Here is a 49,334-nt window from a genome sequence, read left to right on the forward strand (position 1 = left end):
ATGCCCCTCGACCAGCTTTTGCGAGGCCAGCGTGACCAGCTGCGGGTCGTTCAAAAGCTCGGATTGCGCAAGGAAGATGGCGCTGTCGGATTCGCCCAGACGGCGGGCGGTGTCATCGGCCAGCGCGCCCAGCTGCTCGCGCGCGCGGGCCAGGGCATTGTGCAGCCGGTCGGCAGCGCTGGCCAGATCGGTCGGCTGGTCCGGCACCACTATCGGCCCGGCCTCAAGGTGATGCAGCCGGCCGATGGCCAAGCCGGGCGAGGCGGCAACGCCCTCGACCACATCGCCATTTTCGGGGCCGGTCCAGCCGCCCAGCATGGCAGCGGCATTGCGTTTTTCCTCGGCCTTGGCGGCGTCGGCCTTTTCGCGGGCAGAAAGCCCGGTGATGACCACGCGCAGGGTGGACAGCGCATCGGCAGCGTCCGCGCCCTCGGCCGAAACAGTCAGGCTGTCGCCGGCCTTCAGCCCCAGTTGCAGCAATGAGATCATGTTGCGGGCATCGGCCATCTCATCGCCGTTGCGCACGCGGATGCGGGCGGCAAAGCGGCGCGCGGTTTCGGCCCATTCCGTCGCCGGCCGCGCGTGCAGCCCGTTGGGATAATCGCAGGTCCAGTCGAAATTCTGCGCGAAATCGGCAGCGGGTTCGGCGGCCTCGGCCGCAATGGCCTGCTCACCCGAGAGCGCCTCGACGATGGCGCCGGTGTCATCGGTGGCGGCCAGCATGGCGATGCGCGGCTCGTCCTGCATCAGGCGCGTCAGGCGGCGCAGGATGCCGATATGCGCGTCCGAACGCGCGGCGATCGCCACCACCAGATTGGCGCGCTGGCCGGCGTTCCACTCGACACCGTCGCGGACCTGCAGCACGGCGATGCCGTCGCGCAGGATCAGGTCGCGGTCCTCGGCCATGCCATGCGGAATGGCGATGCCCTTGCCAAGATAGGTGTTCGACGCCGCTTCGCGCCGCTCCATGCTGGCGGCAAAGCCCGGCTTGACGCAGCCATCCGCAACCAGCAGCGCGGCAAGCTGGGCGATGGCATCCGCCTTGTCCGCGACCTTGGCGTCAAGGCGGACGAGTTCACGGGGCAGAATGCCCGCTTCAAGAATCAGGGACACTGGCTCCTCCCAATCTCCAAAGGTTGATGATTCCTACATCAGTTGTGGAAACGTTTCCACCAATTTTTCCAGAAAACTGGGAGGCGGCTGGTGGAAAACTGTCAAAACCCTTGCAGTATCTGAATTTCTGAAGGATGCTCGGTGCAGGTAGGACAAAGAACGTTTCCATTCTCATGACTGTCGGCATCAAGGATGTGGCCCGGGCCGCAGGCGTCGCCCCGTCGACCGTCTCGCGGGCATTGGGCAAGGGGCCGGTCAGCGCCGATGTGCGCCGCAAGGTCGAGGCGGCGGTCGCCGCCACCGGCTATCGTCCCAATCTGGCCGCGCGGCAGCTGCGCTCGCAGCAGTCGATGACCGTTGGCCTGATCGTGGCCGATATCCGCAATCCGTTTTTCACCCAGCTGTCGCGCGCGGTCGAGGATGAGGCCTATCGCGCCGGGATGCGGGTCTTCCTGTGCAATACCGACGAGGATCCGGCGCGCGAGGCCATGTATCTGGAACTGATGGCCGAGGAGCGCGTCGCCGGCCTGATCCTTGCGCCGACGCGAGCGCTAAGCCGCAGCGCGCTGGCCGATTTCCGGGTTCCGGTGGTGCTGGTGGACCGCAACCTGCCGGGCGGGCGGCGCGATGCGGTGATCCTGGACAATGCCGGCGCCACGGCGTTGCTGGTCGATCATCTGATCGAAACCGGCCGCAAGCGGATCGCCGGCCTGTTCGGCGCCACTTCGGCCACGGGTATCGAGCGGCGCGATGCCTTTCAGAAACGTCTGATCCAGCACGGGCTTGAGCCCTTGGCCGCCACTGCCCCGCCCAGCGCCGAAACCGGCCGCGCCGCATTGGAGGATCTGCTGGCGCGCGAAAAGCCCGACGCGCTGGTGCTGTCGAACGGCCTGTTCGTGGGCGCGGCGCTGCAGCTTTGCCGCGACCGAGGCATCCGCATTCCGGCCGAGCTGGCGCTGGCGGGGTTCGACGACGAAGCATGGACCTCGCTGGTCGAGCCCGGCATCACCGTGATCCGCCAGCCGGTCGATGTCTTTGGCCGCGAAGCGATGCTGATGCTGCTGAGCCGCATCTCTCGCCCCGATCAGCCGGTCCGCACGGTCACCTTGTCAGGCGAGTTGGTGCCGCGCGGCTCGACCGCCGCCCTGCGCCGGGCGGACGTGTAGATCGTAGAGCAGGCAGGGCGCTGCATTGCGGGTTGCGGGTGATGAGCGAACTGAAGGGGCCGCGTTTCAGCCGTGGCGGCACTCGGCCGACCCCGTGCGGCGCCCTTATCCAGCGCCCCATCGGCGCAGGCAGCCACTAACCCACGCGCGCCTGTGCGCCCACCGGCCGCAGCAACCAAACCAGTGGCCAGTCTGGCGCAAATCCCGCGCCAACCTCGCGGCACCCCCGAAATTCGCGTAGACGCGCCACCCTGCCACGTCTTGCCTGCACGACCGGCAGCGCATTTACGCCCGAAATTAGGCAGCCAAGCCAATGCCGGGGCGAAACGCGTCCCAGCCCGCAGCCCGGCCATCCGCGCTAGGCGCGCAGCGCCAGCTTTTCGGCATTCTGCCCCTCGATCACCGGGTCGCGCAGCACATAGCCCCGCCCCCAGACCGTCTCGATATGGCTTTCGCCCCCCAAAGCCGCCGCTAGCTTCTTGCGCAGCTTGCAGACGAAGACGTCGATGATCTTCAGTTCGGGCTCGTCCATACCGCCGTAAAGATGGTTCAGGAACATCTCCTTGGTCAGCGTCGTGCCCTTGCGCAGGCTCAGCAGTTCAAGGATCTGGTATTCCTTGCCGGTCAGGTTAACCGGACGGCCAGCCACCTCGACCGAGCGCGAATCCAGATTGACCATCATCTCGCCCGTGCGGATCACAGAATGGCTGTGCCCCTTGGAGCGGCGGATGATCGCCTGAATGCGCGCGACCAGTTCATCTCGGTTAAATGGTTTGGTCATGTAATCGTCTGCCCCGAAGCCAAAGCCCCGCAGCTTGCTTTCCGTGTCGTCCGAGCCGGTCAGGATCAGGATCGGCGTATCGACCCGCGACATGCGGATCTGACGCAAAACCTCCATCCCGTGCATGTCCGGCAGGTCCAGATCCAAGAGGATCAGGTCGTAATCATAGAGCTTGGCTAGGTCGATCCCCTCCTCGCCCATGTCCGTCCGATAGACGTTGTAATTCGCATGCGTCAGCATCAGTTCGATACTGCGTGCGGTGGTGGGATCATCCTCGACAAGCAGGATTCGCATGGTTTCAGCCCCTGGTTGAACCGCTAATGGACATATAGGTTGCACATAAAGGTTAATATCAGGTTACTGGAGAGCTTGTCGCATACAAAACAATCTAAAGTTGCCGAAACTTTTGCAACTGGGTGATTTTCAACGCATTGCGCCCGTACCGCGCCACCGCCTGCACCCAGGCGTCGAACTCTTCCTCGGTCAGGTCATAGCGGGTGATCGCCTCATCGCGGCGCAGCAGCCCGTGTTCGACTGCGGCGACCACCACCGCCTTGCGGCTGGCCACCCAGCGCGTATCGGGCGGCGGCAGATCCGCCAGCGTCAGAATGCTGCCATCGCGCAGATGCGCCGTACGCGGCCCCGTGGTTTTCTTCAAAAACATCGGCATGTTCCCGTCTTCCTTGCCCTTGTTTCTGGCAGAAACTTCTTAAGTCGTGGTGAAGCGTAACGGATTTGTCGCCGGGGCAGCCCTTGAGAATTTCGGCAATTTTCCTATAAATGTAGGGAAATCGCGGCTGGCACCCCTTCCTGCCCTCGCCGCAAAAGGACGATCCATGACAGCCGCCTCACCGAACCTGCGCGCCGACGCGCAAGAAACCGCCTTGAATTCGCTGGGCTTTGCCAAGCCGCCGGCCGAAACCCGCGTCATCGTCGCCATGTCGGGCGGCGTCGACAGTTCGGTGGTCGCGGCGATGCTGGCGGCCGAGGGCTACGACGTGATCGGCGTCACATTGCAGCTTTACGACCATGGCGCGGCCCTAGCCAAGAAAGGCGCCTGCTGCGCGGGGCAGGACATTCACGACGCCCGCCGCGTGGCCGAGCGGATCGGCTTTCCGCATTACGTGCTGGATTATGAAAACAAGTTCCGCGAATCCGTGATCGAGGAATTCGCCGACGCCTATCTGGCCGGTGCCACGCCCGTGCCCTGCATCCGCTGCAACGAACGGGTCAAGTTCCGCGACCTGCTGCAGACCGCGCGCGAGCTTGACGCCGATTGCATGGCGACGGGACATTACATCCGCCGCTTTGCCGGTGCGCGCGGAGCCGAGCTGCACATGGCCGCCGATCCCAACCGCGACCAAAGCTATTTCCTGTTCTCGACCACGCCCGAACAGCTGGAATTCCTGCGCTTTCCGCTGGGCGGGCTGGCCAGCAAGGCCGAGACCCGTGCCCTGGCCACGAAATTCGGTCTGGCCGTCGCAGACAAGCCCGACAGTCAGGACATCTGCTTCGTGCCTAATGGCGATTATGCCAGCGTGATCGAAAAGCTGCGCCCGGGCGCGGCCGATGCGGGCGATATCGTCGATCTGGATGGCAAGGTGCTGGGCCAGCACCGTGGCGTGATCCATTACACCATCGGCCAGCGGCGCGGCCTGGGCATCGGCGGCCTTGGCGATCCGCTTTATGTGGTGCGGCTGGACCCCGATCTGCGGCACGTGGTCGTCGGCCCGAAACAGGCGCTGGCCACCCGCATCATCCCGGTAACCGAGGTCAACTGGCTGGGCGACGAACCCTTCGAGGGCGAGATCGCGATCACCGCGCGCATCCGCTCGACCCGGCCGCCGCGCCCGGCCATCCTGCGGCCGACGGGCGCGAACCGCGCCGAGGTCGAGTTGCTTGCCCCCGAGGAAGGCGTCAGCCCCGGTCAGGCCTGCGTGTTCTACGCCGCCGAGGGCAGCCGGGTGCTGGGCGGCGGCTGGATCGCGCACCGCCGGGGCTAGGCCCTAGCGGAACCACAGCCCGGCCTGTTTCAGCCGCTTGCGCATCATCTGCTCGGTCATCGCCGCGGGGTCGGGGATCAACTCGCGCACCATGCGGGCGCCCTCTGCCTCGAACACCAGCTTGCAGACCGCCGGGTCATCGGCGAAATGCTGCGCCAGATCGGGGTCGCGCAGAAGCTCTTGCACCAAGAGCCCGGCGGCCGCAGGTTCGCGCGCATAAAGCAACGACAGCGTGCGATAATGGCAGGTCACCGCCCCGTCCAGCCCGGAAAGCTCGGGCGCCGGCCTGCCGCCGCCCAAGGCATGGATCACCAGCGGCAGGACGATCTGATCCAGCCATGGATCGAGGCTTTGGCAAGCCAGCGCATCGCCGGGATCGTCGCGCACCGCCAGCGCCCATTCAAGGAAAAGGCGGGCGAATTCCGCCGGATCGGGGCCAAGGAACCAGCCGGCATTGAAATACAGATAGCGTTCCCAATGCTCGTCAGGCTGCGTCAGGTCCAGCGAGCTGTCGAAATCCAGACCAAAGCGGTCATAAAGCGACTTCCAGATCCCGCCATAGCCCGGCCCGTAAAGCGGCGGCTCGGGCCAGCTTGCCGAGCGGCGCATCGAGGCGGACGGGCGGTCAAAATCGATGGCCAGCCCCTCCAAGGGCCCGGTCACCAGCGTGTCGCTGTCAAAGAATATGAAGGGCTCACCCACCGGCAGCAGGGACAGGGCTTCGATCTTGTTGCCATGCGGATAGTTGCGGCCGAAATGCTGCGCGGCAAAGGGCACGACCTCGGCCCCCAGCTCGGTCAATGCCTCGCGCAGCGTCGGCTCCAGCGCGACCTTGACCCCGACCCATGCAGCCTCGGCCAGCGGCTCGGCCACGATCAGGCGGCCGCGCCAGCCCGGCGAACTATGGCGCAGACTGGCCGCGAACAGCAGCGCCTCGCGCCCGATACGGCCGGCCTGCGCGACGATCAGGATGTTGAAAGGGCGCGACGCCGCGGCGGGGCGGGCGGGTTCTGCTGCGGCGTCAGCTCCCTTGCGCTCGGCCCGCCGGGCCTGATTGGCGGCGCGGCGCGCCTCGCGCTCGGCCCGGTTGGCGGCCTGTCGTGCGGCCCGCACGGCATCGGAGTTGCCCCCGCGCTGATCCGCGTCTTTCGATCCCTTGCCGCCCATACGCCTGCCCTATCACTCAACCCTACCGGGCAGAACTAAAGCAAGTCTCGGTCGGACATGCCAGCCCTCGCGGCACCCGGCATGCGCTTTGCGACTGCACCGTCAGGGCAAGAATCCGGCAGGTCGGCCGCCTCTACCTGTAATTGTTTCAAATCTATCTTAAGCCACCATGGAGTGAATATTTTACCCCAATCAGACAGGTCGAAAACTCACTAAAAAGTCAGGTTTCAACTGCTCTGGTTTCGGTGCAATTTGTCCCTGCCAGTTAATGATTTCCTCTTTCAGGTGTATGGCAAACCGGGTGAGGCTGGGCACTGCCCTCACCCGGTTTTTTATTTCAGCGTCACATCGGCGACATTGCGGCGCAGGCATCTAAGCCCTTAGTTTTATACCGCTAAAAATGGCCCCGCCCGACGGGGGATCCGCGATTTCCCGGGGTTTTCCTGTCGGATGCGCCGCGCAATCCATAAGTTATCGCGATTCGCCCGAAAAACCCCTGCCAAGGTCAAAACAGCAGACCTCCCTCGGCCCGAATCTGTCATGGGCATTTTTCAAACCATTCGGTTCAGATTTAAACCCGGCGTCGCGGTTCAGACCGCGATGCCGTTGCGCCCGGCCAGATCGGTAAAGAACTGCCAAGCCACTCGCCCGGAACGCGAACCGCGCGTCGCCTGCCATTCGATGGCTTCGGCGCGCAATTCGTCCTCGGCAATTTGAATGCCATAGCTGTCGCAATATCCGCGCACCATCGCCAGATATTCGTCCTGCGAGCAGGGATGAAAGCCCAGCCACAGCCCGAAACGATCCGACAGAGACACCTTTTCCTCGACCGCCTCGCCGGGCTGGATCGCGGTCGCGCGCTCATTGTCGATCATGTCGCGCGGCATCAGGTGGCGGCGGTTCGAGGTCGCATACAGGATCACATTCGCCGGCCGCCCGGCGATACCGCCGTCCAGCACCGCCTTGAGCGATTTGTATTGCGTGTCGTCATGGCTGAACGACAGGTCGTCCGAAAACAGCAGAAAGCGCCGGTCGCTGGCCCGGCCCAGAATGGCGAGCAGCCGCGACACGGAATCCAGATCGTCACGCGCGATCTCGACCAGCACCAGCGGCAAGCCCTGCTGGACGGCCTCGGCATGGACCGCCTTGACCAGCGAGCTCTTGCCCATGCCCCGCGCGCCCCAAAGCAAGGCATTGTTGGCGGCATGGCCTTTGGCGAATTGCAGCGTGTTAGCCAGCAGGGTGTCGCGCGCGCGGTTGATTCCGATCAGCTGGACCAGATCCACCCGGGCCACGCTGGCGACCGGCACCAGCCGGTCGGGGTCCGGTTGCCAGACATAGGCAGAGGCCTCGGAAAAGCTGGGTGCCGGCGCCGGGGGCGGCGCCATGCGCTCCAGCGCCTCGGCAATGCGGCGCATCAGCTTGTCAGCCATCTTGCTGTTCTTTCAGTTCACGTTTCTTTTCAATGCGCCGCACGAGGAAGATCGAAATCTCGTAAAGGCCGTAGATCACGCTGAACAGCACCACCTGGCTGATCACATCGGGCGGCGTCACCATCGCGGCAAGGATCAGGATCACGATCACCGCATAACGCCGCACGCTCGCCAGCCCTTCCGAACTGACCAGCCCGGCCTTGCCCATCAGCGTCAGCGCCACGGGCAGCTGGAAGCTGAGGCCAAAGGCCAGGATGAACTTGGTCGTCAGGGCCAGATATTCCTCGACCGAGCCCTGAAACACGATGCCGGCCCAAGGCGCCTTGGCCGGCCCGCTTGCAGCAGCAGCCACGCCTGACGCAGCGGTCGCGGCCGTTGTTGCATCATCGGGCAGCGCCAGCGGCCCCTGCTGGAAGCCCAGGAAGAAGTCGAAGGCCCAAGGCAGGATGACGTAATAGGCAAAGGCCGCGCCCATGATGAACATGACCGGCGAGGCGATCAGGAACGGCAGCAGCGCGTTCTTTTCGCTGCGATACAGGCCCGGGGCGACAAAGCGCCACATCTGATAGCCAACCACCGGGAATGCCAGCACGAAACCGCCGAAAAAGGCGATGCGCATGGCCACGAAAAAGCCTTCCTGCAGCTTCAGCAGGATCAGCCCGCAGGTTTGGCCACGCTTTTCCAGCGAATGGCAGATCGGCTGGGTCAGAAAGTCAAAGATCGGATTCCAGACAAAGTAGCAGACGATCATCGCCACGACAAAGGCCAGCACCGACCAGATCAGCCGGGTGCGCAGCTCCTTCAGATGCTCGATAAGCGGGGCGGAGCTGTCTTCGATATCGTCGGGCTTCGCGGATTTCGTCGCCACGGCTGCGGCCTTTCCTGTCTTGTGCGGCTCAGGCGTCGCGGTCCTGCCGGCGCACGGCATGCAGCCGGCGACGGCCACCTGCGGTATCGCCGGCATGATCGGCCGCATCGGCCAGCGGTTCGGCCCGTGGCGCGCTGACGCCGGGCGCCGGCGGCAGGGCATCGCCATCGGTCGGGGGCAGCGGCGCCGAAGGATCCGAGACCGGCGCCTTGCGCGCGGCTTCCTCGCGCGGGTTAAGCGGGTCCCATTTCTCGAATCGCTCGGTGGCGCGCTCCAGCGCGTCCAGTCCCAGCGCCTTCTTCGAGGTCAGCGCGTTCACATCCTTCAGCGTCTTGGCGGCATCATCCAGCCCCGAGGCCTTGGCCGCATCTTCCATGGCGCTGGAAAACTCGCGCGCCATGCCACGGGCCCGCGCAGTGATCCGGCCCAAGGTGTGAAACAGCTTGGGCAGATCCTCGGGGCCGATCACGATCAGCGCAACCACGCCGATCAGCAGAAGCTCGCTCCAGCCGACATCGAACATTTCGGACGCGCGCCGCCGCTCAGAGCTTGTTCTGGTCGCCGGGGGTCACGTCGCGCAGGCCGGAATCGGCGGTGATGCGCGCGCGCTCGGCTTCCAGCTTGGCGCGTTCGGCGGCCAGCTCGGCGCGGGCCTTGGCAATGTCATCGGCCGTTTCGGGCGTGCCATCGGCCTTGTCGCTCTCTTCCGAGCCTTCCTTCACGCCTTTCTTGAAGGCAGTGATTCCCTTGCCGACCTCACCCATCAGGGACGAGACCTTGCCGCGCCCGAACAGGACCAGAACGACGATCGCGATCAGCAAAAGCGCCATGGGAGAAGGTGCGTGCATTTGATACCTCCGTGACACGGACCCAGATCCGTGCATCAATAGACTGGCACCGATATAGGGGCCCCCGCCCCCGCGCGAAACCCCCAAACGCGTGATTGCACGGCAATGCTTCCCACTGTCGCAGGCGCAGGCCATACTCGGCACCATCATGGACAAAACCCAGATCGTCAGCGCCTTCGTCACGCTCTTTGTTGTCATCGACCCCATCGGGCTGGTGCCGCTCTTCATCGCCCTGACGCGCAACATGGCGCAGGCGCAGCGCCGCCGCATCGGCTGGCGCGCGCTCGGTATCGCTGCGGCGCTGATGACCCTCTTTGGCCTTGCCGGGGAATCGATCCTGCACGGCATCGGCATCTCGCTGCCGGCCTTCCGCATCGCCGGCGGCATCCTGCTGCTGCTCACCGCCTTCGACATGCTTTTCGAGCGCCGGACCGAACGCCGCGAGGGCCAGACCCAGGGCGCGGTCGGAGATCAGGATCACGACGACCCTTCGGTCTTTCCGCTGGCCACGCCGCTGCTGGCCGGGCCCGGCGCGCTGGCCTCGATGATCCTGCTGATGAACCAGAACGACAGCGCCGCGCATACGGCGATGATCCTGCTGGCCATGCTGGCGGTGCTGGGAATCGTCGCGATGCTGTTTGCGCTGGCGGGGCCCATCGCGCATCTCTTGGGACGGACGGGCACGATGGTGCTGACCCGGCTCTTCGGGATGCTGCTCGCGGCGTTGTCGGTGCAGTTCGTCATCGACGGGCTTGCCGGATCGGGGCTGTTCTGATGCCCGATCCCGGCCGGCTGATCTACCTGCTGCTCCTGCTCTTCGCCGTCGGCGGCTTTCTGGTCTTCGAATTTGCCGCAAGGCCGGGGCGCACGCTGCGTCAGGCGGCGGCCTGGCTGATGATCTTTCTTGGCGTGATCGCCCTTGCCGGGCTCTGGCAGGACATTCGCCACAGCATCGCGCCCGGCACGCGCATGCTCGATGGCGGCCGCATCGAGGTGCCGATGGCCGCCGACGGGCATTTCCGTCTGACCGCCACGGTCAACGGCGCGCCGATACCCTTCGTGATCGACACCGGCGCCACCACCATCGCGCTCGCCCCCGCCGATGCGCGCCGCGCCGGCATCGACCCGCAGCGCCTGTCCTATCTGGGTGAGGCGCGGACCGCGAACGGCACCGTCCAGACTGCGACGGTCATCCTCGACAGCCTCGCCATCGGCGAGATCCGCGACGAACATGTGCCGGCGCTGGTGCTGCGCTCGGGGCTCGACATGTCGCTGATGGGCATGTCCTACCTGTCGCGCTTCGCCCGCGTCAGCATCGAGGGCGAGCGTCTGGTCCTCGAACGCTGATCCGCTTCTTTCGTGCCCAAATATCCCGGGGACGAGGAGCGGAAAAAGCTCGGCCAGAGCTTTTTCCGCGACGAAGGGGGGCAGAGCCCCCGGCCGCCGGCGCCACCGGTGCTATTGCTTGCGCTCCCAGCGCCCGCCGGCCTCGGACCAATATTCCGCCGCAGCCCCGGCCGCCTTCAGCGCCCGCCATTGGCCGCGCGCGCGCTCCAACGCTGCCGGGTCATTGCCGTCGAACAGGATGCAGACCCGCTCCAGCCGCCCGACCTCGTCCGCGGCGACCTCGGCTCCGTCCAGTGCGATCAGACAGGCGGGGGCGTTGCCGGCCACCTGCCCCCCGACGGTCAGCAGCACCGGCTGGCGGGCATCATGCGGCCCGCCGGCCAGCCCATGCGGCAGGAACCCGTCGCCCTGCCACAGGCCTTCGTCCAGCGCCATCTGGGCGGCGCGGTCCCTGCCCCTCAGCTCGATCCGCCAGCCGGCCTGCAGGCTCTTGCCGATCAGCGCCGGCAACAGCTGCCCCGGCCCCGAGCGGGTCAGGTGATAGAACAGGGCCGCGCCCATCTCAGCGCGCCTCGAACCCGTCGCGGATCAGCCGGTCCAGCGTCGCCACGCCCCAGCCCGAGGCCCCTTTCGGCGCCAGATCCCCGCCCGAAGGCGGCAACGCCACCCCGGCGATATCCAGATGGATCCAAGGCGTTCCCTCGCGCACGAAGCGTTGCAGGAACTGCGCGGCGGTGACCGATCCCGCCGGGCGACCGCCGGTGTTCTTGATATCGGCCAGCCGCGAGTCGATCAGCTTGTCATAGGCCGGCGCCAGCGGCATGCGCCACGCCCCCTCGCCCTCGGCTTCGGCCGCCGCCAGCAGCTTGCCGGCAAAGGCGTCGTCATTCGAAAACACCCCGGCCTTGTCATGGCCCAGCGCGATGATGATCGCCCCGGTCAGCGTCGCCAGATCCACCATGGCCACAGGCTTGAAGCGTTCCTGCGCATACCACAGCACGTCGGCCAGCACGAGCCGGCCCTCGGCATCGGTATTGATGACCTCGATCGTGTCGCCCTTCATCGACTTCACGATATCGCCGGGACGCTGGGCGCGGCCGTCGGGCATGTTCTCGACCAGACCGACCAGACCGACGACATTGGCCTTGGCCCGGCGCAGCGCCAGCGTGCGCATGACACCCGCCACGACGCCCGCGCCGCCCATGTCCATGGTCATCTCTTCCATGCCGGCGGCCGGCTTGATTGAGATGCCGCCGGTGTCAAAGACCACGCCCTTGCCGATCAGCGCCAAGGGCGCCTCGTCGCCGCCGCCGTTCCAGCGCATCACCACCACCTTGGAGGGGCTCTCCGAGCCCTGCCCCACCGCCAGCAGCGCGCGCAGGCCCAGCCGTGCCAGCTCGTCCTCGTCCAGCACCTCGACGTCGAGCCCCAGCTCGCGCATGGCCAACAGGCGGTCGGCGAAATCGCTGGTGGTCAGCACGTTCGCCGGTTCGTTCACCAGATCGCGGGTAAAGAACACGCCTTCGGCCAGCGCAGCACCGTCGCTGGCGGCACTGGCCAGCGCCTCGGGGTCGCGATGCATGAAGCTGACCTTGCCGCGAACCGAGGTCTCGTCCCCGTCCTTTTGCGACTTGTAGGCCGAGAAATCATAGGCGCGCAGCGCCAGCCCCAGCGCCACTTCGGCCGCGCGCGGGTGATCTTGCGACAGCACGGTCACACCGGCCTTGCCCAGCCGGGCGCCGATGGCACCACCGGCGCGGCGCGCGGTCACGGCATCGGTCTTGCGCGGCAGCGCCACCAGCTGCAGCGCCTCGGCGGCCATGCCGGCGGGAAAGGACAGCTCCAGCGCCTTGCCGGGCTTGACCGCCTTCCATGCGTCCGAGGCCAGCGCCCGCACCACCGCCTCGCGCGTCGGGCGCGGCAGGCCCGCCGGCAGGCGGCCGCCTTCCTGCACGAGGATCGCGATGCGCCCGTCGCGCGCGGCAAGCCCCTCGTTTTCCGCCGGGATGAAAGAGATTTCCACAGGATGGCTCATCGGTCCGCCTCTTTTTATGCGTCGTTCCCGGGGGAAACTAGTCACGCCGCCGCCTCTTGACCAGCCGGGGGTTTCGCAATTCAGGCCAAGGAGCTATGCAATCGGATGACCCCGCCGCAGCCGCCCCGGATTCCATGTCCCGCATCGACCGTTATATCCTGTCGCAGTTCCTGACGCTGTTCGGGTTCTTTGCGCTGGTTCTCGTCTCGGTCTACTGGATCAACCGGGCGGTTTCGCTGTTCGAGCAGCTGATTTCGGACGGGCAGACCGCATTGGTGGTGCTGGAGTTCACCGCGCTGACGCTGCCTCTGGTGATCTCGGTCGTGCTGCCGATCGCGGCCTTTGCCGCCACCGCCTATGGCACCAACCGGCTGTCGGGCGAATCCGAGCTGGTGGCGATGCAGGCGGCGGGTATGTCGCCATGGCGGCTGGCGCGGCCGGTGCTGATGTTCGGTGTTCTGGTGGCGCTGATGGTGGCGCTGCTGGTCCATGCGCTGGTGCCCATGGCCCGCGCCCGCATGACCGAGCGTCAGGCCCAGATCGCCCAGAATGTCACCGCGCAATTCCTGCGCGCCGGCGCCTTTCAGTTCCCGGTGGACGGGGTGACGCTTTACATCCGCGATATCGCCAGCGACGGCCGGTTGCAGGACTTCTATCTGGAGGATGCGCGCAATCCGCAGAACCAGACCACCTATACCGCCACCGAGGCGCTGATGGTGCGCACCGATGCCGGCGCGCGGCTGGTGCTGCTGCAGGGTATGGCGCAGAACCTGCGTCTGACCGACGGCGAGCAGCGGCTGTCGGTGACGCGTTTCGATGAGCTGGCCTATGATCTGGCCAGTCTGGTCGGCAATCCCGCCGCCCGGCGTCAGGATCTGCGCGCCTATTCGACGCTGCGCCTGCTGCATCCCGACGCCGAGCTTCTGGCCGCAACCGGCGCCAGCGCCGATAAGGCCAAGGCCGAGGCGCATGGCCGCCTTGCCAAGCCGCTGCAGGCCCCGGTCGCGGCCATGCTGGGCTTTGCCATGCTGCTCTTGGGCGGTTTCAGCCGCTTTGGCGTCTGGCGTCAGGTGATCTGGGCGGTGATGGCGCTGATCTTTGTGCAATTTCTGGTGACGGCAGCCGAAAATCAGGTGGCGCACGACGCCAGCCGCTGGCCGCTGATCTATGCCCCGGCGCTGGTCGGCGCGCTGATCTGCGCGCTGGTGCTGTGGCTTGCCGCCCGGCCGCGCGGCCGCCGGCGCAGGAGGGCTGCCGCATGATCCTGTCCGCATATGTCGCCCGGCGTTTCCTGCGGCTGCTTCTGATGATCGCGGCCATCTTCGGGGCGATCCTGTTTCTGATCGACATCGTCGAGCAGATCCGGCGTTTTTCGGGCCAAGGCATCGGGCTGGCGGGCGCGGCGGGGCTGTCGGCGCTGAACATCACCGGCAGCTTTTATTCGATCCTGCCGCTGATCACCGTGCTGGCCGGGATCGCGCTGTTTCTCAGCATGTCGCGCAGCTCGGAACTGGTGGCGATCCGTGCCTCGGGGCGCTCGGGGATCCGGGTGCTGGCCGCGCCGGCGCTTGCGGCGGCCCTGGCCGGGGCTCTTTGCGTGGCGGTGGTGAACCCGATGGTCGCGGCCACCGCCAAACGCTATGACGCCGCCGTGGCCCGGATCGAAAGCGACAACGGCCAGACCGTCAGCCTGTCGGACGATGCCGTCTGGCTGCGTCAGGCGCTGTCGACCCAGAACGCCGATGGCAGCCGCACCCAGGGTCAGGTGGTGATCCGCGCCAACCGCGCCAGCCCGGATGCGACCACGCTTTACGATGCCACCTTCATGGTCTTTGCCCCCGACACAGGCCCGACCCGGCGCATCGACGCCCGCGAGGCCCGGCTGGCCAGCGGTGCATGGCAGCTGACCGACGTCAAGGAATGGCCGCTGACCGAGATGAACCCCGAGGCCATGGCCAAGACCATGTCGCAGCTGGAGCTGCCGACCGATCTGACTGCCGCGCGCATCCGCGACAGCTTTGGCCGGCCCGAGGCGATTCCGATCTGGCAACTGCCCGGCTTTATCAAGGGGCTGGAACGCGCCGGCTTTTCGGCGCAGCGCCACAAGGTCTGGCTGCAGATGGAATTGGCGCGGCCGCTCTTGATGGCGGCGATGGTGGCCATTGCCGCCGCCTTCACGATGCGGCACATGCGCGGCAGAAAGATGGGCATGCTGGTGCTGGGGGCCTTTGGCTGCGGCATCGGGCTGTTCTTCCTGCGCAATCTGGCGCAGGTGCTGGGTGATAATGGCGGCATCCCCCCGGTTCTGGCCGGATGGGCGCCGCCCGTTGCGGCGCTGCTCTTTGCGCTGGGGGCATTGTTGCGGCTGGAGGACGGATGATGAGCAGTCGAAATGGATCGCGCCGGGGCAAGGCGCGCCGCGCCGTCTGGCTGCTGGCCGCGCCTCTGGCCGCGCTGCCCGCCGCCGGCCTGCCGCAGGCGGCCTTGGCGCAAAGCCTGACCAGCGACGGCCAGACGCTGCCGGTCTATGGCGATCTCGACGGTTTCGTGATGGGCGGCACTTCGGGCCCGGCGCTGGCCCCGACCGAGACCGCGGACGGCAACCAGCGCTTTGCCGATGGCACCGAGGCCCCGCATGCGCCCAGCGTCGCGCGCGGTGGCGGTGCGGTGCATATCCGGCCCGGCGCCGCCTCTGAACGCAACAGTCCGGCGACGCTGCTGGCTGATGATGTGACGCTGGACAGCGAAGGCCGGCTGACCGCCTCGGGCGGGGTGGTGATCTGGTATCAGGGCACGCGGCTGATCGCCTCGCGCGTGATCTATGACCGCAAGACCGGCGGCGCGGTGATCGAGGGGCCGATCCATCTGACCCAGCCCGACCGGGGCGGCACGCCCGACGAAACCATCGTCATCGCCGACAGCGCCCAGCTGGACGCCAACCTGCAGGACGGCATCCTGCGCGGGGCGCGGCTGGTCCTGGCGCGCGAATTGCAGCTGGCGGCGCGGCAGATGCAGCGCAGCGACGACGGCCGGCTGACCACGCTGGACAATGTCGTGGCTTCCAGTTGCCAGATCTGCGCCAGCGATCCGATCCCGCTGTGGGAAATCCGCGCCCGGCGCATCACGCATGACAAGGTGGCGCGCACGCTGCATTTCGACCAGCCGCAGTTCCGCGCCTTTGGCGTGCCGCTGCTGAGCCTGCCGGCGCTGACCGCGCCCGATCCGACCGTGGACCGCATGACCGGCTTTCTGCGACCCAAGTTCCGCACCACCACGGCGCTGGGTCCGGGGATCAAGCTGCCCTATTTCGTGACGCTGGGCGATCATGCCGACATCACGCTGACGCCCTATCTGGCGACGAACCGCACCAACACGCTGGAGCTGCGCTATCGCCAGGCCTTCAGCAATGGCGCGCTGGAGCTGAACGGCGCCGTCACCCGCGACGACATCGAGCCGGGCACGACGCGCGGCTATCTGTTCGGCGCCGGCCGATTCGAGCTGCCGCGCGGCTATGTGCTGGGCCTGCAGATCCAGACCGCCAAGGACCGCGCCTATCTGCTGGATTACGGCATCACCGATGCTGACCGGCTGTGGAGCGGGATCACGCTGGACCGGGTGGCGCGCGACCGCATGCTGACCGCGCGCGTCGGCAATTACGAATCGCTGCGCGACGATGAACCCGATGCGGTCACGCCCTCGATCGTCGCCGATGCCCTGTGGCAAAGACGCTGGCAACCCGGCCGCATCGGCGGCATTGCCAGCGTGGAATGGTCGCTGCATGCGCATCGCCGTTCGTCCAGCATGGACCATGTCGGGCGCGACATGGCGCGTGGCTCGGTCAGTCTGGACTGGCAGCGCGCCGAGATCCTGCCCTGGGGCGTGCTGGGCACCGTGCAGACGCAGCTCAATGCCGATATCTACCGCATCAATCAGGACAGCGATTACGAGGATTGGGTGCTGCGCGCCGATCCCGTCGTCTCGGCCGAGCTGCGCTGGCCCTTTGCCCGGCATTCGGGCGGTGTCACCCATATCATCGAGCCGGTGGCGCAGCTGATCTGGTCGCCCGAACAGAACGCCGAGGACAAGCTGCCCAACGAAGACAGCAGCCTGATCGAGTTCGACGAGGGCAACCTGTTCTCGCTGAACCGCTTTCCGGGCTGGGACGCCCGCGAATCGGGGCTGCGGCTGAACGCCGGGATCGGCTGGACGCGGATTGATCCGGCCGGCTGGTCAATCGGTCTGACGGCGGGGCGGGTGTTTCGCACCGAGCCCGATCCGGCCTTTGCCGCCATGGGGCCGCAGGGCAAGAAAAGCTCGGACTGGCTGCTCTCGGCGAATTATCAGGGCTCGAACGGGCTGGCGCTGGTCAACCGGGCGCTGTTTGACGACAATCTGTCGATCAGCCGCAACGAGCTGCGGCTGGGCTGGCTGCGGCCGGGGCTGCAATTGTCGGCGGGCTATCTGTGGCTGGATTCCAACCCGGCCGAGGATCGGATGCAGAATGTCTCGGAGCTGACCACCAATGCCGGCTGGCAGATCCGCGACGGCTGGTGGGCCACCGCCGAGACCCGTTACGATTTCTCGGCCGACCGCGCGCAAAAGGCCAAGTTCGGGCTGGAATACCGCAACGAATGCGTTTCGGTGGAAATGGCGCTGGAGCGGCGCTTTACCTCGACCGAGACGCTGCAGGCCGATACCAGCTTCGATCTGGGCGTGCGGCTGAACGGATTTGGCAAGCAGCCCTCTGGTCCGGGAACGGTGGCGCGGCGGGCCTGCCTGCGCTAAGGTCCGGCGAAACGACACGACGAGGAAAGTGATGCGGCGAATTCTTCTGGGTGCGGCAGCGGCCGCGATGCTCGCAGCGATCGGGCCGGGTGCACTGCCGGCCCTTGCCCAGGGCAATCCGTTTCAGCCGCTGGTCTATGTCAACGATTCTGCCGTCACCCGCTATGAGGTCGATCAGCGGGTCAAGTTCATGCAGCTGCTGCGCGCCCCCGACGCCACCCCGGCCGGCGCCGAAAAGGCCCTGATCGACGAGCGGCTGCGCAACGGCGCCGCCAAGCAGATCGGCGTCAAGCCGACCCCGCAGCAGATCGACGCCGCGCTGGAGGAATTCGCCTCGCGCGGGAATCTCAGCACCGATCAATTCGTCCAGCTGCTGGAACACAACGGCATCGACCGCCGGACCTTCGAGGATTACGTGGTCTCGGGCCTGCTGTGGCGTGACTTCGTGCGCCAGCGCCTTGTCGCGCTGGTCCGCGTCACCGATGCCGAAGTGGATCAGGAGATGAAAAAGATCATCGAGACGCCGCAGATCACCAGCGTCTCGCTGTCCGAGATCATCATTCCCGCCCCCGCCGGTCAGGAGGGTCAGGCCAAGGCACTGGCCGAGCGCATCGCCGCGGAAAGCCACAGCGAGGCGCGCTTTGCCGCCTTTGCCCGGCAATATTCGGCGACGCCCTCGGCGGCCAATGGCGGTCGGCTGCCGACCACGGCGCTGACCAACCTGCCGCCGACGCTGCGCCCCATCCTGCTGCAGATGCAGCCCGGACAGGTCAGCCAGCCGCTGCAGGTGCAGGGCGCCGTCGTGCTGTTCATGCTGCGCGCCACCCATGGCACCCTGCGCCCCGGCGCCGAAAGCCAGGTGCTGGATTTCGTGCGCTTTCGTCTGAGCTCGGCGCAGGAAGCGGCGCGGATCGCGGCTGTTTCGGACACTTGCGCCGATCTTTTCGTGCATGCCCGTGGCCTGCCGGCCGAGCAGATCCAGCGCCAGTCGCTGCCGCAAAGCCAGATCCCGCAGGGCGAGGCGATCCGGCTGGCGGTGCTGGACGAGAACGAAACCACTGTCGTCAATTACGGCGGGGCGGTCGAACTGCTGATGCTGTGCAAGCGCAGCCCGGCTCTGGCGCTGGCCGAGCCGCCGGCCCCGGTCGCCACCAAGAAAGGCGAGGAGCCCGCAGCGGATCCGAACGCGCTGCCGCAGCGCGAAGAGATCCGCAACCAGATCTTCAACCGCAAGGTCGGCGAAGAGGCCGAGAGCTATCTGGCCGATCTGCGGGCGGATGCGATCATCCGCCGGCCGTGACGCGACCATGAGTGCAGCCCCGGCGGCGGCGCAAATCGCAGCCGCAGCGGGGGCTCTGCCCCCACGCAGCGCCACCCCCGGAACCGGGGGCGTCGCCGCGTCCCCCCGGGATATTTGGACACGAAAGAATGACTGAGCCCCGCCCCATCATCCTGACCTGCGGCGAGCCGGCCGGCGTCGGCCCGGAACTGGCCGCCAAGGCCTTGGCCGCTGGCGTGCCCTTTGTCTATCTGGGCGATCCGCGTCATCTGCCCGCCGGCACCCGCTGGGCCGAGGTGGCGACGCCCCTGGAGACGGTCGGGCCGGGCATCCTGCCGGTGCTGCGCCATGATTTCGCCGGGGTGGCGGTGCCGGGACGGCCCGATCCCGCCAATGCCGCCGGTGTGATCGCGGTCATCGCGCGCGCGGTCGAGCTGGCGCTTTCGGGGGCGGCGGCGGGCATCTGCACCTTGCCGATCAGCAAGGAGGCGCTGAAGAAGGGCGCGGGTTTTGCATTTCCGGGCCATACTGAATATCTGGCGCATCTGGCCGGAGATGTGCCGGTGGCGATGATGCTGGCCTCGACCAATGTCGAGCCGCCGTGCCGGGTGGTGCCGGCGACCATCCATATTGCCCTGTCCGAGGTTCCGCGCGCCCTGACACCGGCGCTGCTGGAGCAGGCGATCCGCATTACCGAGGCCGCGATGCGGCGCGATTTCGGGCTGGCGCGGCCAAGGCTGGCGGTGGCGGGGCTGAACCCGCATGCCGGCGAAAACGGCGTGATGGGCGATGACGAGATGCGCTGGATTGCGCCTTTGGTGGCGCGGCTGCGGGCCGAGGGGCTGGAGCTGACCGGTCCACTGCCGGCGGATACGATGTTCCATCCCGCCGCCCGTGCCCGCTATGACGCAGCGATCTGCGCCTATCACGATCAGGCCCTGATCCCGATCAAGACGCTGGATTTCGCCGGGGGCGTCAATGTGACGCTGGGCCTGCCCTTTGTGCGCACCTCGCCCGATCACGGCACGGCTTTCGACATCGCGGGCCAAGGCAAGGCGGATGCGGCCAGCGTCATCGCTGCGCTGCGCATGGCCTGGGACATGGCCTTGCGCCGGCAAGGGGGGATCCGCGCATGAGCACCATCGACGGGCTGCCGCCGCTGCGCGAGGTGATCGCGCGCCATGATCTGCGCGCCAAAAAGCAGCTGGGCCAGAACTTTCTGCTGGACCTGAACCTGACCGCCAAGATCGCCCGCGCTGCCGGTGACCTGCGCGGTTGCGACGTGATCGAGGTCGGCCCCGGCCCCGGCGGGCTGACGCGTGGCCTGCTGGCCGAGGGCGCGCGCCGGGTGCTGGCCATCGAAAAGGACGAACGCGCCCTGCCCGCGCTGGCCGAGATCGCCGAGGCCTATCCCGAGCGCTTGCAGGTGATCCTGGGCGACGCGCTGGAGGTGGACCCGCTGGCGCATCTGACGCCGCCGATCCGCATCGTTGCGAACCTGCCCTATAACGTCGGCACCGAGCTGCTGATCCGCTGGCTGACGCCGTCACAATGGCCGCCCTTTTGGCAGTCGCTGACGCTGATGTTCCAGAAAGAGGTGGCCGAGCGCATCGTGGCGAAACCCGGTGGCAAGGCCTATGGTCGGCTGGCGGTGCTGGCGCAATGGCGCAGCGATGCGCGTATCGTCATGACCCTGCCGCCCGAGGCATTCGTGCCCGCGCCCAAGATCCATTCCGCCGTGGTGCATCTGACCGCGCTGCCCGAGCCGCGCTTTCCCGCCGATCCGGCGGTGCTGAACCGCGTCGTCGCGGCCGGGTTCAACCAGCGCCGCAAGATGCTGCGCGCCTCGTTGAAGGGATTGCACCCGCAGATCGAGGAATTGCTGCTGGCGGCCGGCATTCAGCCCACCGCGCGGGCCGAAGAGATCGGCTTGGAGCACTTCTGCGCGCTGGCGCAGCAATTGGCTGCCGCGCCGCGCTGATCGCTTATTCGCCGGAAGCCTTTTCCGCAGCCGGGGCGGCATCGCCTTCGGCGGCGGGCTTGCGCCGGCTGCGCGGGGCAGCGGTGCCGGCCGGGGCGGCAGCACGGGTGCGGCGGCGCGGCGCGGGCTTGTCAGCTGCCTCGGCGGGGGCCTCCTCGGCCGGGGTCGCAACCTCGTCCGCAGCATGGGGCTGCGGCGCCGGCTCGGCGGCCGGGGCTTCGACCTGCGGGCGGGCCGGCTCGGCGGCGGTTTCGGGCGTGGCAACCGGGCCGCTGACGGCCTCATCGCCGACGTCATCGGCCGAGATCACCGGCGGCAGGCCGGACTGCTCGGTCGCAACCACCTCGGGGCGCGGCTGACGGCGGTCGTCGCGGCGGTTTTCATCACGGCGGTTTTCGTCCCGACGCTCATCCCGGCGGTTGTCATCGCGACGCTCATCACGGCGATTGTCGTCGCGACGGTTGTCGTTGCGATTGTCGCGGCGGTTGTCATCGCCGCGCTCTTGCGGGCGATCGTGGCGCGGCTGGGTGTTGCAAGCCTCGCCGGGCTGGCCGTCCTCGCGGTCCTCGTCGCGCGAAAAGCCGTTCTGATGGCCTTGGCGTTCCGCCATTTCGCGCTGCGCCTCACCCAACATGCGGGTGTAATGCTCGGCATGTTGCAGGAAGCTCTGCTCGGCGACGCGGTCGTTCGAGAGTTGCGCGTCACGAGCCAGTGTCAGATATTTCTCGATGATCTGCTGGGGCGTGCCGCGCACCTTCCCCTCGGGACCCGAGGAATCAAAGACGCGGTTGACGATATTGCCAAGCGTGCGCTGGCGGTTCGACTTGTTACGCGAACGGGATTTGGATGATCTCATCAGCTTGTTGTCAATTCGTGGTCCGGAAAACAGCCGGCACAGGTTAGGGTCATTTCTTGCAGCGGGTGCCAGTTCAGGACCGCGCGGCTGCGCAATTCCCGGATTACCAGTAAAGGCTGAGTATAACTGACCCGTGCGTGGGCGGTTCGCCCCCGTCACAGGCTTCACTAAACACCCGGAAGCGGTCATGACAAGGGGAATCTGCCGTTTTTTCGGCATTATCCTGAATTATCTGTGTCACTGGCCGGCATCCTGGCCCAGACCAGCCGATCCCGCCCGCCAAGGTCCTGACGCAGCGTCACTTGGCTGAGGCCTGCGGCCCGCATCAACGCCATGACCGCCGCGCCTTGGGCGAACCCGATCTCGACCATCAGCCGTCCGCCGGGGCGCAGATGCGCAGGTGCCGCAGCGCAGATGGCGCGATAGGCCGCCAGCCCGTCACCGCCATCGGTCAGCGCCAGATGCGGTTCCCAGTCACGCACCTCGGGCGACAGGCCGGGCATTTCGTCCAGCGCGATATAGGGCGGATTCGACACGATCAGGTCAAAGCGTTCATCGACGGCGGCGAACCAGTCGGATTGCCGGAATTCTGCGTTAACGCCAATGGTTTCTGCGTTCTGCCGCGCCACCGCCAGCGCCGCAGGCGACAGGTCGCAGCCGATGCCACGCGCCGCAGGCCGTTCGGCCAGCAGCGAAATCAGGATTGCGCCGCTGCCCGTGCCCAGATCCAGCACTGAGGCGAAGGGCTCGGCCAGAGCCTGTTCGACCAGCAGCTCGGTTTCCGGGCGCGGGTCCAGCACATCGGGGGTGACGCGGAATTCGTGGTTCCAGAAGGCGCGCCGCCCGGTGATCTGGCTGACCGGCTGACGGTCGGCCCGCGCCGCAATGACACGGTCATATTCGGCGATCAGCGCAGGATCGGCCGGGGCCGCCAAAAGCTCGCGCAAGCGATGACGGGGCACGGGCTGGCCGCCTGCCCTGCCCGCCGCGTGCAAAAACAACGCCTGAGCATCACCGGCCGCCGCCTCGATCCCGGCCTCGGTCAGATGCCGGGTTGCCGAAGCCAGCAGATCGCCGCCGGTCGGGGTCATTCCGCCTCGGCCAGCCGCGCGGCCTGGTCATGGGCGATCAGCGCATCGGTGATCTCGGTCAGGTCGCCCGCAATGATGCGGTCCAGCGCATAAAGCGTCAGACCGATGCGGTGATCGGTCATGCGGCCCTGCGGAAAGTTATAGGTGCGGATGCGTTCCGAACGGTCGCCCGAGCCGACCTGGCTTTTGCGATCCGCGGCGCGGGCGGCATCGACGCGCGAGCGTTCCAGATCGTAAAGCCGCGCCCGCAGCACCGCCATGGCATTGGCGCGGTTCTGGTGCTGGGATTTTTCCGAACTGGTCACGATGATGCCGGTCGGCAGATGGGTGATGCGCACCGCCGAGTCGGTGGTGTTGACATGCTGACCACCCGCGCCCGAGGCGCGCATGGTGTCGATGCGGATGTCGCCGGCGGGAATGTCGATATCAACCTCGGCCGCTTCGGGCAGCACGGCGACGGTGGCGGCGCTGGTATGGATGCGGCCGCCCGATTCCGTTTCCGGCACCCGCTGCACGCGATGCACGCCGGATTCGTATTTCAGCCGGGCAAAGACGCCTTCGCCTTCGATCCGGGCAACGGCCTCGCGCACGCCACCCAGATCGGATTCGGCCAGTTCCAGGATCTGGAACTGCCAGCCCTGCGATTCGGCAAAGCGGCGATACATGCTCAGAAGATCGCCTGCGAACAGCGCCGCCTCTTCGCCGCCGGTGCCGGGGCGGATCTCGACGATGGCCGGGCGGGCATCGGCGGCATCCTTGGGCAAAAGCGCGATGCGCAGCGCCTGCTCCAGTTCGGGCTGCAGGGCGCGCAGGCGCACCAGCTCGTCCTCGGCCAGGCCGCGCATTTCCGGATCGGCCAGCATGGCCTGTGCCTCGGCGATGCCGTCCTGCGCCGCACGCCATTCGCCGATCTGCGCCACGACGGGTTTCAGATCGGCATATTCGCGGCTGATGCGGGCAATCTCGTCAGCCGACGGGCCGGCGTTCAGCTTGGCTTCGAGAAACTCGAAACGCTGGATGATCTGATCAAGGCGGTCGGTGGGCAGCATGGGGTCGGATTACCGGCAAGGCGCCCGGCCCGCAACACGCAAAAGGCCGCCCGCAGGAACGGACGGCCAAAGGACGGGGCGGCCTTGCGCAGGGCAATGGCCGGACCCGTGGGATCAGGCGCGGATCACTCGGCCTTGGCGGCCTCGGCGCCGATCTTGATCTCAAGCTCGTCGCCCACGGCCGGGGCGAACTTGCCGAGGTTGAAATCCGACCGCTTGATCGTGGTTTCGGCCTCGAAACCGGCCACTTCCTTGCCGCTCATCGGATTCTTGTCGAGTTGCTTCAGATCGACCTCCAGCACCACGGGCTTGGTGACGCCGTTCAGGGTCAGATCGCCCGAGACCTTGGCCTCCTTGTCGCCATCCAGCTCGACCTTGGTCGATTTGAAAGTCGCGACGGCAGCGGCCTGGTCGGTGTTGAAGAAATCGGGGCCGAACAGATGCTTGTCCAGTTCGGGCGAGACCGTATGCAGGCCCGACAGCGGCACCGTGGCCTCGACGCTGGATTTCTCGGGCGCATCCGCGTCCAGAACCACCTTGCCGGTCACGCCGTTGATGATGCCGGTACTGATCGAAAAGCCCATGTGGCTGTAGTCGAACACGACCTGGCTGTGCGCCGGGTCGAAGTCATAGGTGACGGGCGCGGCCATAGCGGCAGTCGCACCAAGGGTTGCAACGGCAAACGCAGTGGCAAAAACGGGTTTCATGCGGGACTCCTGATAAAAACGGTCATGAGAGGGTGACGGTGAAATGCGTCAACCGCAACAATGGTTTCCATAACAAAGCCTGACATTGTTGTGTGACGCCCCATTGACGAAACTGTCCCGCCGCTGCGGCGACAATCGCGCCTCTGCCGGCAATTGCTGTTGCAATCGGCCGCACTGCCGCTATAAGGCCCCATCCTTCCGCAAACACGAAACCGGCGCAGCCTCTCGTGATGGGGCGCGGAGGGCTTGGCCCCATTGTTGAAATGCGCCTCGAAAAAAGGGACCGGCATGCCGCTTTATGAGCATGTGCTGATCGCCCGTCAGGACCTGTCGAACACGCAGGCCGAAGGGCTGATCGAACATTTTTCGACCGTTCTCGCCGATAACGGCGGTAAGGTTGTCGAAAACGAATACTGGGGTGTGCGCACCCTCGCCTACAAGATCAACAAGAACCGCAAAGGCCACTACGCCTTCCTGCGTTCGGATGCGCCCTCGGCCGCCGTGCAGGAAATGGAGCGTCTGGCCCGTCTGCATGACGACGTGATGCGCGTCCTGACCGTCCGCGTGGACGAGCACAAGGAAGGCCCGTCGATCCAGATGCAGAAGCGCGACGAGCGCGAGCGTGGGGATCGTGGCGACCGCGGTGATCGTGGCGAGCGCCGCGACCGTGACGGTGATCGTGGCGAACGCCGCGAGCGTCGTGACCGCGACGACCGGAACTAAGGGAAAGGACCCAGAATCATGGCGAACAAACCCTTCTTCCGCCGTCGGAAAGTCTGCCCGTTCTCGGGCGAGAACGCTCCGGCGATCGACTACAAAGACACGCGTCTGCTGCAACGCTACATCAGCGAGCGCGGCAAGATCGTTCCCTCGCGCATCACCGCCGTCTCGGCAAAGAAGCAGCGTGAACTGGCCCGCGCCATCAAGCGCGCCCGCTTCCTCGCCCTGCTTCCCTACGCCGTGAAGTAAGGAGAGACGATCATGCAAGTCATCCTGCTGGAACGTGTGGCCAAGCTGGGCCAGATGGGCGATGTCGTGAAGGTCAAAGACGGCTTCGCGCGCAACTTCCTGCTGCCGCAAGGCAAGGCGATGCGTGCCTCGGACGCCAACATCAAGGCTTTCGACGAGCGCAAGGCCGACCTGGCTGCCAAAAACGACGAGACCCGCGCCGATGCACAGAAGGCGGCCGAGAAACTCGACGGCCAGATCTTTGTCATCATCCGTTCGGCTTCGGACGCTGGTGCGCTTTACGGTTCGGTCACCCCGCGTGACGCAGCCGACGCCGCCAATGCCGAAGGTTTCGCGGTCGAGCGCCGTCAGGTCGTCCTGACCGCGCCGATCAAGGAACTGGGCCTGCACGACGTGCGCGTCCACCTGCACCCGGAAGTCGATGCGACCATCCGTCTGAACGTGGCCCGTTCGACCGAGGAAGCCGAGCTGCAAGCTTCGGGCAAATCGATCCAGGAACTGGCCGCCGAAGCTGACGCGGCTGCCGATTTCGAGATCGCCGAGCTGTTCGACGACATCGGTTCGGCCGGTCGCGACGAAGACGAAGAGAACTGATCGCGCCACAAGGCCGATCTGGGGAAACGCGCCGCTTTGCCGGCGCGTTTTTCATTTCCGGGGCTGGGTTGCGGCAGGTATTCTCCGCATCAGCATTCCTGCCGATGGGCGGGTGGCCGGGGGCTCTGCCCCCGACGCCGCCTCGGCCCCTCGATGGGACCGTGGCGGCGTTCCCCCGGGATATTTCGACACGAAAGAATGCAATAAGGATTGTCTGTCAGCCGTCCTTGAGGGTTTCCTTTTGCGTGATCAGCCGGGCCGAGTTCTGTCCCGACAGGAAGATCCACAGCCAGCTGAGCGCCACCATCAGCCGCGAGCGCGCGCCGATCAGGAAATAGATATGCGCGATGCCCCAGACCCACCACGCCAGCCAGCCGCGCAGCTTGAAGCTGCCGTATTCGATCACCGCCGCATTGCGGCCGATGGTCGCCAGATTGCCCATGTGGCGATAGCGGAACGGCCCCGGTTCCGGCCGGTCCAGCAGCCGGGCGCGGATCGTGCGGGCGGCATGGCTGCCCTGTTGCTTGGCCGCAGGGGCGACGCCGGGCACCGGCTTGCCGTCCGATTCGACATGGGCCGTGTCGCCCAGCACGAAGATCTGCGGATCGTCGGGCAGCGTCAGCGTGGGCGTGACCATGACGCGGCCGGCGCGGTCGGCCTCGGCGCCCAGCCAGTCCTTGGCGCGCGAGGCCTGCACGCCCGCCGCCCAGATCACCGTGCGCGCGGCGATCGGCTGATCGCCCAGCACAATGCCCTTGGCCGAGACATCGGTGACCGGCGTGCCGGTGTGTACCTCGACCCCGCGCCCTTCAAGCGCCGACTTGGCGTAATCCGATTGTGTCTCGGAAAAGGCCGGCAGGATGCGCGGTCCGGCCTCGATCAGCATGACCCGCGCCTTGCGGGTGTCGATATGGCGAAACTCCTGCGGCAGGATGCGATGGGCCAGTTCGGCGATGATGCCGACCAGCTCGACCCCGGTCGGGCCGGCGCCGATGACGGCAAAGGTCAGATGCGCCTGTCGGCCTGTCTCATCTGCGGCCAGTTCGGCGCGCTCAAAGGCCAGAAGCAGCCGGCGCCGAATCGTCGTGGCATCCTCGAGCGTCTTCAGGCCGGGCGCATCCGCCTCCCATTGATCCTTGCCGAAATAGGCGTGGCGGGCGCCGGTGGCCAGCACCAGCGTGTCATAGCCGATGCGCTGGCCACCGCGCAGTACCACCTCGCGCGCGGGGCGGTCCACGCCCTCGACCGTGCTGAGCAGCGTCGTCACCTCCTTGCGCTCGCGCAGCACCCGACGGATCGGCCAAGCGATTTCCGAGGTCGAGAGCAGCGTCGTCGCCACCTGATACAGCAGCGGCTGAAAGAGGTGATGGTTGCGCTGGTCGATCAGGGTAATCTGGCAATCCAGACCGCGCAGGTCCTGAACCAGTTGCAGGCCGGCAAACCCGGCTCCGACGACGACGATACGGTGTTTCAAGGAATGGGCTCCTGTTCGCGGGTCCGGGCCTGATCCTGTCGCGCTGCGCCATCTGGGAAAAGCCGGAACGCGCCGATCCCCGCCAATGATCGCAATTTGCCCGGCCATTACAAGCCTGTCGCAGAGCTGCCACAAGTCGGGGCATTTTGCGGCTGGACCAGAGCGCGCGCCGGGGTTAAACACCAGCTCCCGCCCAGCGGGACTTTACAATTCCAGGTCGAACACGCGCCTAGAAAACCCGCCTTTTGCGCGGGTTTCCGGCATGCGCGCCTGCCGCAGCGTAACGATGTGTTCCCTCTTTGAGCCACCATATATAGGTGGCCATCATCGCCAGATGTCTATATAATGACAAAAGCGCCCGAACAGCAGCGAGTCGGAAACCGGCTGGCCACAGGACCGCCCCCCGCAACTACAGGTGGTTCGGACCCGGGCGCGACGCGATGACAGGATAAAAAAGGATCGAGGCATGAGCATCACCGTCTATTCCAAACCGGCCTGCGTCCAATGCACTGCGACCACCCGTGCGCTGGATGCCAAGGGGCTGGCCTATCAGATCATAGACCTGACCGAGGATGATGCGGCGATGGAGCTGGTGACCTCGCTGGGCTATCGTCAGGCCCCGGTCGTCGTGGCCGGCGAGTCGCATTGGGCCGGGTTCCGGCCCGACATGATCGGCCGCCTTGCCTGACCGACATGGGCGGGCTGGTCTATTACTCTTCGGCCTCGGGGAACACGGCGCGTTTCGTGCAGCGGCTTGGCCTGCCAGCCGGGCGCATCCCGATCTCGGCCAAGGAGGCAATGCCGGCGCCCGCCCTGCCCCATGTGCTGATCTGCCCGACCTATGCCGATGGCGAAGGTCGGGGCGCGGTCCCCAAGCAGGTGATCCGCTATCTGAACGATCCCGACCGCCGCGCCCTGTTGCGCGGCGTCATTGCCACCGGCAACCGGAACTTCGGGGCGACCTACGCCCTGGCCGGCAAGGTGATCGCCGAAAAATGCGGCGTCCCTTTGCTGTATAGTTTCGAGCTGGCCGGAACCGAAACTGACATTGCCCGCGTGCTGGCGGGGCTTGAGAAATTCTGGGGGACGGAATGCTTGACGATGGCGTAAAGGCCGAGCTGGACTATCACGCGCTGAACGCGATGCTGAACCTCTATGACAATGAGGGGAAAATCCGCTTTGACGCGGATCGCAAGGCTGCGCGGCAGTATTTCCTGCAGCATGTGAACCAGAACACCGTCTTCTTCCACAATCTGGACGAAAAGCTGCGCTATCTGGTCGATGAGGGCTATTACGAGCCCGAGGTGCTGGACCAGTATTCCAAGAATTTCCAGCGCGCGATCTGGGACGCGGCCTATGCCCGCAAGTTCCGCTTTCCCACCTTCCTTGGCGCGTTCAAATATTACACCAGCTATACTCTGAAGACCCGCGACGGGCAGCGCTATCTTGAACGTTACGAGGACCGCGTCGTCATGGTCGCGCTGGCGCTTGCGCGCGGCGACGAGGCGCTGGCGATGAGCTTCATGGAAGAGGTGCTGTCGGGCCGCTTCCAGCCGGCGACGCCGACCTTCCTGAACGCCGGGAAAAAGTCGCGCGGCGAGCTGATTTCCTGTTTCCTGCTGCGGCTGGAAGACAACATGGAATCGATCGGCCGCAGCATCAACTCGGCGCTGCAACTGTCGAAACGCGGCGGCGGCGTGGCCCTGATGCTGACCAACCTGCGCGAGGCGGGTGCGCCGATCAAGGGCATCGAGAACCAGTCCTCGGGCGTCATTCCGGTGATGAAACTCCTGGAGGACAGCTTCAGCTATGCCAACCAGCTGGGCGCGCGTCAGGGTGCCGGTGCAGTGTATCTGAATGCGCATCACCCCGATATCCTGCGCTTCCTGGATACCAAGCGCGAGAATGCCGACGAAAAGATCCGCATCAAGACGCTGTCCCTTGGAGTCGTGATCCCGGACGTGACCTTTGAATTGGCCAAGCGCAACGAGGACATGTATCTGTTCTCGCCCCATGACATTCAAAAGGTCTATGGCGTGCCGTTTTCCGAAATCTCGGTCACCGAGAAATATCAGGAAATGGTCGACGACAAGCGCATTAAGAAGCGCAAGATCAATGCGCGCGAGTTCTTCCAAACCATCGCCGAGATCCAGTTCGAAAGCGGCTATCCCTATATCATGTTCGAGGACACGGTGAACCGTGCCAACCCCGTGCATGGCCGCATCACCATGTCGAACCTGTGCAGCGAAATCCTGCAGGTGAACGAGGCATCCGAGTTCAACGAGGATCTGAGCTACAGCCATCTGGGCACGGATATTTCCTGCAACCTCGGTTCGCTGAATATCGCCGCGACCATGGACGGCCCCGATCTGGGCGCCACGGTTGAGGCCGCGATCCGCTCGCTGACCGCCGTGTCGGAAATGTCGGCCATTGACGCGGTGCCATCGATCCGGCGCGGCAATGACGAAGCCCATGCCGTCGGTCTGGGCCAGATGAACCTGCACGGGTTCCTGGCGCGCGAACGCATCCATTACGGCAGCCCCGAGGGTGTCGAGTTCACCAGCGTCTATTTCGCCGCCGTCGCCTATCACGCGATCCGCGCCTCGAACCTGCTGGCGCGGGAACATGGCAGCACGTTCAAGGATTTCGACAAGTCGAAATATGCTGATGGCTCGTTCTTTGACAAATATACCGAGCGCGACTGGCTGCCGACGCTGCCCGATGTGGCGCGCGTGTTTGAGGACAAGACCCTGCCCACCCGCGAGGATTGGGCGGCGCTGAAGCGCGACGTGATGGCGCATGGGCTTTACAACCGCAACCTGCAAGCGGTGCCGCCCACCGGCTCGATCAGCTATATCAACAACTCGACCAGCTCGATCCACCCGATCGTGGCCAAGATCGAGATCCGCAAGGAAGGCAAGATCGGCCGCGTCTATTACCCCGCCGCCTTCATGTCGAACGAGAACATCGAATATTACCGCGACGCCTACGAGATCGGCCCCGAGGCGATCATCGACACCTATGCCGCCGCGACCGAGCATGTCGATCAGGGCCTGTCGCTGACGCTGTTCTTCCCGGCCGAGGCGACCACCCGCGACATCAACCGCGCCCAGATCTATGCGTGGAAGAAGGGCATCAAGACGATCTATTACATCCGCCTGCGCCAGACCGCGCTGGAAGGGACCGAAGTGCAGGGCTGCGTGAGCTGCACGCTCTGATCGCGGGGGGCTCTCCCCCCGCACCCCCGAGGATATTTGAACACGAAAGAAAGATCTTCGCGATGAAGGATCATGTGACGCGCGCGCCCCTGCGGGCCATCAACTGGAACCGTCTGGAGGACGAGAAGGATCTGGAGGTCTGGAACCGGCTGACGGTGAACTTCTGGCTGCCGGAAAAGGTGCCGCTGTCGAACGACGTGCAAAGCTGGGCCACGCTGCGCCCGGCCGAACGCGAGCTGACGATCCGGGTCTTTACCGGGCTGACGCTTCTCGACACCATCCAGAACACCATCGGCGCGCCCTCGATGCTGCCCGATGCGCTGACCCCGCATGAAGAGGCGGTGCTGTCGAACATCTCGTTCATGGAGGCGGTGCATGCGCGCAGCTATTCCTCGATCTTTTCGACGCTCTGCCTGACGAAAGAGGTCGATGAAGCCTTCCGCTGGGCCGAGGAGAACCCGCATCTGCAGGCCAAGGCCCGGCTGGTGCTGGAGAAATACAAGGCCGGCGCCGATCCGCTGAAGCGCAAGATCGCCTCGGTCTTTCTGGAAAGCTTCATGTTCTATTCCGGCTTTTACCTGCCGATGTATTGGTCGAGCCGCGCCAAGCTGACCAACACCGCCGACCTGATCCGTCTGATCATCCGCGATGAGGCGGTGCATGGTTATTACATCGGCTACAAGTTTCAGCGCGGGTTGGAAAAGCTGGATCCGGCGCGGCAGCAAGAGCTAAAGGATTTCGCCTTTGCGCTGATCTTCGATCTTTACGACATCGAGTCGAAATATACCGCCGAGCTTTACGACGGCATCGGCCTGACCGAAGATGTGAAGGCATTCCTGCATTACAACGCCAACAAGGCACTACAGAATCTCGGCTATGAGGCGCTGTTCCCGCCCGCCGCCTGCGAGGTCAACCCCGCGATCATGGCCGCGCTGTCGCCCGACAGCGAGAACCACGATTTCTTCTCGGGCTCGGGCTCGTCCTATGTCATCGGCAAGGCGGTCGCGACCGAGGATGAGGATTGGGATTTCTGATCGCCCCTTGGCGCGGTCATACAGATCGGTAATCTGCGGCGATGAATGAAATCACGCTTTTGATCGGTCGCGCCGCCCCCTTGCCCGATGGCGGCGCGCTCAGCGGCATCGCAAAGACGCCGGTTGCGGGGCCGCTCGCGCTGGGGTCCGAGGGGTTTGCCGGCGACGAACAGGCCGACCGCCGCGTGCATGGCGGCCCGGAAAAGGCCGTGCATCACTATCCGCGGGACCATTACGACGCCTGGGCGCGCGATCTGGGCCCGCTGCCGGTGCTGGCCGTGCCGGGGGCCTTTGGCGAGAACATCTCGACCAGTGGCATGACCGAGGACGGTGTTGCCGTTGGCGATGTGTTCCGTCTGGGCAGCGCGATCTTGCAGGTCAGCCAAGGCCGCCAGCCCTGCTGGAAACTCTCGCGCCGCTTTGGTGTGGCCGACATGGCGCGGCGTGTGCAAGACAGCGGCCGCACCGGCTGGTATTACCGCGTCTTGCAAGAGGGCAGCGTGGCCAGCGGCGACAGCCTGCAGTTGATCGACCGGCTGGCCCCGGACTGGAGCCTCGCGCGGCTGTGGCGGGCGCTTTACGTCAACCGGCTGGACCGCGATGAACTCGCCGGTATCGCCGCGCTCGACGTGCTGGCCGAAGGCTGGCGCCGCTATGCCGTCCGGCGTCTGGAAAGCGGCCGGGTCGAGGACTGGACCGCCCGGCTTGAGGGCAAGGCATGACGCTGGTCATCTCGATCCAAAGCCAGGTGGTGCTGGGCCATGTCGGCAATTCGGCGGCGGTGTTTCCGATGCTGGCCGCCGGGCTCGAGGTCGCGCCGGTGCCGACGGTGGTGTTTTCGAACACGCCGGATTATCCGACCCTGCGCGGCCGCCCGATGCCGGCGGATTTCTTTGCCGAATTGCTGCGCGGCGTCTGGGAACGCGACTTGCCGCAGCGCGCGGCCTATCTGGTGACCGGCTATATCGGCTCGCCCGAGGTCGCGGCGCTCACCGCCGATTTCGTCGCCGAGGCCAAGGCCGCCAACCCCGCCCTGCGCTATTACTGCGACCCGGTGATGGGCGACGAACTGCCCGGCCTCTATGTGCCGCAGGAAATTGCCCGCACCTTCCGCGACCGGCTGCTGCCGATGGCCGATCTGGCCTCGCCGAACCCGTTCGAGGTCTCGTATCTGACCGGCCAGCCGATCGCCGGACTGGCCGATATTCCCAAGGCCGCGCAGGCGCTGCGCATGGCGCCGCAGGCGCAGCTGATCGTCACCGGCTGCCGGCTGCGCGAAACCGCCGCCGGCATGCTGGAAAGCGTCGTCCACGGCCCCGAAGGCATCAGCCGCCACCCGATCCCGCATCTGCCTGTCGCCATGGCCGGCACGGGTGATCTCTTTGCCGGTCTTGTCCTGGCCGCACTCGGCCATGATCGCAGCCTGCCGCAGGCGGTCGATTTCGCCCAGGCCCAGACCTCGCGCGCCCTCGCCCGCGCCGCCGCCCTGAACCGCAAGGAGATCGTGCTCAGCGACCCGGATTTCCGCGCCGCACTTCTGACGTTCTGACCGCTTCTTTCGTGTTCAAATATCCCGGGGGGCGAGGAGCGCCCGGAAAAAGGTCCGCCGGACCTTTTTCAGCGACGAGCGGGGGCAGAGCCCCCAGCCGCCCGCCGCCACCGGGCGCTAACCTTTCTTCAGCGCGTTCAGTAGCGCCGCCCCCAGCGCGCCGGTTGCATCGCCCTGCGCCTTGGGTGCAGCCTGTTTCGGCCCCCGCGCCGGTTGCGCCTTGGGGCCAGCCTCGCGCTGCGTCTCGCGGGCCGAGACGCCACCGTCCTTGCGCATGGTCAGGCCGATGCGTTTGCGCGGCACGTCCACCTCGGTCACGCGCACCTTGACCACATCGCCGACCCGGACCACCTCGTTCGGGTCCTTGACAAAGCGGTCGGCCAGCTGGCTGATGTGCACCAGCCCGTCCTGATGCACGCCGATATCAACGAAGGCGCCAAAGGCCGCGACATTGGTTACCGTGCCCTCAAGGCTCATGCCGGGGCGCAGGTCCTTGATGTCCTCGATCCCTTCCGCAAAGCTTGCGGTAACAAAGCTCGGACGCGGGTCGCGGCCGGGCTTTTCCAGCTCGGCCAGAATGTCGCGCACGGTCGGCAGGCCGAAGCTCGCATCGACAAAGGCCTCGGCCCGCACCCCTTTCAAGGCCTCTGGCTGCCCCATGATCTGGCGGATGTCGCGGCCGCAGGCGGCAACGATCTTGCGGGCAACGCCGTAAGCCTCGGGATGGACGGCCGAGGCATCCAGAGGCTCCTTGCCGTCACGGATGCGCAGAAAACCCGCGCATTGCTCAAAGGCGCGCGGCCCCAGCCCCGTCACCTTCTTCAGCGCCGCGCGGGATGCGAAGGCCCCCTCGGCATCGCGATGCGCGACGATGTTCTGCGCCAGCGACGGCCCCAGTCCCGCGACATGCGCCAAAAGCGGCGCCGAGGCCGTGTTCAGATCGACGCCGACCGCGTTCACCGCATCCTCGACCACCGCCTCCAGCGTCTTGGCCAATTGGCGCTGATCGACATCGTGCTGATACTGGCCGACGCCGATCGATTCGGGCGGCACCTTGACCAGCTCGGCCAGCGGATCCTGCAGCCGCCGCGCGATCGAGACCGCACCGCGCAGGCTGACATCCAGATCGGGGAATTCGCGCGCCGCCAGTTCGGATGCCGAATAGACCGAGGCGCCGGCCTCGCTGACGATGACCTTCATCGGCGCCTTCACCCCCTGCGGCAGGTGTTTCAGCACATCGGCAACCATGCGCTCGGTCTCGCGGCTGGCGGTGCCGTTGCCAATGGCGATCAGTTCGATCTTGTGGCGCAGGATGGCGGCGGCCAGCGTGGCCTCGGCGCCGCGCAGATCGGATTTCGGCGGAAACGGATACAGGGTCGCCGTCTCGACCAGCTTTCCGGTGGCATCCACCGCCGCCAGCTTGACGCCGGTGCGGATGCCCGGATCCAGCCCCAGCGTCGGGCGCGCCCCGGCGGGAGAGGCCAGCAGCAGGTCTTTCAGATTGCGGGCAAAGACGCGGATCGCCTCGGCATGGGCGCGCGTGCGCAACTCGGTCAGAAGGTCGATATACATGGTGTTCGACAGCCGCACCCGCCAGCACCAGCCGGCGACCTTGCGCAGCCATTGATCGCCGGGCGCGTCGCCCAACCGGCCCAAAGCGGCGCAGACGATGCCCTCGGCCCGGGCGGCGCCGGTTTCCGGCTCGGGGGCGATCTCGACGGTCAGCACGTCTTCCTTGGCGCCACGCAGGATCGCCAGCGCCCGATGCGCCGGGATGGCCGCCCATTTCTCGCCATGGGCGAAATAATCACTGAACTTGGCACCGGCCTGTTCCTTGCCCTCGGCCACCTTGGCCGAGATCACCGCCTCGGCCTGCATGAATTCGCGCAGACGTCCCAGCAGGGCGGCGTTCTCGGACAATTCCTCGACCAGAATGTCGCGCGCACCATCCAGCGCCGCCTTCACATCGGCAACCGTCTCGGACAGATAGCCCGCCGCCAGCGCCTCGGGCGCGGCGCGGCGGTCGTCCTGAATGGCGCGCAGCAAGGGTTCCAGCCCGTTTTCGCGCGCAATCATCGCCTTGGTGCGGCGCTTGGGCTTGTAGGGCAGGTAGATGTCTTCCAGCGTGGCCTTGGTCGCCGCCCCGGCAATGGCGCGGGCCAGATCATCGGTCAGCTTGCCCTGCCCCCGAACCGATTCAAGGATCGCCGCCCGCCGTGCCTCCAACTCGCGCAGATAGGCCAGCCGCTCGGCCAGATTGCGCAGCTGGGTGTCGTCCAGCCCGCCGGTGACCTCCTTGCGATAGCGCGCGACAAAGGGCACCGTCGCGCCGCCGTCCAGCAGCGCGGTCGCCGCCTGCACCTGCGATGGCGCCGCGCCGATCTCGCCGGCGATGGTCTGGGCAATGCGTTGGGCGGCATCCATGCGAGGGCTCCTTCTGATCCGGGCCCTCTGGTCTAGCCCGCCAGCAGCGCAGCGCCAAGACCCGGCCATCACTCGACGCGAAACACCTTGTCGCGCGAGGTCGCACCCCGGATCAGCACCAGCCGCGATTTGGCCACCCCCAGCGCCTTGGCCAGCAGCTTGATTACCGCCGCGTTGGCCTTGCCATCCTCGGGCACCACCGTCACCGTCACGCGCAGCATCTCGCCATCCATCACCACGGCATTGCGCGAGGCACGAGGCGTCACGCGCACCGCGATCTCGGCTCCGGGTTGCGCAAGATGGCTCAGATCGGTCATGCTGCCTTCAAGCGCGCGCGGGACGGAAAATCAATGGCAACCGGCTTTTTTCACGACGAATGGACGCTGTGGCATGGCGGCGGCGACTATGCGCTGACCCTGCCGGTGGGCGGTCTGGTCCAGCCCGGCGCCGGCCTGCCCGAAAGCCCGGAAAGCAAGCGCCGGCTGGTCAATTTGCTGCGCGTCAGCGGGTTGATGCGCGAATTGCACCAGCACTCCGCCGCGCCTGCCGCGCGCGAGGATCTGCTGCGCATCCACCCGGCCAGCTATCTGGACCGTTTCAAGGCGCTTTCGGACGCCGGCGGCGGCGAGATCGGCCATCACGCCCCGTTCCAGAAGGGCGGATACGAGATCGCAGCCCTGTCGGCGGGTCTGGCACAGGCCGCCGTCGCCGCCGTACTGCGCGGCGATCTGAGCAACGCCTACGCGCTGTCGCGCCCGCCCGGCCATCATTGCCTGCCGGATGAGCCGAACGGGTTCTGCCTTCTGGCCAATATTGCCATCGCCATCCAGTCGGCCCGCGCGCAGGGGCTGGCGCAGCGCTTTGCCGTGGTTGACTGGGACGTGCATCACGGCAATGGCACCGAGGCGATCTTTCTGGACGATCCCGACGTCCTGACCATCTCGATCCATCAGGACCGCAACTATCCCCTGGACACCGGCGAGGCCGAGTTGCGCGGGGCCGAGGGGGCCAATATCAACATCCCCCTGCCGCCCGGCTGCGGCGATGCGAGCTACGTCGAGGCCTTTGATCGCATCGTGATGCCCGCCTTGGCGCGGCATCAGCCCGAAATCATCATCGTCGCCTGCGGCTTCGATGCTTCGGCGCTGGACCCGCTGGGCCGGATGCTGGTTTCGGCCACAGGCTTTGCCCGGCTGACCGCCATGGTGCAGGAGGCGGCCGAGGATCTCTGCGAGGGCCGGCTGGTCATAGTCCACGAAGGCGGCTATTCCGAGGCCTATGTGCCCTTCTGTGGCCATGCGGTGATCGCGCAACTGGCGGGATCGGGCATCACTGCCGCAGATCCGCTGGCCGAAGTGATCGCCGCCCGCCAGCCAGAGGCGCGCTGGCGCAACGAGGTCTCGACCTATCTGGCCGAGCTTGCAGAATTATTCGAGGTTTAACGTGCAATATACCGATCCTGAAGCACTTTCCTTTCTTCGCACTCGGCGTTCGCACCCGCCCAAGCTGCTGGGCGAACCGGCGCCGTCACGCGCCGAGTTGATGGGCCTGCTGGAACTGGCCGCGCGGGTGCCCGATCACGGCAAGCTGGAGCCCTGGCGCTTTGCCGTTCTTCAGCGCGAGACGCTGGACCGTCTGGCGCCGATCCTTGCCGAGCATGTCGCGGCGCGCGGCGGCGATGCGGCAGCAGTCGAAAAGGCACGTTCGGCCTTTGGCTCGCCGGTGATCGTAGCGGTGATCTCGGCCCCGGTGGACAGTCCGAAAGTGCCGGAATGGGAACAGTTCCTGTCTGCCGGCGCGGTCTGTCTGGGCCTGTTGAACGCCGCCCTTGCCGCCGGCTACGGGGCGGCCTGGCTGACCGGCCCGGCGGCCGAGCCGGACTTCGCCCGTGGCCATCTGGGTCTGAACTCGGGCGAGCGGGTCGTGGGCCTGATCCATATCGGCCAGCGCGGCGCGACGCCGCCCGACCGCCCGCGCCCCGACATCGCCGCCAAGACGGTCTTCCTGTGACGGTGCTGCACGCGCTGGTGCTGGGCTGGCGCGACCTGCTGCGGCCGCGCATCTTTGGCGTGGTCGCGCTTGGCATCGGGCTGACGCTTGTGCTGTTCGTGGCCTTGCAGGCGCTGGCCTTCTGGAGCGTGCATCTTTGGGCACCGCAAACCGTCACCCTGCCCTGGATCGGCAGCTGGCAGATCAACGATCTGCTGTCATGGAGCACGCTGATCCTGTTCCCGCTGATGTCGGTCTTTCTGATGGCGCCGGTCGCAGCCGGGTTTTGCGGCATTTTCGCCGAACAGGTCGCCGACACGGTCGAGGCCGCGCATTACCCCGGCGCCAAGGGCCTGCCGCTAGGCTTTCTGGACGGGCTTGGCGAATCGCTTCTGGTCATGGGCGCGGTCATCGTGGTGACGCTGGCGACATTGGCGCTGACGCCCTTTATCGGGCCGCTGGCGTCGCTACTGTTCTATCTGGGCAACGGCTGGCTTCTGGGGCGCGAGTTTTTTCAGATGGCGGCGCGCCGGCATCTGCACGCCCCGCAGGCCACCGCCCTGCGCCAGTCGCGCGGCCTGCAGGTGACGGGCCTTGGCGTGCTGGTCGCGGCCCTGCTGACCGTGCCCTTGCTGAACATTCTGGTGCCGGTTCTGGCCGCCACCAGTTTCACTCATCTCTTTCACCTGCTCGACCGGCGGCCCGCCTAGCTGGTCCAGGCCTCCAGATCGGCGCGGGTGATGATGCCGCCCAGAATGATCCAGGCGATCACCGCCCAGATCACCGCCGAGATCAGCGTGGCGAGCAGCATTTTGCGCTTCAGGCGCGGCTCATGCGGGGCGCCGGCGGGGGTGCCGGGCGTCACCGGCCCCGCCTCGGCCTGCGAGCGCTGGCCGATGGGCAGCAGCACGAACAGCACCAGAAACCACAGCACCGAATAAAGCACGATCCCCCCGGTCAGATTCATCAGACCTGCTCCAGCTCGATCAGGCAGCCGTTGAAGTCCTTGGGATGCAGGAACAGCACCGGCTTGCCATGCGCGCCGATCTTGGGCTCGCCATTGCCCAGCACGCGGGCGCCGCTGGCCTGCAGCCGGTCACGCGCGGCCAGAATGTCATCGACCTCGAAACACATGTGATGGATGCCGCCCGAGGGGTTCTTGTCCAGAAAGCCCTGAATCGGACTGTTCTCGCCCAAGGGATAGAGCAGTTCGATCTTGGTGTTGGGCAGTTCGATGAACACCACGGTCACGCCATGGTCGGGCTCGTCCTGCGGCGCGCCGACCTTCGCGCCCAGAGTGTCGGCATATTGCGCCGCCGCCGCCGCAAGATCTGGCACGGCAATGGCAACGTGGTTCAGGCGTCCGATCATCATGTCCTCCGTTTGCGATGTTTTTAGGACGGTCGGCGGCGCGGGGAAAGGAAAACCGGCGCCGTTAACCGCTTCTTAGCCGAATCGCGCGACTCTGGGCTTCAAGGTGATCTTTCCTTGGGGGAATGGTGATGAGCGACGATTTGACGAATGGCCTGACCGACCTGCCCGGCTGGCGGGTGATGCTGCCGAACCGCCCGTTGACCGGCCTGACGCTGCTGGTGGTCGAGGATTCGCGCTTTGCCAGCGAGGCGGTGCGGCTTTTGTGCCTGCGTTCGGGCGCGCGCATCCGCCGCGCCGATACCGTCAAGGCGGCGCTGCGGCATCTGCAAACCTACCGGCCCGGGGCAGTGATCGTCGACATGGGCCTGCCCGATGGCGACGGGGCCGAGGTGATCGCGACCATTGCCCGCACCACGCCGCGCGTGCCGGTGATCCTGGGCACCTCGGGCGATCCCGACCGGCGCGAGGCGGCGATGGCGGCGGGTGCGGACGGTTTTATCGTCAAGCCGATCGAAAGCCTGGCGCAATTCCAGCAGGCGATTCTGGCGGCGTTGCCACCCGAGGCGCGGCCCGGTGGGCTGCGGCTGCTGCCCGATGACGTGATCGTGCCCGATCATGCCGCGCTGCGCGACGATCTGGCCCATGTCGCCGAGGTGCTGACCGCCGCCGATGACACCGATGCCATCGACTATATCGCCCGCTTTCTGGCCGGGGTGGCGCGTTCGGCGCATGATCAGCTGCTGGAGGATGCCGCGACCGCGCTTGCCCGCGACAAGGCGCAGGGCGAGGCGCTGGCGCTGGATCTGGCGCGGATCAGCGGCATGGTGCAGGACCGGCTGGCGGCGGTTCAGGGCAATTGACGCAAGGCGCCGGTCAGCTCTGACAGGCGCAGGCGTTGCCGGCCCTGCCCGTCGAAGTTTCCGGGCGCCAGCCAAGTCTGATGCGCATGGTGCAGATCGGGCCATTCGTGATCAAGGATCGCGAACCATGCTGTGTCCCGGTTGCGGCCACGCACGACCATGTGCTGGCGGAATGTGCCCTCGTAGAGAAAGCCATAGCGGTTGGCCGCCGCAATCGAGGGGGCGTTGCGCGCATTGCATTTCCATTCGACACGACGATAGCCCGCCGCAAAGGCCCAGCCGATCATCAGCGAGATGGCCTCGGTCGCGGCCGGGCTGCGCTGCAGGGCGGGTGCGATCTGGATATGCCCGATCTCGATCACGCCATTGCCCGGATCGATGCGCAGATATGCCGCAAGACCGCCGATACGGCCGCCGCGATGGTCGCGCAGCGCGTAAAAGAACGGATCGCGCAGTTCGGACATGCTGCGCTGCCAGTCGCGATAGATCTCCAGATCCGCAAAGGGGCCGTAGCCCAGATAGTCCCACAGCTGGTCATGTCCGGCATTGGCCTGAAACAGATCCTCGGCATGGTGCGCGGGGTCCAGCCGTTCCAGCGTGACATGCAGGCCCGCGATCAGATCGGGACCAGGCGCGGCGGGCGGCTGAAAACCCGCAACCAGCGCTCCGGCGGGATGGGGGACTTCGGGTAGGGATGGCGACATGAAAACGGCTCGAAGATGGCACGACCCGGCTTGGCGCAGGCCCCGACCAGATCAGCGCAACCCGCCGCACCCGTCAATAGGACCAGCGCCAAGGACGACAGGCCAGAGCGAAGCGGTTGGGTGCAGGGGCAGATCGTCGCGGTGCGCGCGAGCGCAGAGATGACCCTGACGCGCGGGTCAAACCGGGTTGGACACCAAAATAGCCCGATGCTTCGTTGACGCCCTTTCGCTGACTTTGAGGCAAGGAGGCTATGATGAAGCCCATGAAATTTACGGACGAGTTCTTGCGCGATGCAGTCGCGCAGATCACGGAACATGGCTATCTGGCGAAGGAGGTTTCGAAACGGCTCAGGGTAAGCACGCATTCGCTTTACGCTTGGAAGCGCAAGTTCGCAAAACCGGTGTGGGGCGAGGGTGAGAGGGACGCCGAGATCCGGCGGCTGCAGCACGACTGGCGCGGTGTCGGAGGAGCGCGATATCCTGAAAAAGCCACCGCGTATTTCGCAATGCGGCGTGCCTGCGCATCCTGCCAAGTGGATTTTACGCCTAGTTGCAGGGACCAACGAGCAAGCGAGCACGGGAAGACAGGGCCAGACTGAATTGCAGCTGAAGGCTTGAGCCCGAAAGCGGCAAGGACCGTGACTATCACAAGCCGCATGACGATCTGATCGAACAGAGCAAATCATCTGTCCGAACCGGGTGGCACGATTGGCGCAGCAGTCGGGATCAAGGCGCAGATTGGCGGCAAGCGCCACCCTGGCACTTATGGCGGCAAGCCATCAGTTATAGCCGACAACACGCTCGACCGGCATCGAGGCACGGGACAGGGGCTGGATAGCGAAAGGCAGATGGTCCGACAGTTGAACGGCGTTCTGAAAGCCTCCGGTCAAAAACTGCCCTCCGAGGCCGGCGCACTATGAGGATCGGGACGCGCGGATCTTCATCTTGGCAGCAGTCACCGAGCCGACACGCCCACCCCCTGCACAGCCCCGCCAGGAATGGCGCGATCAGCCCAGAATCCTGGGATCCTCGCCCAGCTCCAGCCCCGGAAAGATCGTCCGCTCCAGCACGTCCTGCGGCGTGTTGAACAGACCGCGCATCGCCCAGCCGGCATAGGCGCGGATGTCGCGGGTCGGCATCAGGTCGCGGTCGGCGTAAAGCTGGCCTTCGGCCAGACCCGGCCAGCGGCCATAGGCGCGCCCGCCGCGCAGCGCGCCGCCGGCCATGATCAGCGTCCCGCCAGTGCCGTGATCGGTGCCGCCCGAGCCGTTCTCGCGCACCGTGCGGCCGAATTCGGTCATCGCCAGCACCGTCGTGCGCCCCCAGTTCGGCCCCAGCCCCTGTTTCAGCGCCAGAATCGCCGCCGCCAACCGGTCGAGCGCCCGGCCAAGGATCTGGGGCTGATTGGCATGGCTGTCCCAGCCGGCGATGGAAAAGGCCGCGACGCGGGCCTCGGCATTCAGACGGCTGGCGGCAAAGGCGCCCAGCGAGCTGGCCTCGGCGGTGGCGCCCTTTTCCAGCGCCATCTGGCCGGTTTCGCCGCTGATGCGGATGGCGTCGCTGGCGGCGGTGCGAAACAGCGCGTCATCGTGATAGACATGTTCCAAAAGCATCTGCGCCTGAGGCGACAGCGACAGCGCGGCGCGCGGTGCCCAGCTGAGATGCGCGGCCGAGCCGGACAGGATCTTGAGCTGGTCCATGCCGACCGCATAGGCTGTCTCGGCCGTGGCGCCGGGGGTCGCCTGCAACAGCCGGTTCAGCCAGCCGCCGATGCGCCGGTCCACCGGCAGATCGTTGCCGGTCCCGGCCTCCAGCAGATCCTGACCGTCGAAATGGCTGCGCTTGTCGCGATAGGGTGTCGAGACGGCATGGGCAAAGGCCAGCTCGCCCGATTTCCACAGCGGCAACAGCGGCGCCAGATTGGGATGCAGCGCATAGAACCCGTCCAGATCCAGCGCCCCCGCCGCGGGCCCCGCCGACAGGTCGCGGCGCAGCTTGGCCAGCATCGGGTCGCCATAGGGCTGGATCGCGTCCAGCCCGTCCATGGCGCCGCGCAGGATGATGACGACCAGCCGGTTGTTGGTCGGCAGCGCCGCGAAGGTCATCGAGGTCATGAAGGGATGCGCGGCCGCCGAACAGCCGATCAGCGCAGCGCCCTTGAGAAACAGGCGACGATCAAGGTTCATGGTCCGCTCCTATCGCCGGTTGAAATCATTCGAGGCCAGCACCAGCGCCACGCCCTCGGCCTGACTTTCGGCCTTGGGCACCGCCCATGCCAAGGCCTCGGACTGGGTGCCGCCGAAGGCCGTCTGCATCAGCTCGCGCGGGTCGGGCAGCGGATCGACCAGCCGCCCGGGCATCTGCATCGCCCAGGTGATGCGCGCCGCCAGCAGCTGTGGCGAGACCCAGGCCTCGGCCTCTTCGGGCCAGCCGTCTGGGCCGGTCGGGCGCAGCCACATCTGGCCCATGCGGGTCAGCACATCCATCGTCTGGCCGCGGAGTTGCGGGAATTCCATCGCCGCGATGCGCTCGCCCGGAATGCCAAGGGCGCGAAACCCCGAGACGAGCAGGTCAAAGGGCTGGCGCACCTTGCCACGCAGATTGGCGCCCAGCTCGGGGTGGCGGATCATCACGCGATAGACCTCGGTCAGATGACCGTCGGTTTCGCGCCAGGTCTGCGCCATCGCCTGTACCAGAGCATCCGACGGCTGGTCCGAGACGAAATGCACCGCCAGCTTGCGCGAGACATATTGCGCCGTTTCCGTCCGGCGGGCGATGTCGCGCAGGGCGTTGCGGATATCGTCCAGCCCGCCGCGCCGCATGCCGCCATAGCGCACGCCCAGCACGGTCTCGGCGCCCGGTTCGGCGATGTTCGGATTATAGGAAAAGCCGCCCTTGGCATTGTAGCTGAGCCCGGTCAGCAGCTCGGCCAGCTCGCGCACGTCCTTTTGCGTATAGGGCGCGCCGACGCCCATGGAATGCAGCTCCATCGCCTCGCGGGCGAGGTTCTCGTTCAGGCCAAAGCCCTTGCCGGACTGCTTTTGCGCAAAGACCGAATTCGGGCCGCGGCTGCTGTTCTGATCCAGATAGATCAGCATCATCGGATGGGTTTCGGCGGCAAAGAACATGTCTTCGAACCGCCCGGCCAGATGCGGCCGGATCGCCTCATCGACAAAGGCCAGCGCCAGCGGGTTCTGCGCCGGCCCCTTGGGGCTGACGGTGAAATGATCGGCCCAGAATTGCACCAGCCGCTCGCCAAAGCCGGTCGGATCGTCGACAGCGCGCACCAGCCGCCGCTGCAGGTCGCGCACCACCAGTTGCGACATCTGCTGGTTATAGGCGCGGTATTCCTCCTCGGCCGAGGCGACGCCCTGCTTGCGCGCCTTGGCCAGATCACCCAGCTGCTGGGACATGGCGCTGGCTTCGTCGATGCTGATCGCCTCGGGGCCGGGGCCAGCGTTATCAAGGCCGGCCAGCAACGCCTCGGGCGTCTGCGGCGGCGGCATGAGCGGGGACAGGCCAAAGCCCAACCTGATGGCGGCAAGCTGCGGAAAAGCGGCAGACATATTCAATCCGTGAAAGACCCTTGCCCCGGACTATCGCATGGCCGGGGCAAAAGGTCAGTTCACGCTTTCGGCAGGATGCGGCATTGCAGCGAAAGCCCGCCGAAAGCCGGCAGGGCTTTCGGCGGCACCCCCCGCTTGGCCGGGCGAGCGCCTAGTCCTTGGGCAGGGTGCGCAGGCGCAATTCGCGCATCTGCTCGTTGGTGGGCTCGCTCGGGGCGCCCATCATCAGGTCTTCGGCGCGCTGGTTCATCGGGAACATGATGACTTCGCGGATGTTCTGCTCATCGGCCAGCAGCATCACGATGCGGTCGATGCCCGCCGCGCACCCGCCGTGCGGCGGCGCGCCATAGCGGAAGGCCTTGACCATGCCGCCAAAGCGCTTCTCGACCTCGTCATGGCCATAGCCGGCCAGTTCGAAGGCCTTGAACATGATGTCAGGACGGTGGTTGCGGATCGCACCCGAGATCAGCTCATAGCCGTTGCAGGCCAGGTCATACTGATAGCCCTTGATTTGCAAGGGATCGCCCGCCAGCGCCTCAAGCCCGCCCTGCGGCATCGAGAACGGGTTGTGGCTGAAGTCGATCTTGCCCTCGTCCGATTTCTCATACATCGGGAAATCGACGATCCAGGCGAATTTGAACTGGTTTTCGTCGGTCAGTTCCAGCGCGCGGCCGATCTCGTTGCGGGCGCGACCGGCGACCGCCTCGAAGGTTTCGGGCTTGCCGGCGACAAAGAACACCGCATCGCCCTCGGCCAGACCCAGTTGCAGCCGGATCGCCTCGGTCGGCTCATGGCCAAGCGCCTTGGCGATGGGACCGGCGGCCTCGGTCGAGCCATCCTCGGCCTTGCGCCAGAAGATATAGCCCATGCCCGGCAGACCCTGGCCTTGCGCATAGGCGTTCATGCGGTCGGCGAACTTGCGCGAGCCGCCTTTCGGCGCGGGAATGGCGCGCACCTCGGTGCCGTCCTGTTCCAGCAGCTTGGCAAAGATCCCAAAGCCCGAGCCGCGGAAATGCTCGCTGACCACTTGCATCTCGATCGGGTTGCGCAGGTCGGGCTTGTCGCTGCCGTATTTCAGCATCGATTCCGCATAGGGGATGCGCGGCCAGTTGGCATCGACCGGACGACCGCCGCCGAACTCCTCGAACAGACCCTGAATCACCGGCTGGATGGTGGCAAAGATGTCCTCTTGCTCGACAAAGGACATTTCCAGATCGAGCTGATAGAAATCGGTGGGCGAGCGGTCGGCGCGCGGGTCCTCATCGCGGAAGCAGGGCGCGATCTGGAAGTATTTGTCAAAGCCCGCGACCATGATCAGCTGCTTGAACTGTTGCGGCGCCTGCGGCAGGGCGTAGAACTTGCCCGGATGCAGCCGCGAGGGCACCAGAAAGTCGCGCGCCCCTTCGGGCGAGCTGGCGGTGATGATCGGGGTCTGGAATTCGGTGAAGCCCTGATCCCACATCCGGTTGCGGATCGAGCGGATCACCTTGCTGCGCAGCATGATGTTCTGGTGCAGCGAGTCGCGGCGCAGGTCGAGGAAGCGATAGGCGAGGCGCGTTTCCTCGGGGTAGTCCTGATCGCCAAAGACCGGCAGCGGCAGATCGTCCGAGGGGCCAAGGATCTCGGTCGCGGTCGCATAGACCTCGATCTCGCCGGTGGGCAGTTTGGGATTGATGAGGCTCGCGTCACGCAGCTTTACTCGGCCGTCGATGCGGATCACCGTCTCGGCGCGCAGTTTTTCCAGATCGGCAAAGGCCGGGCTGTCGCTGTCGGCAATGACCTGGGTGATGCCGTAATGGTCGCGCAGGTCGATGAACAGCACGCCGCCATGGTCGCGGACCCGGTGGACCCAACCCGACAGGCGAATGGTTTCCCCGGCATTGGCGGCAGTCAGCTGGCCGCAGGTATGGCTGCGATAGGCGCTCATCGAATTTCCCCTTGTATCAGCCGACGCATGAACCGCGACACGGGCGGGAAGTCAAGCGGATCAGAACGGGCGCACCGCATTGCCCGAATAGAAATACACCCCCATGCCGACGGCAAAGAGCGCGTTGCCGGCCACCGCATGCAGAACCCATGCCGCCGGAAAGCCGAATTTCAGATAGGCGCGGGCAAAGAACCAGCCGCCGACAAAGGTCAGCAAGCTGACCAGCAGCGACCAATACATCAGATGCGCAAAGGCAAAGACCGCCGCGTTCAACGCAATCGCCGCCTGCCCGCCCGGCAGGATCGCCGCATAGCGATGAAAGAACAGCGGCCGGAAAATCAGCTCCTGCGGCAGGGCCGACAGCAGCGGATAGAGCCCCCAGATCATCAGCATGAAGCCCGGCCGTTCGCGCGCCATGTGAAAGATCGCGCCGGGCCGGACCATCCACAGCACCGCCGCGCCGATGGCCGAAGTGATCAGGATCATGCCCAAGATCTCCAGCCAGGGCAGCCGGCCCCAGCCGCGCACCAGCCCGCGCCAGTCAAACCCGCCGGTGCAGCGCAAAAGCACCAGCCCCGCGACGCTGAACAGCGCCAGTGCCGGAAACAGTAGCCGCGTCGGCATGAACAACGCGATGGCCAGCGGCGCCCCGACATAGAGCGCCGCGAATTCAAGCCGCATCCAGGCCGGGGTTATTGCAGCCTCCGGTTCAGCCACATCCGCCATTGCTGCGGCGAGCCAGCAAAGACGTTCAGATCGACGTTGCCCTGAACGCCCGGCACGAGGCCGGTGCCGGTATATTGCCAGAAGCTGTAGGGCTGGCCCGGATAGGTGATGCGCGGATGGCCGGCGACCGAACGCAGCCAGAACTCTTCGGGCCAGCTGGCCAGATTGTTGTCGCGGTAGAAATCGACGGTCGTGTAGATGATCGGACGCTGGCCATAATATTGGTGCAGGATGTCCTTGAAGATCTTGGCCTGTGCCAGAACCTCATCCGCCGGCGGCCGGCGCGGGCAGGTCTTGGACGGCGTCCATTCCAGATCGATCACCGGCGGCATGGCACCGCGTTCGCGCGGCACATGCGAGATGAACCACGACGCCTGCTCGGCCCCCGAGCGGCAGAAGTAGAAGAAGTGATAGGCGCCGCGCGGGATGCGGGCCATGCCGGCCTGCTGCCAATAGGTCATGAAGTTCGGGTCGGCGTGGTCGCCGCCCTCGGTCGCCTTGATAAAGGCGAAGCTGACGCCCGAACGGCGCACCGTGCTCCAGTCGATATTGCCCTGATAGCGCGAGATGTCGATGCCATGCACCGGATGGTCATAGGGATGGCCGCCGATCCATGCATGCGGTCTGCTGTCGCCGAATTGCGGGCCAGTCCCCTGCCCGGCCATCACCGCGCGCCCGCCGCCCTGCCGGCCGCCGCCGCAGGCCGCCAGCGCGGCGACCAGCAATATCATCAACAATCTGCCAAGAAGTCTCATCTGTGCTCTCTGCCCCGTTACGCCTGTGCTTGCGGCGCTTTGCCCCCTTATCGCAAAGAGAGGCGCCTGTGTCACGCGGGGGCGACGGCCTTGGCCCGGTAATTATGCCGCGGCCGGCGCAGGTGGGGCGGTGATCGGAATGGATCTGACCCCGCCCTGGCGGCGGTGATAGTCCTAGATCAATTGATTCTTTGGGGAAACGCCATGCGCAGCCGCCTGCCCGAAATCGGAACGCTCTGGATCGGGCGCGAGCTGCCGCAGATCGAATGGCTGTGCATTTCGTCGATGGTGGCGCAGGGCCATGCGGTCACGCTCTATTCCTATGACCCGCTTGCGGTGCCGCAGGGCGTCACTCTGGCCGATGCCGCGACGATCATCCCGCGCGACAAGGTGTTCACCTACAAAAACACCGGCAGCTACGCGACCTTTGCCGACTGGTTCCGCCTGCCGATGATCGCCCGCACCGGCAAGATCTGGCTGGATTCCGATGCGGCGCTGCTGCGTCCCTTTGTGCCCAAGGACGATTATTTCTTTGTCGGCGGCAAACACCCCTCGTTCGGGCGTTCGGTCAACAATTATGTTCTGGTGGCCCCACCCGACAGCCCCTTCATCACCAAGGCGATCGACCATTTCGACCATCCCGCCCGGTTCCTGAAATACATGGCATGGCACCGCTCGGCCCGATTGGCGCTGAACCGCGCCCTGACCGGATCCTGGGATCTGGGGCAATTCCGCTGGGGCGTGTTCGGCATGGGTTTCTTGACCGATCTGGTGCGCAAATACGGGCTGCAGGCGCAGGTGCATGTCGACGATCCGGCGGTGGTCGAGGGCGTCGAGAAGATTTTCCGCCCGATTCCTGCCGAAGCGCTGGATGCGGTGACCATTGCGCATTTCTTTTCCTCGGGCATCAAGCGCGCCGATCTGGCCCGGCAAACGCCCCAACCCGACTCGATCTTCGAGCGCCTGTGCAACCTTTTTGGTCGGCCCGGAGCATAGGAGTAAGGACCCGATTGCGGTGCCCAGGATCACCCTGCTGGCAGAACCCGACAGTCGCGAGTACCGGCTGACAAGATGGAAGGCCGTATGGCTGCTGAGCGCCGTTCGAGCCCTAAGGCGCAGCGACAGGCATCCGCCACCAAGCGGTTGCCGTGGAAGCCATGAAACCAGAGGCCGCGATGCTCGATTCCGCACCGAAAGCGAACCGCGCAGTACCTTGCTACATACAAGACATTGAAAAATGGCGCACCCAAGAGGATTCGAACCTCTGACCTCTGCCTTCGGAGCAATTTGGGCTGACTATCCGAATTGCACGCTAGGACACGCCATGGCACGATACACCACTGAAACTAATAGACAATTCAGTTTCTCACGCCGAAATTCATATCCGAAGCTTCGCTCTGACTTTCCTCCTGCTGCTTCCGTGGTGCTTCCGCGGAAACAGCAGGTTCACGAAGGAGGCATCGCATAATGGCCAAGCTGACGAAGCGCGTCGTGGACGCGGCAGCAGTCCGTGAGAAGGACTATTTCATCTGGGATGTCAATCGGCATCCAAACGGCCCCCCCGATCGGCGCCCAAAAGTGACCCCTTTGGCGCGCGGTTGAGCAGGCCCGTGGCGGCGTAGCTTTCCAGCTGGCGCAGCCGACGCGGGCCTGCGTTTCGGA

At 65.9% G+C, this 49,334-nt stretch carries 48 protein-coding genes and 2 pseudogenes (1 of these 50 running past the window's edge); 25 read left to right on the forward strand and 25 right to left on the reverse strand.

Annotation, left to right across the window (positions count from 1 at the left end; translation table 11 throughout):
• Nucleotides 1–1,113: the start of a phosphoenolpyruvate--protein phosphotransferase gene (gene ptsP / locus GL279_RS10245; protein WP_343039773.1), read on the reverse strand. The gene continues 1,422 nt to the left of window position 1, outside the view; 1,113 of the gene's 2,535 nt are visible here — the first part of the coding sequence; it begins with the start codon at nucleotides 1,111–1,113; the stop codon falls past the left edge of the window.
• Nucleotides 1,114–1,286: 173 nt separating this feature from the next.
• Here ptsP and GL279_RS10250 point away from each other — a divergent pair, with 173 nt between their 5' ends.
• Nucleotides 1,287–2,279, forward strand: coding sequence for a LacI family DNA-binding transcriptional regulator (locus tag GL279_RS10250; RefSeq protein ID WP_155064536.1), 993 nt, complete (start codon nucleotides 1,287–1,289; stop codon nucleotides 2,277–2,279).
• Nucleotides 2,280–2,637: 358 nt separating this feature from the next.
• Here the strand turns inward: GL279_RS10250 and ctrA are convergent, their stop codons facing one another.
• Both ctrA and sciP read right to left on the reverse strand, forming a co-directional pair.
• Nucleotides 2,638–3,354, reverse strand: coding sequence for a response regulator transcription factor CtrA (ctrA, locus tag GL279_RS10255; protein ID WP_155064537.1), 717 nt, complete (start codon nucleotides 3,352–3,354; stop codon nucleotides 2,638–2,640).
• 94 nt (nucleotides 3,355–3,448) lie between these two features.
• Nucleotides 3,449–3,724, reverse strand: a complete 276-nt coding sequence (gene sciP / locus GL279_RS10260; RefSeq protein WP_155064538.1) for a CtrA inhibitor SciP — start codon at nucleotides 3,722–3,724, stop codon at nucleotides 3,449–3,451.
• Nucleotides 3,725–3,896: 172 nt separating this feature from the next.
• On the opposite strand from sciP, the gene mnmA reads away from it, so the two are divergent.
• Nucleotides 3,897–5,063, forward strand: a complete 1,167-nt coding sequence (gene mnmA, locus GL279_RS10265; RefSeq protein WP_155064539.1) for a tRNA 2-thiouridine(34) synthase MnmA — start codon at nucleotides 3,897–3,899, stop codon at nucleotides 5,061–5,063.
• Between the two features lie 3 nt (nucleotides 5,064–5,066).
• On the opposite strand, the gene GL279_RS10270 is transcribed toward mnmA, so the two are convergent.
• The 5 genes and pseudogenes from GL279_RS10270 to GL279_RS19665 all read right to left on the reverse strand — a co-directional run.
• Nucleotides 5,067–6,230, reverse strand: a complete 1,164-nt coding sequence (locus GL279_RS10270) for a hypothetical protein (protein WP_246175270.1) — start codon at nucleotides 6,228–6,230, stop codon at nucleotides 5,067–5,069.
• A gap of 590 nt (nucleotides 6,231–6,820) precedes the next feature.
• Nucleotides 6,821–7,663 (reverse strand): ATP-binding protein, encoded by an 843-nt coding sequence (locus GL279_RS10275; protein WP_155064540.1) that lies wholly within the window; start codon nucleotides 7,661–7,663, stop codon nucleotides 6,821–6,823.
• On the reverse strand, nucleotides 7,656–8,531 hold the full coding sequence (gene tatC / locus GL279_RS10280) for a twin-arginine translocase subunit TatC (RefSeq protein WP_343039774.1): 876 nt from the start codon (nucleotides 8,529–8,531) through the stop codon (nucleotides 7,656–7,658). The genes GL279_RS10275 and tatC overlap by 8 nt, the downstream gene beginning before the upstream one ends.
• A 28-nt stretch (nucleotides 8,532–8,559) precedes the next feature.
• Complete coding sequence (gene tatB / locus GL279_RS10285) at nucleotides 8,560–9,054, reverse strand: Sec-independent protein translocase protein TatB (protein WP_155064542.1); 495 nt, start codon at nucleotides 9,052–9,054, stop codon at nucleotides 8,560–8,562.
• A 139-nt stretch (nucleotides 9,055–9,193) separates the two neighbouring features.
• Nucleotides 9,194–9,379, reverse strand: a pseudogene (locus GL279_RS19665) (twin-arginine translocase TatA/TatE family subunit); the annotation flags it as partial.
• Nucleotides 9,380–9,527: 148 nt separating this feature from the next.
• Here GL279_RS19665 and GL279_RS10295 point away from each other — a divergent pair.
• Together GL279_RS10295 and GL279_RS10300 are read left to right on the forward strand one after the other, a co-directional pair.
• The gene (locus GL279_RS10295) at nucleotides 9,528–10,154 is read left to right on the forward strand and encodes a MarC family protein (RefSeq protein WP_155064544.1); all 627 of its coding nucleotides are present in this window, start codon (nucleotides 9,528–9,530) and stop codon (nucleotides 10,152–10,154) included.
• A complete protein-coding gene (locus tag GL279_RS10300) occupies nucleotides 10,154–10,726 on the forward strand; it encodes a retropepsin-like aspartic protease family protein (protein ID WP_343039775.1) in 573 nt (190 codons plus the stop codon). The genes GL279_RS10295 and GL279_RS10300 overlap by 1 nt, the downstream gene beginning before the upstream one ends.
• Before the next feature lie 111 nt (nucleotides 10,727–10,837).
• Here GL279_RS10300 and GL279_RS10305 read toward each other — a convergent pair whose 3' ends face one another.
• Both GL279_RS10305 and GL279_RS10310 read right to left on the reverse strand, forming a co-directional pair.
• On the reverse strand, nucleotides 10,838–11,287 hold the full coding sequence (locus GL279_RS10305) for a DNA polymerase III subunit chi (RefSeq protein ID WP_155064545.1): 450 nt from the start codon (nucleotides 11,285–11,287) through the stop codon (nucleotides 10,838–10,840).
• 1 nt (nucleotide 11,288) lies between these two features.
• Entirely contained in the window at nucleotides 11,289–12,761 is a 1,473-nt protein-coding gene (locus tag GL279_RS10310; protein ID WP_155064546.1) for a leucyl aminopeptidase, read from the reverse strand.
• Nucleotides 12,762–12,895: 134 nt separating this feature from the next.
• Between GL279_RS10310 and lptF the strand changes: the two genes are divergently transcribed.
• From lptF to rsmA, 6 genes are all read left to right on the forward strand, one after another.
• Nucleotides 12,896–14,023, forward strand: coding sequence for an LPS export ABC transporter permease LptF (gene lptF / locus GL279_RS10315; RefSeq protein WP_155064583.1), 1,128 nt, complete (start codon nucleotides 12,896–12,898; stop codon nucleotides 14,021–14,023).
• Nucleotides 14,020–15,141, forward strand: a complete 1,122-nt coding sequence (gene lptG / locus GL279_RS10320; RefSeq protein ID WP_155064547.1) for an LPS export ABC transporter permease LptG — start codon at nucleotides 14,020–14,022, stop codon at nucleotides 15,139–15,141. The genes lptF and lptG overlap by 4 nt, the downstream gene beginning before the upstream one ends.
• On the forward strand, nucleotides 15,141–17,546 hold the full coding sequence (locus GL279_RS10325) for an LPS-assembly protein LptD (protein ID WP_155064548.1): 2,406 nt from the start codon (nucleotides 15,141–15,143) through the stop codon (nucleotides 17,544–17,546). Before lptG ends, GL279_RS10325 begins: the two co-directional genes overlap by 1 nt.
• 31 nt (nucleotides 17,547–17,577) lie before the next feature.
• Nucleotides 17,578–18,846: a peptidylprolyl isomerase gene (locus tag GL279_RS10330; RefSeq protein ID WP_155064549.1), complete on the forward strand. Its 1,269-nt coding sequence runs from the start codon at nucleotides 17,578–17,580 to the stop codon at nucleotides 18,844–18,846.
• A 128-nt stretch (nucleotides 18,847–18,974) separates the two neighbouring features.
• Nucleotides 18,975–19,961: a 4-hydroxythreonine-4-phosphate dehydrogenase PdxA gene (pdxA, locus tag GL279_RS10335; RefSeq protein WP_155064550.1), complete on the forward strand. Its 987-nt coding sequence runs from the start codon at nucleotides 18,975–18,977 to the stop codon at nucleotides 19,959–19,961.
• Nucleotides 19,958–20,806 carry a 16S rRNA (adenine(1518)-N(6)/adenine(1519)-N(6))-dimethyltransferase RsmA gene (gene rsmA / locus GL279_RS10340; protein WP_155064551.1) on the forward strand — a complete coding sequence of 283 codons (849 nt, stop codon included), beginning with the start codon at nucleotides 19,958–19,960 and terminating at the stop codon, nucleotides 20,804–20,806. Before pdxA ends, rsmA begins: the two co-directional genes overlap by 4 nt.
• A 4-nt stretch (nucleotides 20,807–20,810) precedes the next feature.
• Here rsmA and GL279_RS10345 read toward each other — a convergent pair whose 3' ends face one another.
• From GL279_RS10345 to GL279_RS10360, 4 genes are all read right to left on the reverse strand, one after another.
• On the reverse strand, nucleotides 20,811–21,662 hold the full coding sequence (locus GL279_RS10345) for a DUF4167 domain-containing protein (protein WP_155064552.1): 852 nt from the start codon (nucleotides 21,660–21,662) through the stop codon (nucleotides 20,811–20,813).
• A gap of 218 nt (nucleotides 21,663–21,880) precedes the next feature.
• On the reverse strand, nucleotides 21,881–22,753 hold the full coding sequence (gene prmC / locus GL279_RS10350; RefSeq protein WP_155064553.1) for a peptide chain release factor N(5)-glutamine methyltransferase: 873 nt from the start codon (nucleotides 22,751–22,753) through the stop codon (nucleotides 21,881–21,883).
• Entirely contained in the window at nucleotides 22,750–23,802 is a 1,053-nt protein-coding gene (prfA, locus tag GL279_RS10355; RefSeq protein WP_155064554.1) for a peptide chain release factor 1, read from the reverse strand. The genes prmC and prfA overlap by 4 nt, the downstream gene beginning before the upstream one ends.
• A 125-nt stretch (nucleotides 23,803–23,927) precedes the next feature.
• Nucleotides 23,928–24,509 carry a YceI family protein gene (locus GL279_RS10360; protein ID WP_155064555.1) on the reverse strand — a complete coding sequence of 194 codons (582 nt, stop codon included), beginning with the start codon at nucleotides 24,507–24,509 and terminating at the stop codon, nucleotides 23,928–23,930.
• A gap of 288 nt (nucleotides 24,510–24,797) precedes the next feature.
• Here GL279_RS10360 and rpsF point away from each other — a divergent pair, with 288 nt between their 5' ends.
• Genes rpsF through rplI form a run of 3 tightly spaced genes read left to right on the forward strand, consistent with a single transcriptional unit; the run spans nucleotide 24,798 to nucleotide 26,072 of the window.
• Entirely contained in the window at nucleotides 24,798–25,232 is a 435-nt protein-coding gene (rpsF, locus tag GL279_RS10365) for a 30S ribosomal protein S6 (protein WP_155064556.1), read from the forward strand.
• 18 nt (nucleotides 25,233–25,250) lie between these two features.
• Nucleotides 25,251–25,478: a 30S ribosomal protein S18 gene (rpsR, locus tag GL279_RS10370; protein WP_020949472.1), complete on the forward strand. Its 228-nt coding sequence runs from the start codon at nucleotides 25,251–25,253 to the stop codon at nucleotides 25,476–25,478.
• Between the two features lie 12 nt (nucleotides 25,479–25,490).
• Nucleotides 25,491–26,072, forward strand: coding sequence for a 50S ribosomal protein L9 (rplI, locus tag GL279_RS10375; protein ID WP_155064557.1), 582 nt, complete (start codon nucleotides 25,491–25,493; stop codon nucleotides 26,070–26,072).
• A gap of 217 nt (nucleotides 26,073–26,289) precedes the next feature.
• On the opposite strand, the gene GL279_RS10380 is transcribed toward rplI, so the two are convergent.
• Complete coding sequence (locus GL279_RS10380; RefSeq protein WP_155064558.1) at nucleotides 26,290–27,546, reverse strand: NAD(P)/FAD-dependent oxidoreductase; 1,257 nt, start codon at nucleotides 27,544–27,546, stop codon at nucleotides 26,290–26,292.
• A 466-nt stretch (nucleotides 27,547–28,012) separates the two neighbouring features.
• Between GL279_RS10380 and nrdH the strand changes: the two genes are divergently transcribed.
• From nrdH to pdxY, 6 genes are all read left to right on the forward strand, one after another.
• Nucleotides 28,013–28,234: a glutaredoxin-like protein NrdH gene (gene nrdH, locus GL279_RS10385; protein ID WP_155064559.1), complete on the forward strand. Its 222-nt coding sequence runs from the start codon at nucleotides 28,013–28,015 to the stop codon at nucleotides 28,232–28,234.
• A gap of 5 nt (nucleotides 28,235–28,239) precedes the next feature.
• The gene (gene nrdI / locus GL279_RS10390; RefSeq protein WP_155064560.1) at nucleotides 28,240–28,656 is read left to right on the forward strand and encodes a class Ib ribonucleoside-diphosphate reductase assembly flavoprotein NrdI; all 417 of its coding nucleotides are present in this window, start codon (nucleotides 28,240–28,242) and stop codon (nucleotides 28,654–28,656) included.
• Entirely contained in the window at nucleotides 28,638–30,764 is a 2,127-nt protein-coding gene (gene nrdE / locus GL279_RS10395; RefSeq protein ID WP_155064561.1) for a class 1b ribonucleoside-diphosphate reductase subunit alpha, read from the forward strand. Before nrdI ends, nrdE begins: the two co-directional genes overlap by 19 nt.
• Before the next feature lie 62 nt (nucleotides 30,765–30,826).
• Nucleotides 30,827–31,798, forward strand: coding sequence for a class 1b ribonucleoside-diphosphate reductase subunit beta (gene nrdF, locus GL279_RS10400; RefSeq protein ID WP_155064562.1), 972 nt, complete (start codon nucleotides 30,827–30,829; stop codon nucleotides 31,796–31,798).
• Between the two features lie 41 nt (nucleotides 31,799–31,839).
• Nucleotides 31,840–32,520, forward strand: a complete 681-nt coding sequence (locus GL279_RS10405) for an MOSC domain-containing protein (RefSeq protein ID WP_155064563.1) — start codon at nucleotides 31,840–31,842, stop codon at nucleotides 32,518–32,520.
• Nucleotides 32,517–33,347, forward strand: coding sequence for a pyridoxal kinase (gene pdxY / locus GL279_RS10410; RefSeq protein ID WP_155064564.1), 831 nt, complete (start codon nucleotides 32,517–32,519; stop codon nucleotides 33,345–33,347). The genes GL279_RS10405 and pdxY overlap by 4 nt, the downstream gene beginning before the upstream one ends.
• Before the next feature lie 117 nt (nucleotides 33,348–33,464).
• On the opposite strand, the gene GL279_RS10415 is transcribed toward pdxY, so the two are convergent.
• Together GL279_RS10415 and GL279_RS10420 are read right to left on the reverse strand one after the other, a co-directional pair.
• Nucleotides 33,465–35,771, reverse strand: coding sequence for a Tex family protein (locus GL279_RS10415; protein WP_155064565.1), 2,307 nt, complete (start codon nucleotides 35,769–35,771; stop codon nucleotides 33,465–33,467).
• Nucleotides 35,772–35,839: 68 nt separating this feature from the next.
• Nucleotides 35,840–36,088 carry a DUF167 domain-containing protein gene (locus GL279_RS10420; RefSeq protein ID WP_155064566.1) on the reverse strand — a complete coding sequence of 83 codons (249 nt, stop codon included), beginning with the start codon at nucleotides 36,086–36,088 and terminating at the stop codon, nucleotides 35,840–35,842.
• Nucleotides 36,089–36,121: 33 nt separating this feature from the next.
• Between GL279_RS10420 and GL279_RS10425 the strand changes: the two genes are divergently transcribed.
• The 3 genes from GL279_RS10425 to GL279_RS10435 are packed head-to-tail and all read left to right on the forward strand — an operon-like array spanning nucleotide 36,122 to nucleotide 38,470.
• Complete coding sequence (locus GL279_RS10425) at nucleotides 36,122–37,213, forward strand: class II histone deacetylase (RefSeq protein ID WP_155064567.1); 1,092 nt, start codon at nucleotides 36,122–36,124, stop codon at nucleotides 37,211–37,213.
• 1 nt (nucleotide 37,214) lies between these two features.
• Nucleotides 37,215–37,781: a nitroreductase family protein gene (locus GL279_RS10430; protein WP_343039776.1), complete on the forward strand. Its 567-nt coding sequence runs from the start codon at nucleotides 37,215–37,217 to the stop codon at nucleotides 37,779–37,781.
• Nucleotides 37,778–38,470 carry an EI24 domain-containing protein gene (locus GL279_RS10435; RefSeq protein WP_343039777.1) on the forward strand — a complete coding sequence of 231 codons (693 nt, stop codon included), beginning with the start codon at nucleotides 37,778–37,780 and terminating at the stop codon, nucleotides 38,468–38,470. Before GL279_RS10430 ends, GL279_RS10435 begins: the two co-directional genes overlap by 4 nt.
• Here the strand turns inward: GL279_RS10435 and GL279_RS10440 are convergent.
• Both GL279_RS10440 and mce read right to left on the reverse strand, forming a co-directional pair.
• A complete protein-coding gene (locus GL279_RS10440; protein ID WP_155064569.1) occupies nucleotides 38,467–38,727 on the reverse strand; it encodes a DUF1467 family protein in 261 nt (86 codons plus the stop codon). The two genes, GL279_RS10435 and GL279_RS10440, sit on opposite strands and share 4 nt — an antisense overlap.
• The gene (mce, locus tag GL279_RS10445) at nucleotides 38,727–39,131 is read right to left on the reverse strand and encodes a methylmalonyl-CoA epimerase (protein ID WP_155064585.1); all 405 of its coding nucleotides are present in this window, start codon (nucleotides 39,129–39,131) and stop codon (nucleotides 38,727–38,729) included. Before mce ends, GL279_RS10440 begins: the two co-directional genes overlap by 1 nt.
• A 131-nt stretch (nucleotides 39,132–39,262) precedes the next feature.
• Between mce and GL279_RS10450 the strand changes: the two genes are divergently transcribed.
• Complete coding sequence (locus tag GL279_RS10450; protein WP_211371291.1) at nucleotides 39,263–39,994, forward strand: response regulator; 732 nt, start codon at nucleotides 39,263–39,265, stop codon at nucleotides 39,992–39,994.
• On the opposite strand, the gene GL279_RS10455 is transcribed toward GL279_RS10450, so the two are convergent.
• On the reverse strand, nucleotides 39,982–40,698 hold the full coding sequence (locus GL279_RS10455; RefSeq protein WP_155064570.1) for a GNAT family N-acetyltransferase: 717 nt from the start codon (nucleotides 40,696–40,698) through the stop codon (nucleotides 39,982–39,984). The two genes, GL279_RS10450 and GL279_RS10455, sit on opposite strands and share 13 nt — an antisense overlap.
• A 251-nt stretch (nucleotides 40,699–40,949) precedes the next feature.
• Between GL279_RS10455 and GL279_RS19415 the strand changes: the two are divergent.
• A pseudogene (locus GL279_RS19415) lies at nucleotides 40,950–41,507 on the forward strand (transposase); the annotation flags it as partial.
• Between the two features lie 198 nt (nucleotides 41,508–41,705).
• On the opposite strand, the gene GL279_RS10465 reads toward GL279_RS19415, so the two are convergent.
• The 5 genes from GL279_RS10465 to GL279_RS10485 form a co-directional block, all read right to left on the reverse strand.
• Nucleotides 41,706–42,884 carry a DUF1501 domain-containing protein gene (locus GL279_RS10465; RefSeq protein WP_155064572.1) on the reverse strand — a complete coding sequence of 393 codons (1,179 nt, stop codon included), beginning with the start codon at nucleotides 42,882–42,884 and terminating at the stop codon, nucleotides 41,706–41,708.
• A gap of 9 nt (nucleotides 42,885–42,893) precedes the next feature.
• The gene (locus GL279_RS10470; RefSeq protein WP_155064573.1) at nucleotides 42,894–44,264 is read right to left on the reverse strand and encodes a DUF1800 domain-containing protein; all 1,371 of its coding nucleotides are present in this window, start codon (nucleotides 44,262–44,264) and stop codon (nucleotides 42,894–42,896) included.
• A gap of 151 nt (nucleotides 44,265–44,415) precedes the next feature.
• Entirely contained in the window at nucleotides 44,416–46,191 is a 1,776-nt protein-coding gene (gene aspS / locus GL279_RS10475; RefSeq protein WP_155064574.1) for an aspartate--tRNA ligase, read from the reverse strand.
• A 60-nt stretch (nucleotides 46,192–46,251) separates the two neighbouring features.
• Entirely contained in the window at nucleotides 46,252–46,917 is a 666-nt protein-coding gene (locus GL279_RS10480; RefSeq protein WP_155064575.1) for a CPBP family glutamic-type intramembrane protease, read from the reverse strand.
• On the reverse strand, nucleotides 46,884–47,672 hold the full coding sequence (locus tag GL279_RS10485; RefSeq protein ID WP_155064576.1) for a glycoside hydrolase family 25 protein: 789 nt from the start codon (nucleotides 47,670–47,672) through the stop codon (nucleotides 46,884–46,886). The genes GL279_RS10480 and GL279_RS10485 overlap by 34 nt, the downstream gene beginning before the upstream one ends.
• A gap of 204 nt (nucleotides 47,673–47,876) precedes the next feature.
• On the opposite strand from GL279_RS10485, the gene GL279_RS10490 reads away from it, so the two are divergent.
• A complete protein-coding gene (locus tag GL279_RS10490) occupies nucleotides 47,877–48,668 on the forward strand; it encodes a glycosyltransferase family 32 protein (protein WP_155064577.1) in 792 nt (263 codons plus the stop codon).
• Nucleotides 48,669–49,334: the final 666 nt, after the last annotated feature.

It is taken from the genome of Paracoccus limosus, assembly GCF_009711185.1.
GTDB classification, from domain to species: domain Bacteria; phylum Pseudomonadota; class Alphaproteobacteria; order Rhodobacterales; family Rhodobacteraceae; genus Paracoccus; species Paracoccus limosus.

Excerpts from the sequence above, each read along its gene's own strand:
- GL279_RS10250 (WP_155064536.1), top strand. The coding sequence starts at position 1,287 with ATGACTGTCGGCATCAAGGATGTGGCCCGGGCCGCAGGCGTCGCCCCG.
- ctrA (WP_155064537.1), bottom strand. The coding sequence starts at position 3,354 with ATGCGAATCCTGCTTGTCGAGGATGATCCCACCACCGCACGCAGTATC.
- sciP (WP_155064538.1), bottom strand. The coding sequence starts at position 3,724 with ATGTTTTTGAAGAAAACCACGGGGCCGCGTACGGCGCATCTGCGCGAT.
- mnmA (WP_155064539.1), top strand. The coding sequence starts at position 3,897 with ATGACAGCCGCCTCACCGAACCTGCGCGCCGACGCGCAAGAAACCGCC.
- GL279_RS10270 (WP_246175270.1), bottom strand. The coding sequence starts at position 6,230 with ATGGGCGGCAAGGGATCGAAAGACGCGGATCAGCGCGGGGGCAACTCC.
- GL279_RS10275 (WP_155064540.1), bottom strand. The coding sequence starts at position 7,663 with ATGGCTGACAAGCTGATGCGCCGCATTGCCGAGGCGCTGGAGCGCATG.
- tatB (WP_155064542.1), bottom strand. The coding sequence starts at position 9,054 with ATGTTCGATGTCGGCTGGAGCGAGCTTCTGCTGATCGGCGTGGTTGCG.
- GL279_RS10295 (WP_155064544.1), top strand. The coding sequence starts at position 9,528 with ATGGACAAAACCCAGATCGTCAGCGCCTTCGTCACGCTCTTTGTTGTC.
- GL279_RS10300 (WP_343039775.1), top strand. The coding sequence starts at position 10,154 with ATGCCCGATCCCGGCCGGCTGATCTACCTGCTGCTCCTGCTCTTCGCC.
- GL279_RS10305 (WP_155064545.1), bottom strand. The coding sequence starts at position 11,287 with ATGGGCGCGGCCCTGTTCTATCACCTGACCCGCTCGGGGCCGGGGCAG.
- GL279_RS10310 (WP_155064546.1), bottom strand. The coding sequence starts at position 12,761 with ATGAGCCATCCTGTGGAAATCTCTTTCATCCCGGCGGAAAACGAGGGG.
- lptF (WP_155064583.1), top strand. The coding sequence starts at position 12,896 with ATGTCCCGCATCGACCGTTATATCCTGTCGCAGTTCCTGACGCTGTTC.
- lptG (WP_155064547.1), top strand. The coding sequence starts at position 14,020 with ATGATCCTGTCCGCATATGTCGCCCGGCGTTTCCTGCGGCTGCTTCTG.
- GL279_RS10325 (WP_155064548.1), top strand. The coding sequence starts at position 15,141 with ATGAGCAGTCGAAATGGATCGCGCCGGGGCAAGGCGCGCCGCGCCGTC.
- GL279_RS10330 (WP_155064549.1), top strand. The coding sequence starts at position 17,578 with ATGCGGCGAATTCTTCTGGGTGCGGCAGCGGCCGCGATGCTCGCAGCG.
- pdxA (WP_155064550.1), top strand. The coding sequence starts at position 18,975 with ATGACTGAGCCCCGCCCCATCATCCTGACCTGCGGCGAGCCGGCCGGC.
- rsmA (WP_155064551.1), top strand. The coding sequence starts at position 19,958 with ATGAGCACCATCGACGGGCTGCCGCCGCTGCGCGAGGTGATCGCGCGC.
- GL279_RS10345 (WP_155064552.1), bottom strand. The coding sequence starts at position 21,662 with ATGAGATCATCCAAATCCCGTTCGCGTAACAAGTCGAACCGCCAGCGC.
- prmC (WP_155064553.1), bottom strand. The coding sequence starts at position 22,753 with ATGACCCCGACCGGCGGCGATCTGCTGGCTTCGGCAACCCGGCATCTG.
- prfA (WP_155064554.1), bottom strand. The coding sequence starts at position 23,802 with ATGCTGCCCACCGACCGCCTTGATCAGATCATCCAGCGTTTCGAGTTT.
- GL279_RS10360 (WP_155064555.1), bottom strand. The coding sequence starts at position 24,509 with ATGAAACCCGTTTTTGCCACTGCGTTTGCCGTTGCAACCCTTGGTGCG.
- rpsF (WP_155064556.1), top strand. The coding sequence starts at position 24,798 with ATGCCGCTTTATGAGCATGTGCTGATCGCCCGTCAGGACCTGTCGAAC.
- rpsR (WP_020949472.1), top strand. The coding sequence starts at position 25,251 with ATGGCGAACAAACCCTTCTTCCGCCGTCGGAAAGTCTGCCCGTTCTCG.
- rplI (WP_155064557.1), top strand. The coding sequence starts at position 25,491 with ATGCAAGTCATCCTGCTGGAACGTGTGGCCAAGCTGGGCCAGATGGGC.
- nrdH (WP_155064559.1), top strand. The coding sequence starts at position 28,013 with ATGAGCATCACCGTCTATTCCAAACCGGCCTGCGTCCAATGCACTGCG.
- nrdI (WP_155064560.1), top strand. The coding sequence starts at position 28,240 with ATGGGCGGGCTGGTCTATTACTCTTCGGCCTCGGGGAACACGGCGCGT.
- nrdE (WP_155064561.1), top strand. The coding sequence starts at position 28,638 with ATGCTTGACGATGGCGTAAAGGCCGAGCTGGACTATCACGCGCTGAAC.
- nrdF (WP_155064562.1), top strand. The coding sequence starts at position 30,827 with ATGAAGGATCATGTGACGCGCGCGCCCCTGCGGGCCATCAACTGGAAC.
- GL279_RS10405 (WP_155064563.1), top strand. The coding sequence starts at position 31,840 with ATGAATGAAATCACGCTTTTGATCGGTCGCGCCGCCCCCTTGCCCGAT.
- pdxY (WP_155064564.1), top strand. The coding sequence starts at position 32,517 with ATGACGCTGGTCATCTCGATCCAAAGCCAGGTGGTGCTGGGCCATGTC.
- GL279_RS10415 (WP_155064565.1), bottom strand. The coding sequence starts at position 35,771 with ATGGATGCCGCCCAACGCATTGCCCAGACCATCGCCGGCGAGATCGGC.
- GL279_RS10420 (WP_155064566.1), bottom strand. The coding sequence starts at position 36,088 with ATGACCGATCTGAGCCATCTTGCGCAACCCGGAGCCGAGATCGCGGTG.
- GL279_RS10425 (WP_155064567.1), top strand. The coding sequence starts at position 36,122 with ATGGCAACCGGCTTTTTTCACGACGAATGGACGCTGTGGCATGGCGGC.
- GL279_RS10440 (WP_155064569.1), bottom strand. The coding sequence starts at position 38,727 with ATGAATCTGACCGGGGGGATCGTGCTTTATTCGGTGCTGTGGTTTCTG.
- mce (WP_155064585.1), bottom strand. The coding sequence starts at position 39,131 with ATGATCGGACGCCTGAACCACGTTGCCATTGCCGTGCCAGATCTTGCG.
- GL279_RS10450 (WP_211371291.1), top strand. The coding sequence starts at position 39,263 with ATGAGCGACGATTTGACGAATGGCCTGACCGACCTGCCCGGCTGGCGG.
- GL279_RS10455 (WP_155064570.1), bottom strand. The coding sequence starts at position 40,698 with ATGTCGCCATCCCTACCCGAAGTCCCCCATCCCGCCGGAGCGCTGGTT.
- GL279_RS10465 (WP_155064572.1), bottom strand. The coding sequence starts at position 42,884 with ATGAACCTTGATCGTCGCCTGTTTCTCAAGGGCGCTGCGCTGATCGGC.
- GL279_RS10470 (WP_155064573.1), bottom strand. The coding sequence starts at position 44,264 with ATGTCTGCCGCTTTTCCGCAGCTTGCCGCCATCAGGTTGGGCTTTGGC.
- aspS (WP_155064574.1), bottom strand. The coding sequence starts at position 46,191 with ATGAGCGCCTATCGCAGCCATACCTGCGGCCAGCTGACTGCCGCCAAT.
- GL279_RS10480 (WP_155064575.1), bottom strand. The coding sequence starts at position 46,917 with ATGGCGGATGTGGCTGAACCGGAGGCTGCAATAACCCCGGCCTGGATG.
- GL279_RS10485 (WP_155064576.1), bottom strand. The coding sequence starts at position 47,672 with ATGAGACTTCTTGGCAGATTGTTGATGATATTGCTGGTCGCCGCGCTG.
- GL279_RS10490 (WP_155064577.1), top strand. The coding sequence starts at position 47,877 with ATGCGCAGCCGCCTGCCCGAAATCGGAACGCTCTGGATCGGGCGCGAG.